Here is a 57,671-nt window from a genome sequence, read left to right as displayed (position 1 = left end):
TTCATCAAAAGCCGATCATGCAAGTAACCTTTCATTAATCGTGCATTTTAAGTAGAATTTTATGCGCATTGCTTAGATTTGGTCTCAAGGCGGGAAACAAACAAACACCGCCAAACAAANCAGTGAGGCAGTCATGATCAATAGCAAAGCAAAGCCACAGGCCATCGTTTCCGACGCTCAGGACGAAACCATCCGCTCTCTCTACATGGAATCGCTTCACCTGGTTGAGCGCCTCCACCGCCGCCTTCTCGATGTCATCAAGGACGAGTTTGACCGTCAGGGTCGCGATGATGTCAACGCAGTTCAGGCGCTCCTGCTTTTCAATATCGGCACTTCAGAACTAACCGCTGGCGAACTTCGTTCGCGTGGCTACTACCTCGGCTCCAACGTCTCCTACAACGTCAAGAAGCTGGTAGACCTCGGCTTCATCAACCACCAGCGCTCCCGCATCGACCGCCGCTCGGTTCGCATCAGCCTGACCGAAAAGGGTCAGGACATCGCAGAAACCGTTGCAGGCCTCTACGAGCGCCACATCGGCTCCATCGAAAAAGTCGGCGGCATCGGCACTGGCGAATTCGCCGAAATGAACAAGATGCTCCAGCGTCTGGACCGTTTCTGGAACGACAGCATCGCTTATCGCCTGTAATCGATCAGAGCATTGATATTGCTTCCGAATTAGAAAGCTCTAACTGGCGCATGATTGCGTAAAAGTGCACAGGAATTTCCGCAGTGGCGTAGGGTTGCGCGCTACTTACCCGGCAGTGGCTAAAAGGCCTCCAGCCTTAAAATTGGGCGCTCGCGGGTTCCGTCCGTGTAGCGCCCTTTTATGTCAAAACGGTATGTCGTCATCCAAATCTGATGAGAAGTTACCATTGCTCTTGGGGCCTTCGATCTGCTTTGGAGGTGGAGAAAGCTTTTTCTGCTCGGCTGGCGGAGGAAGCTGGTTTTGCTCCGGCTCCTTTTCCTTGGCGAGGCCCATGATTGATTGGATACGGCGCAAAAGCTCATTTACGGGCTTTAGAGTGCCGGTTCCCTGATCAACAACTCCGATAATTTCAAGCGACATCAGCATTGCATTGTCGAAGCGGGTTCGCACCCTGTCAACATCCGCCTCGAACAGGGCAAGCTTGGCAAAGAGCGAGTTGCGTTTGCGATCTTGTAAATCGGCTTTCGTTAGGACGTCGCGTATTTCGCGAACCAATCCGTGAATCCGCTCCTTGTCTTCATCGTTAAGCGAAACCGAGTAGACTTTTGTTACCCGAGACTTGCGGACCTTAATTTCCATAACGTAACGCTTAAGCGCGCGGTCGAAACTCGTGAAAACCGAATAGACCTCATCCCAATCGTCCGGGATACTCCAAGAGTCGAAGGCGGGAATTCCCAATCCGCGGGCTACGCCGAGCATAGTGTTCATAAAGTCAACAGCTTCGGCCCGAGTATCTTGCTCGCCACGAACCCGATCTTGATATTCCTCGTTGTGGCGCTCGTATAGTCGTACAAACGCAACTTCAGGATCGTCAGGAAGATCGTCAAACTCAGGAAAGTGATTCATCCAAACCCCCAATATGATTTGGAAGGTAGGAAATATCGTTTCGCTACACAATAGCGCTCTTGATACAGCTCAAAGTGTACGATCCTAAANGAGTACATCTCTTTAGGTAATGTTACCCTTAGTTAGCTGATCCAATACTTTTTNCTCGAAGTAATCATGCCATCAAGCAAAGCCGGATGCGGGGCGCATCCGGCTTGTTGCATTTTTGCGCGGCATCTCCTTAAAATCACAGGCTGACACAGCTTCGTGAGGCACCTTCAGGTGACACGAATTGGCCATATTGGTATGGGACCGCCACAAGCTAAGGAGCCGGCGGTTTCTCCTGTGTTCGCGTCATGCGTCATCCTAAAGTTCGCATCGAGTCAATCCTGCCGGCAGGCGCGTTTATACGTGTTTGTTAACGATGTGGTTTTAGGCATTGTTTATGATGCCTGATAATGTGGCTGGTAGGTGCAATGACAAAAAAANTCGTCCCCGATGTTCTATCTCGACGCGCCATGCTGCGCTCCGCTGTTTCGCTGGGCGCCGTGGCGCTGGCTGCACCGGCCTTTGCGCAGGATGCGTTCAACGATCTGATCGGTTCATCGCGTCGCGGTAACTGGGACGACCAGTTCGACGCGAACTCTTCGCGTGCCGCTGTCGGCGTTGCTTCCAACACGCCGGTTCTCAGCCCGGAATCACCTGCTTTCGTTCAGCAGGCGGTGATGCAGTATCAGCAGATCGTTTCGAACGGTGGCTGGCCTGCCGTTCCTGCGAGCCAGCAAAAGCTTCAGATCGGCGTGAGCGATCCTTCTGTTCAGGCTTTGCGTCAGCGCCTCATGATCTCCGGCGATTTGCCCCGTGAAGCCGGTATTTCCAGCGCATTCGATTCGTATGTCGATGGTGCTCTGAAGCGGTTCCAGGCACGCCACGGACTTCCGGCTGATGGCGTTATCGGCGAATACACGTTGAAGGCGCTGAATGTTTCTGCGCAGATTCGTCTGGGACAACTTCAGACCAACCTCGTTCGCATCAATACGATGTCGGGTGATCTCGGTCCGCGTCACGTCATGGTCAATATTCCGGCTGCTTCCATCGAGGCTGTCGAGAACAACCGCGTCGTTCTTCGCAACACTGCGGTTGTCGGTCGCGACACACGCCCGACGCACATCATCAACTCCAAGATCTACGAGATCATTCTCAACCCTTACTGGACTGCGCCGCGCTCGATCATCGAGAAGGACATCGTTCCCTTGATGCAGAAGGATCCGACCTATCTGGAGCGCAACAACATCCGTCTGCTGGATGGCCGTGGTCAGGAAGTGTCTCCAACGACGATCGACTGGAACGCGCCCAAGGCTCCGAACCTGATGTTCCGTCAGGACCCCGGCAAGAACAACGCCATGTCTTCGACCAAGATCAACTTCCACAACCCGAACAACGAGTACATGCACGACACGCCGCAGCAGGGCCTGTTCAACAAGCTGATGCGTTTTGAGTCTTCCGGCTGTGTTCGCGTGCAGAACGTTCGCGATCTGACGTCCTGGATGCTGCGTGACACGCCCGGCTGGTCGCGCCAGGAAATCGAGCGCGTTATCGCCAGCCGCGTCAACACGCCGATCAAGCTGTCGCAGGAAATTCCTGTGTATTTCGTCTACATCACAGCATGGTCGACACGCGATGGCGTCGTGCAGTTCCGCGACGACATCTACAGCAAGGATGGCAACGCCGAACTGGCACTCAACACGACCAACACCCAGGAGCAGCCGTCTGGCTCGATCGACGACGATCTTATTCCTCGCAACTGATTTAGCGATCTGATTGATATGAAAGCCGCGTTTTTCGAAGCGCGGCTTTTCTTTTGGGCGATTGGCGGGTCAATACGGCAATTATTTATGGGAAGGTCGCAGTTTGACGGGCAAATCTCGCAGGCTGTCTTGCTCTTGAAAGGGCAGGGCGTTAAGACGCCATCGCATGACTGTTTCAGGGAGCTATCATCATGACGAATACAGATGCCTTCTTTTCCCGCCCGCTTGCCGAAGCCGATCCGACAATTTTCGGTGCGATTGAGAAGGAGCTTGGTCGTCAGCGCCACGAGATCGAGCTGATCGCCTCCGAAAACATCGTTTCCCGCGCCGTGCTTGAAGCGCAGGGTTCGATCATGACCAACAAATATGCCGAGGGATATCCGGGCAAGCGCTATTATGGCGGTTGCCAGTTCGTGGATATTGCCGAAGAACTGGCCATCGAGCGCGCCAAGAAGCTGTTCGGCGTCAACTTCGCCAACGTTCAGCCGAATTCCGGAAGTCAGATGAACCAGGCTGTCTTCCTCGCGCTGCTGCAGCCGGGCGATACCTTCATGGGTCTCGACCTGAATTCCGGCGGTCACCTGACGCATGGTTCGCCTGTCAACATGTCCGGCAAATGGTTCAACGTCGTGTCTTATGGCGTCCGCGAAGGCGATAACCTTCTCGATATGGATGAAGTCGAGCGTAAGGCCAAGGAATCCAAGCCGAAGCTTATTCTGGCTGGCGGCACGGCTTACTCTCGCACCTGGGACTGGAAGCGCTTCNGCGAGATTGCCGATGAAGTCGGCGCTTACCTGATGGTCGACATGGCACATATCGCCGGTCTGGTTGCTGGTGACCAGCACCCATCGCCGTTCCCGCATTGCCACGTTGCCACGACCACCACGCACAAGTCGCTGCGCGGCCCACGCGGCGGTATGATCCTCACAAATGACGAGGATTTGGCCAAGAAGTTCAACTCGGCCGTTTTCCCCGGTCTTCAGGGTGGCCCGCTGATGCATGTCATCGCCGCAAAGGCGGTTGCCTTCGGTGAAGCGCTTGAGCCCGAGTTCAAGGACTACGCCGCGCAGGTCGTTAAGAACGCCAAGGCATTGGCCGAAACGCTGATCGAAGGCGGTCTCGACGTTGTTTCCGGTGGTACCGACAACCACCTGATGCTGGTCGATCTTCGCAAGAAGAACGCCACCGGCAAGCGCGCGGAAGCCGCACTCGGTCGCGCCTACATTACGTGTAACAAGAACGGCATTCCGTTCGACCCTGAAAAGCCATTCGTCACCTCTGGTGTGCGCCTTGGTACGCCTGCCGGTACGACACGCGGCTTCAAGGAAGCGGAATTCCGCGAAATCGGCAAGCTCATCGTCGAGACGTTGGACGGTTTGAAAGCTGCCAATTCCGATGAAGGCAATGCCAGCGTTGAAGCTGCGGTCCGTGAGAAGGTCGTTGCTTTGACGGACCGGTTCCCGATGTACCCGTACCTGTAAGATAGGATCAAGCAATGCGCTGCCCTTTTTGCGGCTCGGAAGATACGCAGGTCAAGGACTCGCGTCCGGCGGAGGACAACACGTCCATCCGCCGGCGGCGCATCTGCCCGGATTGCGGTGGTCGCTTCACGACCTATGAGCGCGTTCAATTGCGCGAGTTGATGGTCATCAAGAAGAGCGGCCGCAAGTTGCCCTTCGATCGTGAAAAGCTGGTACGGTCCTTCGAGATCGCACTGCGCAAGCGCCCTGTGGACCGTGACCGCATAGAGCGCGCGGTTTCCGGCATTGCTCGTCGTCTGGAGAGCTCTGGCGAGACGGAAATTCCATCGGAAGAAATTGGCTTGCAGGTGCTCGAAGCGCTAAAGGGTCTCGATGACGTGGCCTTCGTGCGTTACGCCTCGGTCTACCGCGATTTCAGCCATGCCGAGGATTTCGAAAACGTCATCGCCGAGATCAACGCCAAGATTGCGCGTGATACGGACGCCGGAGCGTAAGCCGTGACGACCCGTGCCGATGATGAACGGTTCATGGCGCGAGCAATCCAGATTTCCTGCCGCCATCTGGGGCTCACCGACACCAACCCCTCCGTTGGCTGTGTTCTCGTCAAGCATGGCGAGATCATCGCCGAAGCCGTGACTGCCGTCGGCGGACGCCNGCATGCGGAGCGACTGGCACTGGAGATGGCGGGAGAGGCGGCTTTAGGTGCGACGGCCTACGTTACTCTCGAGCCATGCTCACATTTCGGCAGAACACCGCCCTGCGCCATCGCGCTGGTGGATTTCGGCGTGGCCCGCGTGGTCGTTGCTGTCGATGATCCCGATGAGCGGGTTTCCGGGCGCGGTTATCAGATTTTGCGGGATGCCGGGATTGAGGTCGAAACCGGCTTGTTCCGCGCCGAGGGTGAGCGATTGATGGCCGGATATCTCACGCGAAAGCTGAAGAAGCGTCCGCATGTGATTTTGAAACTTGCTGTTTCCGGTGATGGGATGATCGGCCGGGTTGGGGAAGGGCAGGTGGCAATTACTGGTCCTGAATCGCGAAAAGCCGTGCATGAGTTGCGGGCGCGATGTGATGCTATTCTTGTCGGGATTGGTACGGCGGTGGCTGACGACCCGGAGTTGACTGTACGGATTACGGGGTTGGAGCATCGCTCGCCTGTGCGGATTGTGCTGGATCGACGGTTGGAGTTGCCGCTGGGGTCTAAACTGGTACGGACGGCTGGGGATGTGAAGACGGTGGTGGCGCGGATAGCGTCGAGCCCGCAGCTACTCCCCTCTGCCCTGCCGGGCATCTCCCCCTCAAGGGGGGAGATCGACTCGCGGTTGGCAGATCGTCCTAATTTGAAGCTCGACATTGATGCACCACCCTCAACGCATGTCACTGAGGATGAGGTGTCCGGCGAGGCTCGCGTTCTGCCGATCTCCCNACCTGTGGGGGAGATGCCCGGCAGGGCAGAGGGGGGTAGCCACACCCAAAAACGCCAACAACTCGAATCCGCCCACGTTGAAATCTTAGAAACCCCAACCCTCGCCACCCTCCTCACCATTTNAGCAGATCGAGGAATGTCGGAACTTCTGGTTGAAGGCGGTGCTCACGTCGCAACATCCTTCCTTGAAGCTGGTCTCGTAGACCGTATCCTGCTGTTCGAGAGCCCAATTATTGTCGGTGCGGATGGACTTGAAAGCCCGATTAAACGTGCCGATATCCCTGAGGAATTTACCTTTGTCAGCGAGACAGCTTACGGTGTAGATCGCTGTTTNGAATTTGAAAGGCCGCTTTGATGTTTACCGGAATTGTCACCGACGTTGGAACCGTTTCCGAACTTGAGACGCTGCCGGAAGGTGTTCGTTTGCGGGTGGCGACGAGCTACGACCCNGCGACCATCGACATCGGCGCATCGATTTCCCATGGCGGGGTGTGCCTGACGGTGACGAAGCTTCCTGACACGGGAAGCAATGAGCGCTGGTATGAGGTTGAGGCGTGGGAAGAGGCACTTCGCCTGACCACGATTGCGAGCTGGACCAAGGATACCCGCGTCAATCTGGAGCGAGCGCTGAAAATCGGCGATGAACTCGGTGGTCACATCGTATCGGGCCATGTGGATGACAAGGCGGAAATCCTATCCGTCGAATCGGAAGGTGAGGCGGTGCGTATTCGTCTTCGTGCACCCGAGCATCTGGCAAANTTCGTGGCACCCAAAGGCTCCATCGCGCTAGACGGCACATCGCTCACCGTCAACGCCGTCAACGGCAGGGATTTTGACGTCCTGCTCATCCGCCACACGTTGTCCGTCACCACATGGGGCGACCGGCAACCGGGCGATTTCGTGAATTTCGAGGTTGATACGATGGCGCGTTATGCTGCTAGACTGGCGGAGTTTCCCACACAAACGGTCTGATCTATTCGGTTCGCTTCCGTTACAGAAGTGTCGGTCATGGATGCCGGATGATCTGCCATGCGTGAAAANTGCTTGCTAAAGCGCGCAAGCCATGGTTTGACCGCGCCAAAAGCCGGGATGATCCGGCGCAGATTTTCAGGAAATTCCCATGTCCAAGCCTCATCTTCTCATCGTGGAAGCACGTTTTTATGACGATATGGCCGATGCTCTTCTCGATGGTGCAAAGTTTGCGCTCGATGAAGCTGGTGCCACCTATGATATCATCACCGTTCCGGGTGCTCTGGAAATTCCGCCAGCAATTGCCATGGCGCTTGACGGCGCGGACGATGAAGGCACGGAATATGATGGTTTCGTCGCGCTTGGCATGGTCATCCGTGGTGAAACATATCATTTNGATATTGTTTCCAACGAATCCTCGCGCGCACTGATGGATCTCGCCGTCAGTGAGTCGCTTGCCATCGGCAACGGTATCATGACCGTCGAAAACGAAGATCAGGCTTGGGCGCGCGTTCGCCGTTCCGATAAGGACAAGGGCGGTTTTGCAGCCCGTGCGGCACTGACCATGATCGAACTGAAAANGAAACTGGGTGGCTGAGAGCATGAGTGATACTGACAACGGTTCAGAGCCCCGCCAGTCGTCTGTAAAGCCGGTCAACCAGCGTGGCGCTGCGCGCCTTGCAGCGGTGCAGGCGCTTTACCAGATGGATGTCGGCGGCACCGGCGTGATGGAAGTCGTCGCTGAGTACGAGGCTCATCGTCTTGGCCAGGAAGTGGATGGCGAGACTTATCTGAAAGCCGATCCTTCGTGGTTCCGCTCCATTGTCGCAGGCGTTGTGCGCGACCAGACGAAAATCGACCCTCTGGTGCGCTCCGCTCTTCAGGAAGACTGGCCGCTGTCGCGCCTGGATACGACTGTTCGGGCGATTCTGCGTGCTGGTACTTTCGAAATACTGGAGCGCAAGGACGTACCGGTTGCCGTGATCGTCACGGAATATGTTGAAATTGCCCGCGCGTTTTTCGAAAATGACGAGCCGAAGCTCGTCAACGCGGTGTTGGACCGCATCGCCAAGCAGGTGCGCGGCGAGGTAAAGCGCTAACAAACATTCGAGGAAGACATGAGTGCGGTTTCCGTTCCGGGACTTGAAGACCAACTGAACGAAGCCAAACGCAATGTCTTCCTGCTCACGGCGGCGCAAGCCATCATGGGGTCTGCCGCACCGCTTAGTTTTTCCGTTGGCGCGCTGGCAGGCTATCAGCTTCTTGGTTCCGACAAGTCGTTGGCGACAGCGCCGCTGACCGGCTTCAACATCGGCGTTGCAGTCGGCGCTATCGCCGTTGCTTTTGCCGCGCGTTTTCTGGGCCGCAAGACAGGGTTCATTCTCGGCGCGCTTTTGTGCTCAATCGGCGGCGGGGTGGCAGCTCTTGCGCTGTTTCGATCCGAGTTCTGGCTGTTTGCGATCGGTCTCCTTTTGATCGGCATTTCCGGCGGCTTCACGCAGAAAATCCGTTTTGCCGCCGCTGACGCTTCACCGTCTTTCTACAAGCCCAAGGCGATATCCTGGATATTGGCAGGTGGTGTCATCTCCGCCATCGTCGGGCCGCAACTGGCGATCTTCGGCAAGAATTTGCTGGAGCCGGTCATTTTTGCGGGTGCTTTCATTGCGCTCATTCCGCTTGGGCTCATTGCGGTTGCAATCCTGTCGTTTCTGAAATTGCCGGAATTGCGCAGTGCCTCTGCAACGCTGCAACCGGCACGACCGTTGAAAGACATCGTCACCACGCATCGCTTCGTCACGGGCATGATCTGTGGCATAGGGTCCTATGCGCTGATGACCTTCATGATGATCGGCGCGCCGCTGGCCATGGTCATCGGTTGCGGCTTTCCAAGCGAACTCGCAACCCTTGGCATACAGTGGCATGTGCTGGCCATGTTTGCCCCAAGCTTTTTCACCGGCATGTTGATTTCACGTTTCGGCGCGGAAAAAGTCGTCGCTGCAGGGCTTTTCGTTCTGATGGCGTGTGCTGTCGTCGCACATATGGGGGTGGAGCTTTGGAATTTCTGGGCTGCTCTCGTTCTGCTCGGTATGGGATGGAATTTCGGCTTCATCGGGGCGACTGCCATCGTCTCGTCCAGCTACCGTCCGCATGAGGCGGACAAGGTTCAAGGTTTTCACGATATTGTCCTGTTTGGTACGGTCGCTTTGTCGTCTTTTGCCTCGGGCCAGGTGTTTACGACATGGGGCTGGTCGGTCATGAACCTCGTCATCTGGCCGGTGGCTGGCACCTGCCTTGCGCTCATTGTTTTTCTTTTGCTGAAACAAAAGCAAAAAGCGGTCTGAATCAGAGCGATAAGATTTCCAGCAAACATCTTCGGACTTGACGTGGCGGGTTACGCCAACGCATCTTCGCCACGCAAGCCGTTTTTCCTTGGAGGGGAACAAGCGGCTTACCTTGGCGCTGGGCCTCATTCCTTGCGCCGCGCAAGGTTTCGCCCGCCGGGAAGGGAGTGAGCCCGGCACATAGGAGGTAAGTGCGAATGACCGTTATTGCATTGGTAATTTTATGCGGTGTCCTGTCCGTGGTTTACGCGGTGTGGGCAACGAAAAGCGTTCTGGATGCCGATCAGGGCAGTGAACGCATGCAGGAGATCGCAGGTTATATTCGTGAGGGCGCGCAGGCGTATCTCAGCCGTCAATATTTNACCATCGCAATCGTCGGTATCATCGTCGCAGCCGCGGTCTGGTTCTTTCTCTCAACCGAAGCCGCCATCGGTTTCATCATCGGTGCCGCCTTGTCGGGTGCTGCAGGCTTTATCGGCATGCATGTCTCTGTGCGGGCCAATCTGCGCACGGCGCAGGCCGCATCCCACAGCCTCGCCGCAGGCCTGGACATCGCTTTCAAGTCCGGTGCCATTACCGGCATGCTGGTGGCCGGCCTCGCGCTGCTCGGCGTTTCCATCTACTACCTTGTCCTGACAGCGGGGCTTGGCCACGCGACCGGCTCGCGTGAAGTGATCGACGCACTTGTTTCTCTCGGCTTCGGTGCATCATTGATTTCCATCTTCGCCCGTCTCGGCGGCGGCATCTTCACCAAAGGTGCCGATGTCGGCGGCGATCTCGTCGGCAAGGTCGAGGCCGGTATTCCGGAAGATGATCCACGCAACCCTGCCACAATTGCCGATAATGTCGGTGATAACGTTGGCGATTGCGCGGGCATGGCTGCTGACCTGTTCGAGACCTATGCCGTCTCCGTTGTCGCCACCATGGTTCTCGCCGCGATCTTCTTTGCCGGTGCTCCGGTGCTGGAAAGCGCCATGCTGTACCCGCTGGCCATCTGCGGCGTCTGTGCTTTGACCTCTATTGCTGGGACCTTCTTCGTCAAGCTCGGCACCAACAACTCCATCATGGGTGCGCTCTATAAGGGGCTGGTGGCAACGGGTGTTTTCTCTATTGCAGGCTTAGCCGTTGCAACAACGCTCACCATCGGCTGGGGCTCCATCGGCACCGTATCAGGTATGGATATCACCGGCACCAACCTGTTTCTGTGCGGTATCGTCGGTCTGCTTGTGACAGCACTCATCGTCGTCATTACGGAATATTACACCGGCACCAACAAGCGCCCGGTCAATTCCATCGCTCAGGCCTCAGTCACCGGCCATGGTACCAACGTCATTCAGGGCTTGGCCGTCTCGCTGGAATCGACAGCGCTTCCAGCCATCGTCATCGTTGGCGGTATTCTATCGACCTATCAGCTTGCAGGCCTGTTCGGCACTGGCATTGCGGTTACCGCCATGATCGGTATTGCAGGCATGATCGTCGCCCTTGATGCGTTCGGTCCGGTCACGGATAATGCCGGTGGCATTGCCGAAATGGCAGGCCTCAATCCGGATGTTCGCAAGGCGACCGATGCGCTGGATGCCGTCGGCAATACCACCAAAGCCGTGACTAAGGGTTATGCCATCGGTTCGGCGGGTCTCGGTGCGCTCGTGCTGTTTGCGGCCTATTCCAACGATCTTGCTTATTTCGCTGCCAATGGCGACCTCTATCCCTACTTCAAGGATATCGGCGACATCTCCTTCAGCCTGTCCAATCCCTATGTCGTTGCAGGCCTGCTGTTCGGCGGCATGATTCCCTATCTTTNCGGGGNCATCGCCATGACGGCGGTCGGCAAGGCCGCCGGTTCCATCGTTGAAGAAGTCCGCCGCCAGTTCCGCGAAAAACCAGGCATCATGCAGGGCACGGAGAAGCCGGATTATGGCCGTGCCGTGGATATTTTGACAAANGCAGCCATCCGCGAAATGGTCGTTCCTTCGCTGCTGCCGGTTCTGGCGCCGCTTGTTGTTTATTTCGGTGTGCTGCTCATTTCCGGCTCAAAGGCATCAGCCTTTGCCGCCCTGGGCGCGTCGCTGTTGGGTGTCATCATCAACGGTCTGTTCGTCGCGATTTCCATGACATCAGGTGGCGGCGCATGGGATAACGCCAAGAAGAGCTTCGAAGATGGCTTCATCGACAAGGATGGCGTCACGCATCTCAAAGGTTCCGATGCGCACAAGGCATCCGTTACCGGAGATACCGTCGGCGACCCTTACAAGGATACGGCCGGTCCGGCGGTCAATCCTGCCATCAAGATCACCAACATCGTGGCGCTGTTGTTGCTGGCTGTGCTGGCACACTAAAAANGCCCGAAACAAAAAGCCCGCGAGAGATCGTCTCGCGGGCTTTTTGCATTGTCTCTTTTGGTAAGATCAGAAGCCGCTGCCGTTGTTGCCGCTCTGGCCCAGTATGCTCTTGGCGATACCGGCACCTGCCGTGCCACCGGAAAGAAGCTGCTGCAGGAATGTAAGGTCCTTGCCGCCGGTTGGCGTGGTGCGTGAAATGGTGTCGAACACCTTGCCGTCCTGAAGCGTGTAGTTCGCCTTTTGCGAAACGACGCCGTTCTTGTCGAAATAGATCGCCAGAATGTTCTGTTCGACCAGTTTCGGCTTCATGAACGCTGCTTTACGCACGCGTTTCTGAGAGATGTAATAAAAGACTTCGTTGCCGAATGTTGCCGTGCTGGATGGCGTGCCCATGGTCAGCAAANCCTGTTCGCGGCTTGAGCCGACGGGGATGAGCTGGAGGGACTGTTCGTCTGCAACGTAACCATTGTGGAAAACATCGGTTGTGCTGGTGCAGGCTGACAAGAGGCTGGATGCGACAACAATCGCTACCGCAGTCTTGCTCAGAAACGTGGTCTGCTTTCCTGATTTCTGCTTGCTCACCTGCGTTTCCCCGACTGCGATCATGAATGGCACCTTCCGGCATTGCGTGTTGTAGCGCTTGTGTACACACGATTATGTCAATCCGGGGACAGGAATTCCCCGCTTCATCAAGGAATGCAACAGGTTTNCGAAAATTGCGTCGCTCGCGACGCTTCTCTACGACTGTTTCAGCCAGACGATGAACGTGACCTCAACGGCATTGCAATTCTTGGATGCTTCGGTAAACCAGCTTTCGCAATCATGCAACAAGCGCGACAGGCGAGACGCCATTTCGCCGATCAATATTCGGGAATTTCGATGGTGTTCGGTCTTTTCAAAAAGAAAAACAACAATCGTCCCATCGTTGACAGGCAATATCATACGCTGACCACTGCGGCACGCCACCCGAATTTCTATCTGCACCTTGGTGTGCCGGATACGGTCATGGGCCGTTTCGAGATGCTGGCAATCGTCATGATTCTTTATTTCCGGCGTACCAAATCATCCGCCACCAGCGGGCAGGAGATTGCGCAGGAGATCGTGGATGCGTTTTTTCAGGACCTTGATCACTCCATGCGCGAGCTTGGCATCGGTGATCAGGGCGTGCCCAAGCGGATGAAGAAATTTGCGGGCATGTTTTACGGACGACTTGAATCCTATGCCAGCGCATTGGACGCAGCGGATATAGAAGCCCTTGCGGCAGCCCTTGCACGCAATATATACCCGCAGGCAGAAGCGTCCGCGCCTGATATGCGCGGACTTGCCAATTGGATGATGGCGGCGGCCCATGCACTGTCTGCGCAGTCGGAAGACCTCGTCGCGACAGGACATGTGACGTTGCCCGTCCCCGAGTTATGAGGTTTCAATGAGTTCGCAACATCCGGCCAACGATGACGTACCTTTTNCCTATCCTGTGAAGGTAGGTCATATTTCCGCCAATCCGGTCAGGATTGGTCTCACCGCCAGCCCGGACGAACTGATCGGACTGGCGAAGCTGTGGGATGTCTTGTCCGTGGAGTCTCTGAAAAGCGAATTGCAGGTGACACGCTGGAAAAGAGATGGATTGAAANTTACGGGTGATGTGCGTGTTGCTTTGACCCAGGCTTGCGTTGTCACACTGGAGCCGGTTTCGAGTGTTATCGATGAAANGATCGATCAGATTTTTGTACCGGAGGGTTCCAAACTGGCGCGCATGATGCCGGACGAGAAGGGTGAAATTGTTCTCGACCCGGATGGTCCTGATATGCCTGACCAGTTCAGCGGTGATACGATTGATGTCGGCGTTGTCGTCGCGGAGTTCGCAGCGCTCGCTATCGAGCCTTATCCTCGCAAGCCCGATGTGGACTTTGCAGAGTACGGCGAAGAGAAGCTCGTGGAAGAAAAAAAGCCGTCGCCTTTTGCGGCGTTGAAGGACTGGAAAAAAGACTGAATCCGGTTAGCACCAACAATTCGGTTGTAAGAGAACGCGGAAACGGTATTTTCGCGCAAAATTCCACCGCACGGCGGTAAGAAGGATCAGGGACGCGTGATCAGAATTGCAATTGACGTCATGGGCGGGGATTTTGGCCCTGATGTTGCCATACCCGGCGCTGCCAAGGCGCTGGAGCGGCATAACGATGTAGTTTNCCTGCTTTATGGGCAGAAAGCCAGATGTGAGCCAATTCTGGCGCAATTTCCGAAACTTCGGGAAANGGCACAGTTTTTCGACTGCGAAGTATCCGTTGCGATGGATGAGAAGCCGAGCCAGGCGCTGCGCCGTGGCCGCTATATCTCCAGCATGTGGCGCGCGCTTGAAGCCGTTAAGGTTGGCGAGGCCGATGTCGCCGTCTCCGCAGGTAACACCGGCGCCCTTATGGCCATGGCAAAATTCTGCCTGCGCACCATGGCTCGCGTCGAGCGGCCTGCCATTGCCGGCATATGGCCGACGACAAAGGGCGAAAGCATCGTTCTTGATGTGGGCGCGACGATCGGCGCTGATTCCCAGCAACTTCTCGACTTCGCCATCATGGGCGGCGCCATGGCTCGCGCACTGTTCGATATCGACCGCCCGACGGTTGGCCTTCTGAACGTCGGCACCGAAGAGGTAAAGGGACAGGAAGAGGTTCGCGAAGCGGGCCGCTTGATCCGTGAAGCAGGTCTTGGCACCATCGACTATCGTGGATTTGTCGAGGGCAACGATATCGGCAAGGGTACGGTCGATGTCGTGGTGACCGAAGGTTTNACCGGTAACATTGCCTTGAAGACCGCCGAAGGCACAGCCCGGCAGATCAATACGCTGCTGCGCGAAGCGATTTCCCGCAGCTTTATCGCAAAGATCGGCTATATCCTGGCGAAAAGCGCTTTCGATGTCCTGCGTGAGAAGATGGACCCGCGTAAGGTCAATGGCGGCGTGTTTCTGGGCTTAAACGGCATCGTCATCAAAAGCCACGGCAGCACGGATGCCATGGGCTTCGCATCCGCAGTCGATGTTGGCTATGACATGGCCCATAATGGCCTGACAGCCAAAATAGAAAATGATTTGAAAGCTTACCACGCAAGACGTCTTCCGCCTCCGGCACCCGAAGCGCTCGTGGTTGATGAGGAATAGAAGATGATCCGCTCAATTATACGGGGTTACGGTGCAGCGCTGCCAAAGCGCGTCATGACGAACCAGGACATTGAAGCGATCGTAGAGACCACTGACGAGTGGATCGTGCAGCGCACGGGCATCAAGCAGCGCTACATCGCGGGTGAGGGGGAGACGACCTCTTCGCTTGGCGAGCAGGCAGCGCGCGCGGCACTCGAGAATGCTGGCATCAAGCCTGAGGAGATCGACCTCATCATCGTGGCGACCTCCACCCCGGATAATACTTTNCCGGCAACTGCTGTGAATATTCAAANCCGTCTCGGGATCACAAGCGGCTTTGCGTTTGACGTTCAGGCCGTCTGTTCCGGCTTCGTCTATGCCATGGCAACGGCTGACCTTTATATTCGCGGCGGCATGGCCAAGCGCGTGCTGGTCATTGGCGCCGAAACCTTCTCGCGCATTCTCGACTGGACCGACCGCACGACTTGCGTTCTCTTCGGCGATGGTGCTGGCGCTGTGGTGCTTGAAGCAGGCGAGGGTGAGGGCAAGACCTCGGATCGCGGCGTTCTGACGTCCAATCTGCGCTCTGATGGCTCTCATAAGGATAAGCTTTACGTCGACGGTGGCCCATCAACGACAGGCACTGTCGGTCATCTGCGCATGGAGGGCCGTGAGGTTTTCAAGCATGCAGTTGGCATGATTACCGACGTCATCGAGGCTGCATTCGAGGCGACGGGTACGACGGCAGATGATCTGGACTGGCTGGTGCCGCACCAGGCGAACCGTCGTATCATCGATGGTTCTGCTAAAAAACTTGGAATTCCCAGCGAGAAAGTTGTGATCACCGTAGATCAGCATGGCAACACATCTGCCGCTTCCATTCCTCTCGCGCTGGCCGTCGCGGCTGCCGATGGGCGCATCAAAANGGGTGACCTGGTGATGCTGGAAGCTATGGGTGGTGGTTTCACATGGGGTGCGGTTCTGCTGCGCTGGTAAAATTTCTTTATGATGCCCGGTAAGCCATTGCCACTATTAATGGAAATCCCTAAACGATTCTGGAAACTTTGCTTGACCGGTTGAGCCAAGGGCAATAATCTCTGCCCGGTTCAGCAGAATAAAAGAGAGCGGTGCGGGGAAATATGGCCGGGAAANCAGTGACACGTGCGGATCTAGCCGAGTCTGTGTTTCGAAAAGTGGGGTTGTCCCGGACTGAATCCGCCGAACTGGTTGAAACCGTTATCGACGAAATCTGCAATGCGATCACACGCGGAGAAGTGGTCAAGCTATCCTCCTTCGCAACGTTTCAGATTCGTGAGAAGAATGAACGCATCGGTCGCAACCCAAAGACCGGTGAAGAGGTACCCATATCTCCTCGCCGTGTCATGACGTTCAAAGCATCCAACGTTTTGAAACAGCGAATTCTCAAGGCGCATTCAGCGCGCAAGGCAAAACAGAAAAGCCAGAAATCCGGCTCCTGAGCCGTATTTTTTNGCCTCATCGCTTGTGTTTCTACACGTAACGATTCAATTCTTCTTGTGAAANCAGTTGAAATTCAACCGACAAGCCGTTGAATCAAAGGCGATTCGCATCATACCTTGTTGCGTGTTTTGCAAATCTGACTTTGGTCTGGATGGGAGTTGAACTTGGATAAAAGCCCCGACGCCTTTCGAACGATCAGTGAAGTCGCAGAAGATCTGGATTTGCCGCAGCACGTTCTGCGCTTCTGGGAAACACGCTTTCCGCAGATCAAACCGATGAAGCGCGGCGGCGGTCGGCGCTATTACCGCCCTGACGATGTCGATCTTTNGAAGGGTATTCGCCACCTTCTCTATGACCATGGTTATACCATCAAGGGCGTGCAAAAGCTGCTCAAGACCAATGGCAACCGTTTCGTCTCTGCTATCGCATCAGGCGATATGGCTACGATGGAAGCCATCATGGCGGCCAGCGGTGAGAAGGATATACCGGAACCGCGTGTTGCCGGCTCAGAAGAAGATGAAGTCGTCGGTCGTCCCAAGGCCCGGCCCAGCGGTCGTTTTTTTGGCTTTGGCGGTAATGGTTCGGATGACACGCCGGAAATATCCCTCGGCAAGTCCAGCATCAACAAGGATGACCGCGCTTTGTTGCAAGAAGCCTTGTTTGACCTTCTTGAATGCAAACGGCTGCTGGATCAGGTCCGCTGACGATCATAAAATTGGGGGATAATACAAATTTTNGAACGGCATTTATGTCAAATGCCAACGTTTCGGAAACTCCTTGGGCCGATAATGCGGCCCGGACAAGGAGTTATCCCGTGAGCAAGAGAAAACCTTCAAGTCGCCGTCGCACCTCTGCCAAGTCTGGCGGTGCAGGTCTGTGGTCATGGCTGTTGCTGTTCGGCGTCGCCGTCGGCGGCATTCAGGTCTACGAGCACCGTGACAATCTGCTGCCAAAATTGAAAGAGACGGTCGCTGGCGTATCGAAGCCCACCGCACCGCAATCCAGGTCGCGTGAGGTTGCGGCAGAAAAGCCCAAGCCGTCCGTTACGCAAACCGTGGCGCTCCCCGCCAGTGGCGCTCCCGTGCCACCACGCGCCATTGCGATGCCAAATGGTGTCGCGTCCACGCAGACTTCGCCTGCCGCGCTACCATCATCGCGTCCACCGGTGGAGAATGTCTCGTTGGGTGAAAAGTCCGGCACCTTCGCTTTTTGCGGCCGCTCGGGCCTCAACAATTGTGTGGCCGATGGCAACACATTCTGGCTGAAGGGCGCGAAAATGAAACTCGCTGGCATCGCCGTTCCGCAAACGGATCAGGCTCGTTGTCTGGAAGAGCGTCAAAAAGGCTTTGCCGCCAAGGTTCGCCTGCGCGATATGCTGAACGGCGGCAACTTCCAAGTCGCCTCGATGGGCGGCGCCTCTACACTCTCAAGGTCTGGCGTGTCTTTCGCAGACCAGTTGGTACGTGAGGGGTTGGCGCTTCCAGTTGGTAGAGGAAATCAATCCTGGTGCGGGTAATTTCGACTTCGCACCATACCTGCCCGTTGACCACAGCCGCTTGCGTTGTGTAGATAAAAACCGCAAGCGGACGTGGCGGAATCGGTATACGCAGCAGACTTAAAATCTGCCGACCTCTGGTCTTGCGGGTTCAAGTCCCGCCGTCCGCACCAGACCTCTGGTAGCCGCAAAGAGATGCGGTTATAAAATCTTCAATTGCAATAAATTGCCATATTTCAAAAATATTCAACCTGAGCGATTTTTTACTCAGGAGGACTTCTTTTGGCCAAGCCGAAGTTTGAAAATCTTTGGAAGCATTTNCCAGATCACGTTCAATACAAATCGATGTTCGATCTCTACATGATGCTGGGTGGCGCGGCTCAGAAAAACATTCAAGCTCCCGGTTTTGGTCCGAATGGTAACGCCTGTGCGAGCAGAATGAGCGTTGCTCTTTCACTGTCTGGACATAAAATCGACGAGACGTTGGCACAAACATCGCGTGCCAGAACGTTGGGGACGGACAGGGGCTACCGGATTATCTACGGCGTTGCTGATCTCAGAAATTATCTTCTGCGGGCATTTGGGCAGCCGACGAGTGATAACGTCTCGCCCTATAATGACGCTTTCGGTGGTAAAAAGGGTATCATCGCCTTCAATGTATCTGGTTGGAGCGGTGCGACCGGGCATATTGCCTTGTGGAATGGTTCCGCTTTTCGTGAACCCAGCTTCGATGACTACTCGCAATATTCAGAGGGTAGTGCCGCTACGTTCAAAGGTGAATTCTGGGAGATGCCATGATGACGTTGCGTCACATTATTATTTCAGCGCTTGGTTCCGTCATTTTTTGCGCAGGAAGTGCTAGCGCCGCGCCGCGCTCGCAACTTCAGCAAGATGTTGAGGGCTATGCAGTTGCCACCTGCCTGACCGGACTGGATGACGCGGCTTTAAGGGGGCAGGGGGATGGATGGGCGAGCATTATCGTCCAGCGTGGCTTCGGGAATGTAGAGGACTGGCAGCCATTGGTCGATGCGGTCAAATCTGCGACCAGCCGGAAGTCGATGGCCGTGATCAAGGGAGACGAGATATCTTCCAAGCCAATGCCGGTGTTTNATTGTTCCGAGATCGTGGACGAGCCGGAGGTTCGCAACATCATCGATGAAACGATGGAAAAANTGAAACCGGCCTATGACGGACGGTAGACGGGTCGCATCTTCGTCTCTGCTGTCAACCCCGCCAGAACAACGGCATCAACAGCACCAGAACCGTCAATATCTCCAGACGGCCGAGCAGCATCATCAGCGATAGCAGGTAGAGTGCCGGGTCGCTTATGGTGGAGAAGTTGCCGGCGGGGCCGATGATGGGGCCGATGCCGGGGCCGACATTGGCGAGAGAGGTGGCGACCGCCGAGGTGGCGGTGAGTAGGTCGTAGCCCATAGCGCTCATGACCAGGCTGCCGCCGATCCAGAGTGCTATGAAGCAGCTCAGAAAAAGGAAGACGTTGCGGATGGTTTCGACGTCCACGACCTGAGCGCCATAGCGCACGGAATAGACGGCGTCCGGGTAAAGTAGCTTTTTCAGACCGGTTTTCACGACATTATAGATGATGACGAAGCGGTAAGCCTTGATGCCGCCTGCCGTGGAGCCGGAGCAGCCACCCATAAAGGTGGCGAAGAGGGCGACGACCACGACGAATGGCCCCCACAGCGTGTAGTCATCGCTGGCGAAACCACCTGTCGAAAGAATGGATGTCATGTTGAAGAACGAGTGGCTAAGCGCAATGTCGAGCGGTACGCCGTTCGTCATGTGATGATAGATGCCGACTGCGAGCGATATAGCGCAGAGATAGCCTATGAAGACCCGGATTTGCGGATCATAGAGAATATCCAGGCGGCCACGCAGCGCCAGCAGGATCATGACGGAAAAGGGCAGACTTCCGAGAATGAGGAAGAATGTCGCGATCCAGAGCAGCGCGACATTATCGCCAAAGAACGCGAAGGACGCATCATGGGTGGAAAAGCCGCCAGTTGCGACTGCGGACATGGCGTGGTTCAGCGCATCGAAATGCGTCATGCCTGCAAANTCGAAAGCGATGGTGCAGGCCAGCGTCATCACCACGTAAATTCCGACGAATGCCTTGGTAAAGCTTGCGAGCCGCGCGAATGGCCGGTCGTTGGCCGTGTCGGATGATTCCATACGGAAGAATGTCATGCCGCCTACGCGCAGCAACGGCAAAATAAAGAGGCCGAGTGCCACGATACCAATGCCGCCCAGCCAACAGAGTAGCGACCGCCAGATGAGAATGCCCTGGGGTGCCTTGTCCAGTCCCGTGATGACGGTAGAGCCGGTTGTGGTGATGGCCGATACCGATTCGAACAATGCTTGCCCGAATGTCAGGTTCAGTTCAGACAGATAAAGTGGTACCGCACCGATGAGCGAGAAGACCAGCCACAGCACGTTGACCAGCAGGAAGCCGAACCTTTTGTTGAAGGTTGGCATCGGCGCCCTGGTGGCGAAGGCGCAGGCCAGCGCCAGCCCCCNGCACATGAAGCCCGATATGGCAAACACCGCCCAGTCACTGTTACCGTAATAGAGATCAGCCATGGCGGGTACGAACATCGCTGTCGCCATGTAGAGCCCGAATATCGAGGCGATGTAGAGAACCGCGCGCAGAAGGTTGCTATTCAATAAATGGAACCTTGATCGAGTGAGCCGTACCGAAAGCGCGTAAAGAGTCTTTGTGTCGGGCGTTTTCCTATGGCATAGCGGGTGCCATCGTGAAATTCAATGGATTGAAAATCGTGGATAAATTGCTTGTAGAGGCTGCAAGGCGGGAAGTTCGGGAATTGTTTCCCGAAACACCGTTGCAGTTGAATGAACATCTCAGCCGCCGGTATGGTGCCGAGATCTGGTTGAAGCGTGAAGACCTGACGCCTGTTCGTTCCTACAAGATTAGAGGCGCGTTCAATTTTCTGCGCAAGGCGGTGTCCACCACTGGCAAGAACAAGGTTTTCGTCTGCGCATCCGCTGGCAACCATGCTCAAGGGTTCGCATTCGCCTGCCGCCATTTCGGCGTGCACGGGGTTGTCTTCATGCCGGTGACGACACCGCAGCAGAAAATTGACAAGACCCGAATCTTTGGCGGTGAGTTCATCAAGATCAAGCTGGTGGGAGACATCTTCGACCAGTGCTACGCTGCCGCACGCGCTTATGTGGAAGAAACCGACGCTTATATGGTGCCGCCTTTCGACCACGTCGATATCATCGAGGGGCAGGCGACCGTTGGCGCCGAGATTGTCGATCAGCTGCCAGACAGCAAGGCACCGGATTTGCTGATCATGCCCGTTGGTGGTGGTGGGCTTTCGGCTGGTTTGACGGGCTTTTTNGCGGACAAGGTCGCTAGCAGCAATTTCATTTTTNGTGAGCCGGTGGGGGCGCCAAGCCTGAAGAGAAGTCTTGAGGCCGGTAAGGCCGTCACGCTTGGCAAAGTCGACAACTTCGTTGACGGTGCCGCTGTCGCGCGGCTTGGCGACCTCAACTTCGAGGCGCTCAAGAACTTTCTACCCGAACAAGTCGAACTGATCCCGGAAAACGCCATCTGCGTGACGATCATCGATATGCTCAACCTTGAAGGCGTTGTGCTGGAGCCTGCAGGTGCTCTGGCAATTGCAGCACTTGAACAGCTTGGGCGTGAGCGGTTGGAGGGCAAGCGTGTCGTTTGCGTCGTCTCGGGCGGCAACTTCGATTTCGACCGGCTGCCTGATGTCAAAGAGCGCGCTATGCGTTATACGGGCGTGAAAAAATACTTCATTTTGCGACTGCCGCAGCGCCCTGGCGCGCTTCGCGATTTCCTCAATCTTTTAGGCCCGGACGATGACGTCGCGCGCTTTGAGTACTTGAAGAAATCCGCGCGCAATTTCGGCTCCATTCTCATCGGCATAGAAACGACGGAGCCCGAAAATTTTAGTGGGCTGTTCAAGCGTTTCGAAGAGGCTGGACTGGGTTACGAGGACATCACCGAAAACGAAATCCTCGCCAATCTCATCATCTGATTGTTAGATATGACCGGGCGGGGTGGTTTGAGGATCACCCTGCGGACAGGAAACCAGGAAGGTAAACCATGGCTTCGTTCTTCTCGAAACTCTTTTCCGCCTTCGGCTCGTCTCCATCGGATGACGCTCCGAAGAAGACCGAAACATCGGAAGCGCATCCCTACAAGGATTGCCTGATCTATGCGACGCCGATGAAAGAGGGCGGGCAGTACCGCTTGGCCGGACGGATAGAAAAGAAGGTGGGAGAAGAAACGCTGGTGCATGAGTTCGTGCGCGCCGATGTTTTCACCAGCCTCGACGATGCTGCAGAATTCACCGTGCGCAAGGCGCAACTGATTATCGATCAGAATGGTGCGTCTTTGTTCGCAGACAAAAAATAACGGCCGCGAGAGACTCGCGACCGATATGAAGATTGTGGAAAGCGGCGTTGCGAAACGCCGCTTTTTCAATATCAGGCAGCCTTGGCCAGTTCTTCAACCTTGGCGGAGGCAGCGGCAATTGCCTTTTCTGCAGCTTCTGGGCCAAAGGCCAAGCCTTCGATGCGAACGACTTCCACGTCGGTCATACCCATGAAGCCCAGAACGGTCTTCAGGTAAGGAACAGCGTGTTCCAGAGGTGCTGCTGGACCTTCCGAGTAAACGCCTGCAGACGACAGAACAATGTAGACCTTCTTGCCGGTTGCAAGACCAACTGGGCCTGACTCGGTGTAGGTGAAGGTCAGGCCAGCACGGGCGATAACGTCGATCCAGGACTTCAGGCCGGAATAGATGTTGAAGTTGATAAGGCCTGTGCCGATGACGATTGTGTCGGCTTCCAGCAGTTCTGCGACGCGCTCGTCGGAATTCTTGGCAGCGGCCGCTTCTTCGGCATTACGATCAGCCGGTGCCTTACGGATAGCGGAGGTGGTGACCGTGTCTAGATGCTCAATTGGGTTCTGGCCGAGATCGAGATGCGTGATTGTACCGTTCGTCTGTGCCTGAAGTTTTGCCGCGAGGTCGCCAGCAAACTTGTTGGACAGGGATTCACCCGTGCGTGGGCTGGAGGTTACGAGAAGAATCTTCGACATTTAAAATATCCTTATGTCAATTTTGAAGGTCAGATGGGGCAGGGNNACCCAATGGTTGCCGCTTATATCATTCAATGTTGTCATCTAGAAAACTGTGATAATCTGGAAGGAACCTATCGATAAAGTGGATGGACCATGGAAGCTAACCCCACGCTGGACCAGTTGCAGGTGTTTTTGAGTGTTGCCGAAACCGGCAGTTTCTCTGCGGCCTCCAGGGCATTGAACCGGGCTCAATCGGTCGTCAGCTATACGATTGCCAATCTCGAAGCGCAGCTCGAAGTTACGCTGTTCGAGCGCAACGGCGTTCGCCAGCCCAAACTCACGGCAGACGGTGCTGCCATGCTGGAGCATGCCCGGCGCATCGTCGCCGGGCTTCAGGATATGCGCGCGCGGGCAAAGGGTCTGAAGCAGGGGCTGGAGGCGGAGGTCAATCTTGCCATCAGCACCATGGTGCCTGCCGAGGCAGTGGTTTCCGTTCTACGTGATTTCCGGGACCATTTCCCCACCGTTTCTCTCAACCTGAATGTGGGAGAATTGGGCATGGTCATGGACATGGTGCTGAACCGCAAGGCGGGAATTGGCATTGGTGGGGCGATATTCCATCAGGACGATGGCTTGATTATTGATAAGGTCGGCCATTCCTTCATGGTGCCGGTGGCCGCTGCGGATCATCCGCTCGCTTTGCTGGATCGGCCTTTGACGCTGTCGGATGTGCGTGAAGAGGTGCAACTTGTCGTAACCGACGCATCCGGGTTGACCAAAGGAAGGGATTTCAACGTTTTATCCTACAAGAAATGGCGTGTCAGCGACATCGCGACCAAATATCAGCTCATCAAGGGCGGGCTCGGTTGGGGTGGCCTCCCGGCATCTGTGGTTCGCAACGATATTATCAACGGCGTGTTGAAAGCGCTGAAATTGGATGCTTATGAAGGCGGGGAATATCCGCTTTACGCTCTGCGCAAATCCGACACGCCTGCGGGTCCGGCAGCACAATGGCTGATCGACGCGTTCCACCAGCGTTTGTCCCAATGTCCTAACCATAAGGATTTCCTGATTGATTTCGGACCCGACCAGCGCACCTTGCTGCAAGATGCTGCAGAGTAGGCCACCAGGGTTCGAAANCAGTGAAATGCCGTACCGTACCGAACCGTACTGTTTNGCAGCAAGGTGACAGTGACAGGCAGGCAGCTTTCGAGTAGAAAGCTTGCAAAAGCAGGGGCAACGCCAGCGGCGCTGTGCAAATCAGCCCTTGCGTAAGGAAANTCGAGGAATAAGCACATGCCAGTTTATCGCTCCAGAACGACAACCCACGGCCGCAACATGGCCGGTGCGCGTGGCCTTTGGCGCGCCACCGGCATGAAGGACGGCGATTTCGGCAAGCCGATTATCGCTGTCGTTAATTCGTTTACGCAGTTCGTACCGGGCCACGTTCACCTGAAGGATCTCGGCCAGCTCGTGGCGCGTGAAATCGAAGCTGCTGGCGGTGTTGCCAAGGAATTCAACACCATCGCCGTGGATGACGGCATCGCCATGGGGCACGATGGCATGCTCTATTCGCTGCCATCGCGCGAAATCATCGCCGATTCGGTCGAGTACATGGTCAACGCACACTGCGCGGATGCCATGGTCTGCATTTCCAACTGTGACAAGATCACGCCCGGTATGTTGAACGCCGCCATGCGCCTCAATATTCCCGTGGTCTTCGTATCAGGTGGACCGATGGAAGCGGGCAAGGCCGTGCTGCATGGCAAGACAGTCGCGCTTGACCTCGTTGACGCGATGGTGGCTGCTGCCGACGACAAGATGACCGATGAGGAAGTCGACACCATCGAGCGTGCCGCATGTCCGACCTGTGGTTCATGCTCCGGCATGTTTACCGCCAATTCCATGAACTGTTTGACGGAAGCGCTGGGTTTGGCGCTGCCAGGCAACGGATCTACGCTCGCCACTCACTCGGATCGCAAACGTTTGTTTGTTGAGGCGGGTCACCTGATTGTCGATCTGGCGCGCNGTCATTACGAGCAGGACGATTACAACGTTCTCCCGCGTTCGATTGCGACAAAGGCTGCGTTCGAAAACGCAATTGCACTGGATATCGCCATGGGTGGTTCCACCAACACCGTTCTGCACATTCTGGCCGCTGCCCATGAGGGCGAGGTCGATTTCACCATGGAAGACATCGACCGTATGTCACGCCGGGTGCCGTGCCTGTCAAAGGTCGCGCCTGCCAAGCAGGACGTGCACATGGAAGACGTGCACCGCGCAGGCGGCATCATGCGCATTCTGGGCGAACTGGAACGTGGTGGATTGATCAACACGGATTGCTATACCGTTCACGAGGCAACGCTTGGCGATGCCATCAACCGTTGGGATATCACCCGCACCAACAGCGAAAGCGTGCGTAATTTCTTCAAGGCCGCTCCCGGTGGCGTGCCGACGCAGGTCGCGTTCAGCCAGTCCTCGCGGTGGGATGAACTGGACACAGACAGCGACAACGGCGTCATCCGTTCTGTCGAAAAACCGTTCTCGAAAGATGGCGGTCTGGCCGTTCTTTACGGAAACATCGCGCTGGACGGCTGCATCGTGAAGACGGCGGGCGTGGATGAATCCATCCTCAAGTTCAACGGCGTTGCAGTGGTTTACGAAAGCCAGGACGCAGCCGTTAAGGGCATTCTTTCCAATGAAGTGAAAGCCGGCGACGTTGTCGTTATCCGCTACGAAGGCCCCAAGGGTGGTCCTGGCATGCAGGAAATGCTCTATCCGACCAGCTACCTGAAATCCAAGGGCTTGGGCAAAGCCTGTGCGCTCATCACCGATGGACGCTTCTCCGGTGGCACATCAGGCCTTTCCATCGGCCACGCTTCCCCGGAAGCAGCCCAAGGCGGCGCCATCGGCCTCGTGCGTCAGGGTGACCCCATCGAGATCGACATCCCCAACCGCACGATCAACCTCAAGGTGCCAGACGCCGAACTGGCTTCACGTCGTGCAGAGCAGGATCAATTGGGCTGGAAGCCTGCCGAGAAGCGCAAGCGCAATGTAACGACGGCGTTGAAGGCTTACGCGGCATTTGCTTCGAGTGCTGACAAGGGTGCAGTTCGGATTTTGCCTGAATAGGCTTACCATTGGACGTCATCCTCGGGTTTGTCCCGAGGATCTGACCACGCTCGACGTTGGGGTTCTTTGGATACTCGGGTCAAGCCCGAGGATGACGTTGGAAGGGACCTTATTCCTTCTTCACCCAACGTTTTTTAACTCATAACAGCGCAGCGCAACCATCTTGTTGCGCTGCTTGCAGAATGACTGCATCCGTCCGACTTCCCTGAGTCCAAGCTTATCCATCAAATGACAGGATGCCCTGTTGTCGCTCATAGGATTGGCGTGAAGCACGTTCATTTTCATGTGCGTAAAAGCATGGTTTATGATCAGCCGTGCGGCCTCCTCACCATAACCTTTGCCCCACGCACTGCGACCCAGCCATAGCCCGAATTCGCCGGCGAGGCCAATGAGGCCGATCAGTTGGCAGTCATCGATTGCCCAAACGGGCAGATTGTTTTTCCCAAAGCGCAGTATCCTCGTTCGGGCGTCGTCCACCGTGAAGGGATATGACGTCCGAAGCAGATTGCGTAACACCAGCGGATCGTTGGTGATGCGGGCCAGTGCGGGCGCATCCGTTATGCCAAACGGCCGAAGGGTGAGGCGGTTCGACATCAATCGAGGTATTGTTCGGTCGGCGGATAGCATGGGTTTCAACATGCGAAATTCTGGCGCTCGTGCCAACTGTGATTTTTGACCGGAACTGGTTCTTCTTCAACACGTTGGCTGAACGGTGAAAATAAGGATTAATGGCATGAAACGCGCAATCGTGACCGGCGGTGCCGGTTTGATCGGAACCGGGGTTGTAGAGACTCTTCTTGAGAGCGGCTGGACCGTTGCATGCTTCGATATCGAGGAGAGCACGACGAAAGCGCGGGACATCCATTGCGATGTCAGCGATGAGACGTCGGTTGCGCAGGCATTCAAACAGCTTGGTTGGGACGGGCTTGACCTTCTCGTCAACAATGCTGGTATCGCCGGGCCAGACAACGGACCGATCCATGAATTGTCGCTGGCCAATTGGCAAGGTGACCGATAGCCACCTGACTGGTGCGTTTTTAATGACACGCGCTGCGGTGCCGTTGATGGGTGAGGGCAGCAGCATCGTTAACATGGTATCCACCCGCGCATTCATGTCCGAGCCGAACACGGAAGCGTATGCCGCATCGAAGGGTGGATTGGTGGCGCTGACCCATGCTCTGGCTGTCAGCCTCGGGCCGAAAATTCGCGTCAATGCTATTGCGCCGGGTTGGATCACTGATGACTCTGATCTGCGTGAGGAAGACCACACTCAGCATCCGGTAGGGCGGGTAGGACGCCCTGAAGATATCGCAGATGCGGTCGTTTACCTGGCGAGCGCTGGTTTCATGACGGGCCAGGTGCTGGTGCTGGATGGCGGCATGACGAGGAAGATGATGTACGAAGAGTGATTGCTTTGTTGCTCTTGGCTTACGAAATGATTCAACGCGTTGGCGTATTGATTCCGCAAAACGATCCAAACCATTGTTTGTGCGGGTGCTGTCACTGGCGGGTGAGGTCACAAAGCAGTGAGAGGTCTACCGCCTCTTTNGAAAGGTACTAAGTAAGTCCTCATGAAAAGACGTACCGCACTTGCTCTCATCGCCACGCTTCCCTTTGCCTCCAGCCTGCGTGCGCAAACGCGGGAAGGCGTGCCGAAGCTTCTGGAAAACGCAGATGCCTTGGACAGCTTGAAGACGGTCATCGTGAGCGTAGACGGCAAGGAGGTCGCCAGCCGCGCCTATCATGGTGCCTCTATGAATGGCTCCACCAATATAAAGTCCGCGTCCAAATCCATCGTCTCGGCGCTGGTGGGTATGGCGATCGATCGAAAGATACTGGATGGGGTCGATCAACCGGTTGCCTCTGTGCTGCGACCTGACTTTCCAGCAAATCCTGATACACGTCTGGAGCGGGTGACCATCGGCAATCTGCTCTCCATGCAATCCGGTCTGGAGCGCATGTCCGGTCCAAATTATGGCCGTTGGGTCTCCAGTCGAAACTGGGTGCGCATGGCGCTCGGCTCAGGTTTTGCCGGAGAGCCGGGTGGCGGAATGCTGTATTCTACCGGGTCAACGCATCTGCTGTCTGCAATTCTGACCAAGGCGTCAGGCAAGTCGACACTCGCCCTGGCGCGCGACTGGTTTTCCCCGCTCGATGGTTTCTCCATCGGCTCGTGGGAGCGTGACCCGCAAGGCATCTATCTCGGAGGTAACCAGATGGCGATGACGGCACGGTCGCTGCTGGCGTTTGGCGAACTCTATCGTCGCGGTGGCATTGCGTCGGACGGAGAGAGGATCGTGTCGCAGAGCTGGATCGATCAATCTTGGACCCAGCGCACCAACTCCGTCTTCAATGGCGACGGCTATGGCTACTGCTGGTTCATCAAGCAGATGGCGGGAGAGATGGTGTATTACGCCTGGGGTTATGGCGGACAAATGCTTTATATCGTGCCATCAAAGAACCTGTCCGTGGTCATGACATCACGCGAAGATGCGCCATCCGCCCGTACCGGATATCGCGACCAGTTGCACGGGCTGATGGCTGGAATCATTTCAGCGGTTTAGAGCGGTCTGTTGATGTTGAGGAAGGCTTCGCCTAGCTTTTTCATGCGCTCCTCATAGGCGGTGGTGAGGCAAGCGACATCGGCGGCGCAGGTCTGGCGATGCTTTAGCCACTCACTCTGCTGGGTCTTCAGCTCATCGCGCGCGCCCATAGCCATCAATTGCGTGAGGATGTCGAAGGTTGTTGCCATGCGCACGTCCTGGTCGTTAAGCGCACGGTTTTCGCAAATCGTCTTTTCGTCAGCGGCGAGATCTGTCTTTGCGCAATCAAAGCTGGCGGCACCCACCGGCGAGCCATGGGAATATGAGGCGATAACAATCAGAGCAGCAAGAATATGTTTCTTGAAATGCATGTAGATCTCTTTNCCATAAACAGTCTTATAAGCCGTCTAAAGCCGCAAACGTGCCAACTTGTTCCATTCCGGGGTTTAAGGCACAGTCCGTCATGATCTTGCCGCCCTTTGATTTATAGGCTCAAGCGTTATAACTCCATCGTATTGATGAGGATGAGGAATCACATGCCAAGCATGTTGAACTATCTAACCACCGGCCTTCTTGCGACGATGCTCGTTCTACCGGTCCCCGTGCAGGCGCAGGATAATAAAACCGTTCCTGCCAGTACGGCGGAAATGCAGCTTTCCTTCGCACCATTGGTCAAGCGTACGGCGGGTGCCGTGGTCAACGTTTACGCGGAACGGCTCGTTCAAAAACGTGCTTCACCCTTTGCGGGCGATCCCTTCTTCGAGCAGTTTTTCGGACAGCAATCACCAAACCGTACGGAAAAGCAGTCGTCGCTCGGCTCCGGCGTTATCGCCACTGCAAGCGGGCTTGTGGTGACGAACAACCATGTCATCGAAGGTGCGGACGATATCAAGGTTGCGCTGGCCGATGGGCGTGAGTTTGCATCCAAGGTTCTCCTGAAAGATGATCGTCTTGATCTCGCGGTCCTGCAGATCGATGCCAAGGAAGAATTCCCTGTTCTGGCGCTCGGCAATTCCGATGCGACCGAGGTGGGTGATCTCGTTCTCGCCATCGGCAATCCCTTCGGTGTGGGACAGACGGTCACGAGCGGTATCGTCTCGGCACTGGCGCGCAACCAGGTCACCCAGGGCGATTTCGGCTTCTTCATCCAGACGGATGCGTCCATCAACCCCGGTAACTCCGGTGGCGCGCTGATGAACATGGCGGGTGAACTGATTGGCATCAACACGGCCATCTTCTCACGCGGTGGCGGCTCGAACGGTATCGGCTTTGCCATTCCGGCCAATCTGGTGCGGGTTTTCCTGGCTGCAGCCGAAAAGGGTGATACGAGCTTCCAGCGTCCCTACGTTGGCGCGACATTCGATCCCGTTACATCAGAAGTCGCGGAGGCACTTGGCCTCAAGCGCGCCCGTGGCGCTCTCGTCGTCGGCGTGGTCAAGGATGGACCTGCCGAAAAGGCAGGTATCGAGCCAGGACAGGTGGTGACAGCTGTCAATGGCATTGCCGTGGAACACCCGGATGCGCTGGGCTATCGCCTCACTACGGCTGGCATCGGCAAGTCCGCGACCCTAACCCTGATCGACAAGGGCAAGGAGAAAAACGTCACCATTGCGCTCGATACGGCACCTGAGACAGCGCCGCGTGATGAACGCCTGCTGGAAGGGCGCAATCCTTTTGCTGGCGCGACTGTAGCCAATCTCTCGCCCAAGCTTGCCGACGAGTTGCGCATGCCGACCAGCACGACAGGTGTCGTCATCATGGACGTGAAGCGCAATTCTCCGGCGGCTCGTGTAGGCTTCCAGCCGAAGGACATTATCGTCTCGCTGAATGGTACGGATATGGCATCTACAGCTAATGTCGAAAAAGCGCTGGAGGATAATCCCGGCTTCTGGCGTCTGGAGATTATCCGCGACGGTCAGCGCATCCGGCAATTCCTGCGATGAGCGGCGATCTCTTCGCTCCACAGATTCCAGCAGAGGTCGCCAATCGGCGACCTTTGGCGGACAGGCTACGCCCGACCACGCTTGCCGAGGTCACGGGCCAGCCGCATCTGACGGGTGAAGAGGGCGTTCTGCGCCGCATGATCGAAAGCGGCTCGCTGGGCTCGATGATTTTCTGGGGGCCGCCAGGCACTGGCAAGACGACCGTTGCGCGTCTGCTGTCAGGCGAGGCGGGGCTGGCTTTCGAGCAGATATCCGCCATATTCTCGGGCGTCGCCGATCTCAAAAAGGTTTTTGAAGGCGCGCGCACCCGGCGCATGAACGGACGGCAGACATTGCTGTTCGTGGACGAAATCCACCGCTTCAACCGCGCGCAGCAGGATAGTTTCCTGCCTGTGATGGAGGACGGCACCATCATTCTCGTTGGTGCGACGACGGAAANTCCGTCATTCGAGCTCAACGCCGCTCTGTTGTCGCGCGCGCGGGTGCTGACCTTCAAATCGCATGACGAGGAAAGCCTTGCCGAACTTCTCACGCGCGCCGAGAACGTCGAGGACAAGCCACTGCCATTGACCGATGACGCGCGCGCCTCGCTGATCCGCATGGCGGATGGTGATGGGCGTGCAGTGCTGACACTGGCGGAAGAGGTCTGGCGCGCTGTTCGCAAGGACGAGGTGTTCGATACGGAAGGCCTTACGCACATTGTGCAGCGTCGCGCACCTGTCTACGACAAGGCGCAGGACGGTCACTATAACCTCATCTCCGCGCTGCATAAATCAGTGCGTGGTTCCGATCCCGATGCTGCGCTTTATTATCTCGCGCGCATGCTCGATGCCGGTGAAGACCCGCTTTATCTCGGGCGGCGGCTGGTACGGATGGCTGTTGAAGACATCGGCCTTGCCGACCCTCAGGCGCTGGTCATCTGCAATGCAGCCAAGGACGCCTACGATTATCTGGGCTCGCCGGAGGGTGAATTGGCACTGGCGCAGGCCTGCGTTTATCTCGCGACTGCACCCAAATCCAATGCCGTTTACACGGCTTATAAAGCGGCGATGCGGGCAGCCAAGGAGAACGGTTCTCTGCTGCCGCCAAAGCATATTCTCAATGCTCCGACCAAGCTGATGAAGAGTGAAGCTTACGGCGATGGCTATCGTTATGACCACGATGAGCCGGATGCGTTCTCAGGACAGGACTATTTCCCGGAAAAAATGGGCCGCACCACCTTTTACGATCCACCGGACCGCGGCTTCGAGCGGGATATCCGTAAGCGTTTGGACTGGTGGGCGAAGCTACGCCGCGAACGAAAGGACAAATAGCGCGCTTTTCGCCACCTAAGCTATGCAGTTGCCGTGGACTTCTCACGCAATACGGGCATGGAACGGGGTGGCAGCATTTTCACCGCTGACTCGGCCAGCGTGTGGTGTCCCTCGCAATCGACGATGAGGTGCCAGTGGGATGTTTCTGGAATGGTGACGCGGACGGGTGATTTCTTGGCCACGCCGCCCAGATACTTGAAGTCCAGCATTTCCGTAAAGCGCTGATAATTACCCGAGGTCATAAGCCGCACATTGTTGACCGCGTTCAGCGATACCTCGATGATTGCGCCTGTGCGCAATTCCTTCAGGTCGTAATGGGTGAAGCGGAAAGCTGGTTTGGCCATTGGGTTACCCCGTCATAGGTCGATGTGTCCCATAAGGCTACGCGCCGATGATTAACGCTTCCTTTCGCTTGCGGACGCGTGGATGCTGATAAAATATTTCGGCATAACTATCTTTGGGTTTCGAGATGTAAATGCGGATTTTACTGAAANTCTGGAAACAGAAACAATCGCTATATTGTATCTCCAACGATTTTTCCGTTTGTTCCACCAATCCATTTTNCAATATTCACGTTAGATTTCGCTAATTCAGATTTATCCATAATCAATATTTATGCGTTATCTCTTCGTTATGTTTTGACGATTGGGGGNTAAACAACTTGAAGCATATGAAAATTTCGATGCGTCTTTACGCACTCGTTGCGCTGTTTTTNATGATGATGGTCGCGGCTCTTACATTCAGTTTGTACGGTAGTTACAACGGAGTGGAACGAGAGAGAAAAGCAGGGCTGGAATCCATGGCGCAAACTGGCGTCGGTATTCTTGAACTATACCATGGCATGGAAAAANGCGGGGCGTTGACGCGTGACGTTGCTCAGCAGCAGGCCAAGGCCATCATTGCCTCCATGCGTTATGACAATGGCAGCGGCTATTTCTGGATCAACGATATGGGTCCGAAGATGGTGATGCATCCCATCAAGCCTGAACTGAACGGTACGGACCTGTCAGGCAATAAGGATCCGAACGGCAAGTTTCTCTTCATGGAGTTTGTCAACACCGTCAAGAGTGGCGGCAAAGGCTTTGTCGATTATTACTGGCCGAAACCTGGCTCCCCGGACCCTGTCGAGAAGTTTTCCTATGTTGCCGGGTTTGCGCCTTGGGGCTGGATTGTCGGGACCGGCGTTTACGTGGACGATCTGAAGGCCGCATTCTGGCAAGAAGCGCTCTGGATTGCCGGTCTCTGTGCCGCCAGCGCCATCGTCGTGCTTGCCGCAGCCGCCTTCGTGGTCGGGGGTGTGACACGGCCGATCGAGTCGCTGAAACACAGCATGAGCCGCATTGCCGAAGGCGACGGCAATGCCGAGGTCAACTACATCGATCGTCGCAACGAAATCGGCGCTATGGCGAAGACGTTGCTCGTTCTTCGCGACTCCGTCAATGAACGCAGCCAGTTGCAATTGCGTGAAGCCGAACAGCAGCGCAGTTTCGATGAGACACGCCGCAACAACGAAGAGGCACTGCGGTCTGCGTCCGATCATCAGGCACACGCCATGGCCGAACTTGCGCAAGCGCTTGAGCGGCTTGCCAAGGGTGATCTGACCGTGCAGGTCGGTGATATCGGCATTGAATATGAAAAGTTGCGCAACGATTTCAACGGTGCCGTTGGTGAGTTGCATGATGTCATCGGCGCGATTTCCCGCACCAGCCATATCGTCAACGACAGTGCGTCCGACATCAGCCAGGCAACCGGCAATCTTTCACGCCGCACCGAGCAGCAGGCGGCAGCACTGGAAGAGACAGCGGCGGCTCTGGACGAGATTACCTCGACTGTGCGAACTGCATCGGAGCGCGCCAATGAAGCGCGACAGATGGTAACGGAAACAAAGTCCAGCGCTGGCCGCTCGGGCGATATCGTTCGCAACGCCGTCGATGCGATGAACCGCATTGAGGATTCGTCCAAGAAGATCGGCCAGATCATCAGTGTCATCGATGAAATCGCGTTTCAGACCAATCTTCTGGCGCTCAATGCTGGCGTAGAAGCAGCCAGAGCCGGCGAGGCCGGTCGTGGCTTTGCAGTTGTGGCGCAGGAGGTGCGCGAGCTCGCCCAGCGTTCCGCCAATGCCGCAAAGGAGATCAAGGTCCTCATCAACAGCTCTGCCGAACAGGTGGGTGGCGGTGTGTCACTCGTTCGCTCCACCGGCGATGCGCTGGATGAAATCATGGTTCTGGTCAACCGTGTAGATGGACACGTCAACACGATTGCGACGGCGGCGCGCGAGCAGGCAACCGGTCTTCACGAGATCAATACCTCCGTCAACCACATGGACCAGATGACCCAGCAGAACGCGGCCATGGTGGAGGAAACGACGGCCGCCAGCCAGACATTGGCAGAAGAAAGCCGCCAGCTTCGCTCGCTGCTTTCCCGCTTCCAGCTTGATCCTTCTTCGCACGGCCAGGATTTATCCCGCGCAGCCTGATCATCACGACTGACAAACGAACGGACGCTGACTTGCAGCGTCCGTTTTTTATTGCGCTGACGCAAAGCTACCATGGGAGCAAGGTTCTTGAGGGCTGGAAAAGCAGTTGTGCTAGGTGACGCTGGAAGCGACTTTCGAATTCAAGCTGCCTTGATCGCAAAATCAACAGTCAGTCCTCCCATGAAACGCTGGGAAATGTCCACCTTGTTCGTTTTATGACATGCAAGCCTTTGCCTGTCATTTNCAATGCCTCCACGACAAGGGTTCGTTTACCAAATTTGTTTAGAATTTGCTTCGATTGCCGCGGATTGTGGCCGCTGAAGGTACAGGTTCTGGTATGGCGTATGTTTCCCTTCCGCGTCGTTTTGTGACGTTGCTGACGATTTCCACGGTGATTGCGTCGTGCTCGGCGGAGGGGCTGGTGCCTCCCGCCGAAGTCGACGGCTCCACGCGCGTCAGTTCCATTCGCTCATCCAATCAGCAGAATTACAGTACATCGCCTGCCGGTAGTGTCCGAAACGAGCCGGTCAGCGATTATGCACCGCTGGCCCAGCCGATGCCAGACCATTCACCCTCTCGTGACCCGCTGTTGCAGGCAGGTCCGGGCGAGCAATATTCGACCCTTGATGCCCAGCAGCAGCGGCTAGGTGGCGGGGGTGCTGGTATTGTGCCGCAGACGTCGAGCGAGATGGCCGAAGGAGAGGGCGGCGTCAATATGGATGACGGTTTGGGCGTTGCGCCCGTGCGCGGCCTGGCCGAAGAGCAGGATATGGAAGTATCCGGAGGCCAATCCAGCCGAACGATGTCGGGTGAGATGGACAGCCAGATGCCGCCATCTCCCGAACCACGCCACCAGTCTGCCAGCCAATCCCGCCTCATTCCGCCACCCGGTGAAGGGCAGCGCCGACGCCAGCCTGTTCAGGATGTTGCGATGTTGATGCCCGATAATCCGACACAGGAACGCCGTATGTCCTCGCCGCCGGGCATGATGCCGCAATCGGAAGTGTCGTGCCGTTCCGAACTGCGCAGACTTGGCGTTTCGTTTCGCGATGTTGGCCGCATTGCCGATGGCCCGACTTGCGGCATCGATTACCCTATCGAGCTCTCAGGACTTGCCAGCGGCGTAGCGATACGCCCTGCGGTAAAACTGAATTGCCAGGTGACACTGGCTTTCGCCAAGTGGGTGAAATTCGAACTCGTGCCGTCTTCGCGCTTCCGTTATCTCTCGGGCGTCGAGCGTATCACGCCGATGGGTGGTTATTCCTGCCGCAAGATGAATTCGCGCTCCAGCAATCCTTGGTCGGAACATGCGCGCGGCAACGCCATCGATATCGGCACCATCACGCTGAAGAACGGCAAGGAAATCGACGTGCGTTCTAAGAATTTCTTCGCATTCCGCGAGAAGGGTCTTCTGAAAGCGGTCCGCACCGACAGCTGCAAATATTTCTCGACCGTTCTCGGCCCGGGCAGCGATCCAAACCACTGGAACCACTTCCATTTCGATCTTCGCACCCGCAAATCTGGTTATCGCCATTGTAGCTGAAATTGGTCTACTCATAACGATCCTGCATGTGGAATGATCTTGCTGCGGGGATGGTTTTTAAGCAATCTTGAACCTATATGCTGTCCAGCATGATCGTGTTGAAAGATTCCTTATGAACTCCCCCATTACGCCAATCGTTTCCATCCAGAACCTGACGAAGTCTTATGCCAATGGCTTTCAGGCCCTGAAGGGCGTCACGCTTGATATCCATAAAGGCGAAATCCTTGCTCTGCTTGGGCCGAACGGCGCTGGGAAGACAACGCTGATTTCCATCATCTGCGGTCTGGTCAATCCCGGCGAGGGCAGGGTTCTGGTGGGTGGTCACGATGTCGTCGGTGATTTTCGCAAGACGCGAGAGCTGATCGGGCTCGTGCCGCAGGAATTAACGACGGACCAGTTCGAAACCGTCTGGAACACAGTGGCCTTCTCACGCGGGCTGCATGGCAAGAAGAAAANTCCGGAGCTCATCGAGAAAATCCTCAAATCCCTGTCGCTCTTCGACAAGAAGGACAACATGCTGCGTGAGCTCTCGGGCGGCATGAAGCGGCGTGTGTTGATTGCCAAGGCGCTGGCGCATGAGCCGCAAATCCTGTTTCTGGATGAGCCGACGGCTGGCGTCGACGTCGCTCTGCGGCGCGATATGTGGAAAGTGGTGGCAGATCTTCGCGCGACTGGCGTCACCATCATCCTCACTACTCATTACATCGAAGAAGCCGAAGAGATTGCCGACCGTGTCGGCGTCATCAACGGCGGTGAGCTGCTTTTGGTGGAAGACAAGACCGCCTTGATGCAGAAGCTTGGCCGCAAGCAACTTTCTCTTGAATTAACCGATCCAGTGAAGGTCTTGCCGGACAGTCTTTCCGGCTTTCAGCTTTCTCTCTCGGAAGACGGCAGCTGCCTGACTTACGAATATGAAGGCAATGGCGAGCAGAGCCGTATCGCCGACCTGTTGGCGGCGCTGTCTGCTGCCGGGATTCACTTCAAGGATATTTCGACACGCCAGAGTTCTCTCGAAGATATTTTCGTGGCGCTGGTGGGAGGTCAAAANTGAATTTCGAAGCAATCAAGTCCATCTACCTGTTCGAAATGGCCCGCACGCGTCGCACCCTGTTGCAAAGCGTGGTGTCGCCGGTCATCTCAACGTCGCTCTATTTCATCGTGTTCGGTACGGCCATCGGGTCGCGCATTCAGGAAGTTGAAGGCGTGTCCTATGGCGCATTCATCACGCCGGGTCTCATCATGCTGACATTGTTGACCCAGTGCATCAGCAATGGCGCCTTCGGCATCTATTTNCCGAAATTCACCGGCACCATCTACGAAATCCTATCGGCCCCGGTAGCGATGACGGAAATCCTGGCGGGCTATGTCGGGNCCGCGGCGACGAAGGGGCTGTTGATCGGCACGATCATCCTCATCACGGCCTCGTTTTTNGTCGATGTGTCGATTGCCCATCCGTTCATGATGCTGCTGTTCTTTGTGCTGACGGCGATCAGCTTCAGCCTCTTTGGCTTCATCATCGGAATATGGGCCGGGAATTTCGAGCAGCTCAACCTCATTCCCATGCTGGTCGTGCCACCGCTGACGTTCCTTGGGGGGAGCTTCTATTCCATTAGCATGCTGCCGCCCTTCTGGCAGACGGTCAGCCACTTCAATCCGGTACTCTATCTCATCAGCGGCTTCCGCTGGAGTTTTTACGAGATTTCGGACGTCAATCCGTTGCTCAGCTTAGGTATGATTTTCGTCTTTCTCGCAGCCTGCCTCGGCGTGATCGGCTGGATGTTCAAGACGGGTTACAAGCTGAGAAACTGATCTTCAACCAAAAAGAATCGCAATAAAAAGGCAGCGCGAACGCTGCCTTTTCTGCATTTGTTTGGTGAATTGAAGCCTTATACCGGCCGCACGAGGATGTGCTTCTTCTTACCCAGCGACAGCTTGACCACACCATCTTCTGTGACTTCTCCAGCACCAACGACCTGACGCTCATCCGACATACTCTGGTCGTTGATGCGTACGGCGCCACCCTGAACGTGACGACGGGCTTCGCCGTTGGAGGCGGCAAGACCGGCACGGACGATCAGCGACAGCAGGCCGACGCCTGCTTCCAGCTCTGCCTTCGGTACGTCGATGGACGGCAAGTTGTCTGCCAGCGCGCCTTCCTCAAAGGTTTTGCGCGCCGTGTCAGCTGCCTGTTCGGCGTTGTCACGGCCATGCAGCATTGCGGTGATTTCGGTGGCGAGGATTTTCTTGACCTCGTTTATCTCCGAACCACCCAGCGCCGAGAGACGCGCGATCTCATCCATCGGCAGCGTCGTGTAGAGCTTGAGGAAGCGTGAAACGTCCGCATCCTCCGTGTTGCGCCAGTATTGCCAGAAATCGTAAGCCGACAGCATGTCCGGGTTCAGCCACACAGCACCGTTCATCGACTTGCCCATCTTCGCACCCGAAGATGTGGTCAAAAGCGGCGAGGTCAGCGCGTAGAGTTGCGGGGTTCCCATACGGTGGCCGAGATCAATACCGTTGATGATGTTGCCCCACTGGTCGGAACCGCCCATTTGCAGCCGGCAGCCGGTGCGCTTGTTCAGTTCCACGAAGTCATAGGCCTGAAGGATCATGTAGTTGAATTCGAGAAACGACAGCGACTGCTCGCGATCCAGCCGCGTCTTCACGCTTTCAAACGATAGCATGCGGTTGACCGAGAAGTGCCGACCGACATCGCGCAGGAATTCAAGGTAATTGATGTCGCGCAACCAGTCGCCATTGTTGATCATCAGGGCAGGCGCAGTTGCTGCGTCGTAATTCAGGTAATTGGCGAAGACGCGCTTGATGGAGGCGATGTTGCTTTCGATCGTATCGATCGTCATCAGTTGGCGCGCGTCGTCCTTGAATGAGGGATCGCCCACCATGCCGGTGCCGCCGCCCATCAGCGAGATCGGCTGGTGGCCGGTCTTTNGCATCCAGTGCAGCATCATGATCTGGATCAGACCGCCAGCATGAAGGCTGGGCGCGGTCGGATCGAAGCCGATATAGGCAGTCACGGTTTCCTTGGCGAAGAGTTCATCGAGACCTGCCTCATCGGAGATCTGGTGAATGAAGCCGCGCTCATCGAGTGTGCGGAGGAAATCGGACTTGAACCTGGACATAACCTTTTTCTTTCTGGCTGGGTCTGCTGCATCACTGAAATGCCAGTGAATGCCGCGCCATTAGCATTGTTTTTNGAAAANTGCACCCGTTTGCGCCATGAATATCGGCAATCGGTAACGAGATGATTCCATCCGGCAGGAGAATGATATGGGCGAGGTCAGAACGGCGATAGGGCTGATGAGCGGAACGTCCATGGACGGCATCGACATAGCACTTCTGCGAACGGACGGCGAAAGCATCGTCCGTCACGGCCCGAGTGGTTATTTNCCCTATGATCCGCAACTGCGCGCGACGTGGCAAAAGGCGCTTGTTACCGCCAAGGCCATCCGCCAGCGCAACGAGCGACCCGATGATCTCGGTGACGCCGAGCGCAAGCTGACGGTGGCGCATGCAGCGGCGGTTAAATCCTTTCTCCACCGTCACGGGTTGAGTGCGCATGAGGTCGACGTCATCGGCTTTCACGGACAGACAGTGCTGCATCGCCCGGATGATGCGCTGACCGTGCAGATTGGTGATGGTCCTCTTCTGGCTGCGGAAACCGGCATCAACGTGGTCTACGACATGCGCGCCAATGACATGGTGCATGGCGGGCAGGGCGCACCGTTGATCCCGATCTATCACGCAGCACTTGCCGCCAATCTGCCAAAGCAGTTCGAAACGCCTGCGGTTTTCGTCAATATTGGCGGCATTTCGAACCTCACCTATATCGGTGAAAGCGGCGCGCTGGCAGCCTTTGACAGCGGCCCCGGCAATATGCTGATCGACCAATGGATCGAGGCGCATACCGGCAAGGCTTACGACAAGGGTGGGGTTACGGCTGCACGCGGTATAGTCGTTCCGTCACTGGTGTCGCGTTATATGGAAAGTCCATTCTTTTCCGCCAACATCCGCCGCTCGCTGGATCGCTCCGATTTCCTGCCGCCTGCAAAGGGTGAGGTCTCGCTGGAGGATGGCGCGCGGACGCTGGCGCATTTGACGGGCGCTGCAATCCTCAAATCCGCGAGCTATCTGCCGGAAGTGGCAAAGACATACGTTGTCTGTGGCGGTGGTCGGCTTAACCCTGTCATCATGGCCGAATTTTCTGAGCAGGCAGCGAAGCTTGGCGCAAAGGTGATCGCGGCGGAGGCTGCGGGTTTTGATGGCGGAGCGATGGAGGCGGAGGCCTGGGCCTATCTGGCCGTGCGGTCGCTCAGAGGCTTGCCGCTGACCTATCCCGGCACGACTGGGGTGAATGAGCCGGTGACGGGTGGGGTGTTGGCGAGGGCGTGAATTGCGGTCATGTTGTGTGACGGCGGGTGTGGCTTACCCCCCTCTGCCCTGCCGGGCATCTCCCCCTCAGGTGGGGAGATTGGCTGGGGGCATGCTCACCGTTCAAGTCGCATGTTCAGCGCCAACCTCTTCCAAAGCGCTCGAGATGTGCAAAAGGTTGCCAAGAGTCGATCTCCCCACCTGAGGGGGAGATGCCCGGCAGGGCAGAGGGGGGTGAGCCCCACCCGCCGCCGATAAAGGGTGGCAACGCGCCGTAAAAGAATTTTCTACGATCAAGAAATTGATCGCACTGAACCCAGGCTCAAGGCCGGGGTGACGACGTCCGATGTCACCGAATCCGCTTCGCGGCAGGCTCCGGTACCAACTCACCATTCAAACGGCGATCCAGATAATCCTCGCATTCGCTCATCAGCGTATCCACCTGACCACTGAAGAAGTGGTTTGCGCCCGGCAGGGTGCGGTGGGTGATCAAGATACCCTTTTGTGTCTTGAGTTTTTCAACAAGAACGTTCACGTCCTTCTCAGGCGCGACCTTGTCCGCATCACCATTGATGATGAGGCCGGAAGATGGGCAAGGTGCCAGGAACGAGAAGTCGTAGGTGTTGGGCTGCGGTGCGATGGACATGAAGCCTTCGATTTCCGGGCGGCGCATCAGAAGCTGCATGCCAATCCACGAACCGAAGGAGTAACCGGCGACCCAACAGCTTTTCGAATCGGGGTGCAGGCTCTGTACCCAGTCCAGTGCCGATGCGGCATCCGACAATTCGCCAGCGCCATGGTCGAACTCGCCCTGACTGCGGCCGATGGAGCGGAAGTTGAAGCGCAATGTGGTGAAGCCGCGCTTCTGGAACAGATAGAACAACTGGTATACGATCTGGTTGTTCATCGTGCCGCCGAACTGCGGGTGCGGGTGCAGGATGATGGCGATCGGGGCGCTTTTTNCCTTGGATGGCTGGTAGCGGCCTTCGAGGCGACCCGCAGGGCCGTTGAAAATGACTTCGGGCATATGTACTCCGGTCGTGTTTTTGTGTTTCTGAACCTTTTCCATGCGCAAGAAGACTTGACGCGGATGGTCAGCTTTTCTAAAACCCAGTTTAGAATTATTCGAAACTTCGTGTGCTGTCTGCACTGTTGGACGTGTCATAAGGCAAGCACGACGGAAATTTCAAGGAAAATGCGCTTTGGCGCATCAATCATAGGTTAGACAGACAGTTTCCCCATGAGCACGATAACGCGCACATATCTGGACTGGAACGCGACGGCACCCTTGCTGCCCGCCGTCCGGGATGCGTTTGTCTTGGCTCTCGATCTGTCCGGTAACCCGTCTTCCGTCCACAAGGAAGGTCGCGCCATTCGTGCTGCTGTTGAAGCGGCGCGCCGTGATGTGGCCGCTCTGGTGGGTGCGCAGGCATCGCATGTCGTTTTCACCAGTGGTGCGACGGAAGCTGCCAATCTGGTTCTGTCGCCTTCGTTCAAGATGGGACGTTCAGCACTTTCTGTCAGTCATCTCTATGTTTCGGCCATCGAGCATCCGGCCATTCGTGAAGGCGGGCGGTTTGATAAGGCCGATGTCAGCGAAATCGCGGTTACAGCTGCCGGTATGCTTGATCTTGCGGCGCTTGAGGCTGCTCTGGCCTCGCATGATGCCGCCAAAGGTCTGCCGATGGTCGCGCTGATGCTGGTTAATAATGAGACTGGCATTGTCCAGCCGGTGGCGGAAGCGGCGCGTCTGGTTCATGCCGCTGGCGGATTGCTGGTCGTAGATGCCGTTCAGGCGGTCGGCCGTATTGCTGTCGATATCGAGACGCTTGGCGCGGATTTTCTGATTGTCTCCTCCCACAAGATCGGTGGCCCCAAAGGCATGGGTGCATTGATCTCCCGTGGCGAGGTGATGATGCCGAAGCCTTTGATCCATGGCGGTGGCCAGGAAAAGGGTCATCGATCCGGTACGGAGAATACATCTGCCATTATCGGGTTCGGAACGGCTGCCGTTGAAGCTTTGAAAAACCGCGATGCGGAAGCGCAGCGTCTGAGCGTATTGCGTGACACTTTGGAAAACGCGATGCGCGCCATGGCACCGGATGTTATCATTCACGGTGCCGATGCGGCGCGGGTCTGCAACACCACGTTTTTCACCCTGCCGGGCCTGAAATCCGAGACGGGGCAGATTGCCTTCGATATTGAAGGCATCGCGCTTTCCGCGGGTGCTGCCTGCTCCTCCGGCAAGGTGGGCGAAAGCCATGTGCTGACGGCCATGGGGCATGATCCCAAGCTGGGTGCCTTGCGCATTTCGCTGGGTGCGGCGACAAATGAAGCTGATATCGACAAGGCCATCGCGGCGTTTGCAAAAATAGCCGGGCGGCGAAAGCTGGCCGTGCAGGCGGCGTAATGTCAAAAACAATTGCGGAAAGTCAAATTTCCGCTTGCCGGAGAGTGTGAAAAGCGCCATCCGGTCCCTAAATAAGGCATAACGATACAAGTTATGCTGGACACGAATGAAGGCGGGTCTTCCGTCTTGATACGTTGACAAGCCACCGGACNTTGGATCCGGCGAGATTGGAGAACGACTATGGCAGCGGTTCAGGAAACGATCGATCAGGTCCGCCAGATCGATGTGGACCAGTATAAATACGGTTTTGAAACCGAGATCGAAGTGGACAAGGCGCCGAAAGGCCTGTCCGAAGAGGTGATCCGTTTCATTTCCGCCAAGAAGGAAGAGCCGGAATGGATGCTTGCTTGGCGTCTTGAGGCGTACCAGCGCTGGCTGACGATGGAAGAGCCAACCTGGGCGCGCGTCAATTATCCGAAGATCGATTTCAACGATCTCTATTATTACGCGGCACCAAAGAGCACGCCTGGCCCCAAGTCGCTTGAGGATGTCGATCCCGAGCTGTTGAAGGTTTACGCGAAGCTCGGCATTCCGCTGATGGAGCAGGAAATTCTGGCCGGCGTCGAAAACCGTCGCGTGGCCGTGGATGCCGTGTTCGACAGCGTGTCGGTCGTGACCACGTTCAAGAAAGAGCTGATGAAGGCTGGCGTGATTTTCATGTCGATTTCGGAAGCCATTCGCGAATATCCTGACCTCATCAAGAAATATATCGGCTCGGTCGTTCCGACGACGGACAATTATTACGCGACGCTGAACTCGGCTGTCTTCACCGATGGTTCCTTCGTGTTCGTGCCGAAGGGCGTTCGTTGCCCGATGGAGCTGTCCACCTATTTCCGTATCAACGAGAAGAACACCGGCCAGTTCGAGCGCACGCTGATCATCGCGGAAGAGGGCGCTTACGTGTCCTATCTCGAAGGCTGCACGGCACCGCAGCGCGACGAGAACCAGCTTCATGCTGCCGTGGTCGAGCTTGTGGCTTTGGATGATGCCGAAATCAAATATTCCACCGTCCAGAACTGGTATCCTGGTGATAAGGACGGCAAGGGCGGCATCTACAACTTCGTGACCAAGCGCGGCGATTGCCGTGGCCACCGTTCGAAGATTTCGTGGACGCAGGTTGAAACCGGCTCTGCCATCACTTGGAAGTACCCGTCCTGCATTCTGCGCGGTGATGACAGCCGTGGTGAGTTCTATTCGATTGCCGTGTCCAACGGTCACCAGCAGATCGACTCTGGCACCAAGATGATTCACCTCGGCAAGAACACGTCGAGCCGCATCATCGCCAAGGGCATCGCTGCCGGTTTCTCTGAAAACGTCTATCGCGGCCAGGTCTCGGCCCACCGCAAGGCGACGAATACGCGCAACTTTACGCAGTGCGATTCACTGCTTATCGGCGACAAGTGCGGCGCACACACCGTGCCTTATATCGAAGCGAAAAACTCGTCCTGCCAGTTCGAGCATGAAGCGACCACGTCCAAGATTTCCGAGGACCAGCTGTTCTACTGCCTGCAGCGCGGCATTCCAGAGGAGTCAGCCATCGCGCTGATCGTCAACGGCTTCGTGAAGGACGTTATCCAGCAGTTGCCGATGGAGTTTGCGGTTGAAGCGCAGAAGCTGATCGGGATTTCGTTGGAAGGTTCTGTGGGGTGATCTTTCGTCTCTTCAAAAAACGCCCGTCAGGTGCTGACCAAATTCAGGACTTCATTGGTCGTCTGGAGCAGTCACACGCCGAAGATTTGGGATTAGCTGTTGCTACCGTAGAGCATACGGCAAATACGAATTTCGTTTTTGGCGATTTTTATGATCCGCAAAATCTCATTTTGGCTCGCCCAGATTTGATTGGACATGGCGTTTTAGAAACACAGAGACTCCAAGCTTGCGGGCTTGAAACAATGGCAGTGGGATGGATTGTATGGACACACACATTTCGTGCTTCTCACAACTCGGAACTGTTGCCTTTAGCTAAAAAGATGTGGGCCTCCTTAATACGCGGCGCACCTTATGCCCTAAATCAAAANGATACTCTGGTTCCTATCGTGGGATTTGAACTTCATGTTCAGGAACCTAACCGCTTACCCAACGGGTTTGCGTGAGAAAGGAAAACAACATGCTTGAAATCATCGACCTGCACGCAAAGATCGCCGATACCGAAACTGAGATCATCAAGGGCTTGAACCTGAAGGTTGCGGCTGGGGAAGTGGCGGCTATCATGGGGCCGAATGGCTCTGGCAAGTCCACGCTGTCCTATATTCTGTCGGGCCGTGAAGACTACGAAGTCACCTCCGGTGACATTCTCTATAACGGCGAAAGCATTCTGGAACTGGACGCTGCCGAACGCGCTGCCAAGGGCATCTTTCTTGCCTTCCAGTACCCGGTCGAAATTCCCGGCGTTGCCACGATGCAGTTTCTCAAGGTTGCTATGAACGAGCAGCGCAAGGCGCGCGGCGAAGCTGAGCTGACGACGCCTGACTTCATCAGACGCGTGAAGGAAGCCGCTGGCGATCTGAAGATCGACATGGACATGCTGAAGCGTCCGCTGAACGTCGGTTTTTCCGGTGGTGAAAAGAAGCGCGCAGAAATTCTGCAGATGGCGTTGCTGGAGCCAAAGCTTTGCGTGCTTGACGAGACCGACTCTGGTCTCGATATCGACGCGCTGAAGATCGTGGCTGATGGCGTCAACGCCCTGAAGTCCCCGGACCGTGCGACCATCGTCATCACCCACTATCAGCGCCTGCTTGATTACATCGTGCCGGATAGCGTTCACGTTCTCTACAAGGGCAAGATCATTCGTTCCGGCGACAAGAGCCTCGCGCTCGATCTGGAATCCAACGGTTACGCCGACATCATCGGTGAAGCAGCCTGATTGGCTGGGAAAGGTGATGTTATGAACATGCAAACAACCAACCGGCAGACGCCAGCGGAACTAGCGCTGGCTGAGGCTTTCACTGCCAAGTTCAGCGCTTTGCCGGGCGACGGTAACGTCGTTGCGGCACGCGATGTGCTGTTCGATGACCTGAAGACTGGCGGCCTGCCGACGCGTCGCGTCGAGGCTTGGCACTATACCGATCTGAAGACACTGCTGCGCGGCTTGCCCGAAGATGCGCCTGCACCCATGATCGAAAANGCGCGCGGCGCTCGTTGCCGGCGCGCTGATTGCTTACGTGATGCACGGCAAGGCAGTCGATTCCGAGATCGAAGGCTTCAAGATCGAAAGCTATGCTGAGAGCCTCACCGATGGTACAGCCGCTGCCGCTCTCGTTGCTGCCAGCAAGGATGATGCGATCGGCCGCATCAATGGCAGCTTCGTGCGTGACGGCCTGTCCGTCGTCGTTCCCGATGATTCTGTCTTCGTCAATCCGCTGGAGCTTCAAGCCATTCATGGGGCAGGGCAGGTTCACAGCCGTTTCCCTGTAACCTTCGGCAAGGGCTCCAAAGCAACCATCATCGAGCGTCACCTGTCGGTGACCGATGAGGCGGCCTTTGTGTCTTCGGTCAGCGAGATCAAGGTTCAAGACGGCGCGGAAGCGACCTACGTCATTCTCCAGCAACAGGGTGCAGCAGATACGCATCTCGGTCAGTTGCGTATCGTCATGGGTGCGGATGCCAAGCTGCGTCTGTTCGTCATCAATGCCGGCGGCAAGCTGGTGCGTCAGGAACTTCGCGTCGATGTGAACGGCGAGGGCTCCGACCTCTCTATCCGTGGCGTCAACCTGCTGGGTGGCGAAACGCATACTGATGTGACGATGGTTCTCGGCCACAACGTGCCGAACACGACTTCGACGGAAGTGTTCCGCAACGTGGTGTTCGACCGCGCCAAGGGCATTTNCCAGGGCATGATCCGGGTTGCGCCCGATGCCCAGAAGACCGATGCCAAGATGGCCTGCAACACGCTGCTGATGTCTGACGATGGCGAGTTTTCGGCCAAGCCTGAGTTGGAAATCTTCGCGGATGACGTTCAGTGCGGACATGGTGCGACAGTTGCCGATATCAGCGACAACCACCTCTATTACCTGATGGCGCGTGGCGTGCCACGGGCAAAGGCACGGGCCATGCTGGTCAATGCCTTCGTCGATGAGATCATCGAAGAGCTGGAAGACGAACAACTGGTAGAAGCGCTAGAAGATATCATCGCCAGCTGGCTGGAACATCATGCCTGATCGCGAACGCGCCGAAGTGGCCGCCCCTTATGACGTCGAAGCCGTGCGGAAGGATTTTCCGATCCTTTCGCGCGAGGTCTATGGCAAGCCGCTGGTCTATCTGGACAACGGCGCGTCCGCACAAAAGCCGCAGGTGGTGATTGATGCCATCTCGAACGCTTATGCCAATGAATATGCGAACGTGCATCGCGGCCTGCATTTTCTCTCAAATGCCGCAACCGATGCTTATGAGGCATCGCGCGAGAAGGTGCGTCGCTTCCTGAATGCCGGTTCGGTGGACGAGATCGTTTTTACCAAATCCTCGACCGAGGCGATCAATACTGTCGCTTATGGTTATGGAATGCCCAAGATCGGCGAGGGCGATGAGATCGTTCTGTCTATCATGGAGCATCACTCCAACATCGTTCCGTGGCATTTCATTCGCGAACGGCAGGGTGCCAAGCTCGTCTGGGTGCCGGTGGATGATGATGGTGCCTTTCACATCGAAGACTTCGAAANGAGCCTGACCGAAAAGACCAAGCTCGTCGCCATTACCCATATGTCGAACGCCTTGGGAACTGTCGTTCCCGTCAAGGAAATCTGCCGCATTGCGCATGAGCGCGGTATTCCTGTGCTGGTGGATGGCAGTCAGGCCGCGGTTCATATGCCGGTCGACGTGCGCGATATCGACTGCGACTGGTATGTCATGACCGGCCACAAGCTCTACGGTCCCTCCGGCATCGGCGTGCTCTATGGCAAAGCCGATCGCTTGAAAGAGATGCGTCCGTTTCAGGGCGGCGGCGAGATGATTCTCGACGTGTCCGAAGACGCGATCACCTATAACGAGCCGCCGCATCGTTTCGAGGCGGGTACACCGCCCATCGTGCAGGCCATCGGTCTCGGTTACGCGCTGGATTATATGGACGGTATCGGCCGTGCAGCCATTGCGGCGCATGAGGCTGATCTGGCTGCCTATGCGGCGGAACGGCTGCGCGAGATCAACTCGCTTCGTATTATCGGAAATGCGCCTGATAAAGGCGGGATTTTCTCGTTCGAGCTTGAGGGCATTCACGCCCACGACGTCTCGATGGTCATCGACAGGCGCGGCGTTGCCGTGCGCGCTGGCACCCATTGCGCCATGCCGCTCTTGAAACGCTTCGGCGTCACCTCCACATGCCGTGCATCGTTCGGCCTTTACAATACGCGCGCGGAAGTGGACGCTCTGGCTGAAGCGCTGGATTACGCCCGCACATTTTTCGCCTGAAGGATCAGGACCATGACGACTGACATCACCGAGCAGACACCAGCCGCAGCAGACGTTCCGGCAAAGGTTTCAAATATCGCGCCGGATGAACTGGCACGTATCAGCGACGACGTGATAGCCGCGCTGAAAACCGTCTACGACCCGGAAATTCCGGCTGATATCTTTGAACTCGGACTGATCTACAAGATCGACGTCGAAGACGACCGCATGGTCAAGATCATGATGACGTTGACCGCACCTGGTTGCCCGGTTGCCGGTGAAATGCCGGGCTGGGTGGAAAATGCAGTCGGTGCCGTCGAAGGCGTATTGGGTGTGACCGTCGAAATGACGTTCGATCCGCCATGGACGCCGGATCGCATGTCGGAAGAAGCGCAGGTCGCCGTCGGTTGGTATTGAGCCTTGATACCGGCTGATGATGAGACTAGATTCAATCCATGAAAGCATCGGGCCTTGAACCCGTTTGTTGAAGGAGAATGGGCCCATGGGCTTTGCAGTTATGACCATGACCGAGGCTGCCGCCTCCCGTGTCAAAGCAATCGTCGAAAATTCTGGACCGGACGCCAGGGGCCTTCGCGTTGGTATCAAGAAGGGCGGCTGCGCAGGGATGGAATACACCATAGACCTTGTGACCGAACCATCCGCCAAGGATGACCTGATCGAATTTCAGGACGCCAAAGTCTGGATCGAGCCATCGGCCGTGCTGTATCTACTCGGCACCCAGATGGATTTCGAAATCACGAAANTGCGCTCCGGATTTACGTTCACCAACCCGAACCAGACATCTGCTTGTGGCTGCGGTGAGTCGGTTGAGCTGAAGCCTGCGGATTTGGCGGTCCTTGCGAAACAGCGCCAGGAGGCGCTCAGCGTCTAGGAAACTTCACAGGTGGAGGCCACGGCCTCTCACTTGGTTATGCTCGGGCTTGTCCCGAGCATCCTACGTCTCATTCTTCGCAACGTGGGTAGATCCTTGGGACAAGCCGAGGATGACGGTCGGTGTAGTCCGCGTCTTTATCGCTTTGCTTAAACCGCTTCCCGCACAGCAATCTCCGCCATAGCCAACGCCGCTTCCCGCGTCTTCGCCGCAGCAATAAATCGCCCATTGTGACAGAAGGTTGCGCCATCGACACCCGACGCCGTCTCCAGATCACCATTCGTCAGTCCCGCCCATGCGGCGGGCAGGTCGGCGCGCAGCTCGAAGCCATCATCGGCGCGGCGAATGCCGGTCAGGCACCAGTCCTTGTCACGCGGGTGGACTACGAAGAGCAGGTGGTCCGCTCCTGCTTTGACCACTGCAGGGCGGAAGGGCATGCCGAGCGGCAATTCCAGAACGCGGCCTTCGCCAGTTTTTNCGATGGCGTCCAGTACCAGTGATTCGGCTCGCAATTTTGCGGCCTTCTTACCGATACTGGCCTCAACGAAGCTGCGCGCGATGGCAAGAGCAGCATGAAACGCCAGATCATCCGCCTCTGGATCGTTATTATCGAAGACGGGCTTCAATGTTTCGAGAAGCGCCGGCAACGTCAGCCCTGCGAGCAAACCTGCCGTCGCCGGGCTGAGTGCGCCATTGTCCATGAGGTCGATGGGCAGCACGAAGCCCGAGTCGAACGAGGTATGGATGGCTTCGATATGGGCTTCCGGCACACCATAGGCAGTCAGATACTGATGGCCGTAATGTTTCCAGATCAAACCGAACGAGCTGTAAGGCTGGCCATCTTCGCGAAGCGGTGCGCCGCGCTGGTGATGATCGAAAATGTGCGTCTCGGCGTCGTAGGCACCGCCGACATCGTAANTGATGCGATCCGCGCTAGGCGTGATGCAGTCCGGGGCGCGGCTGCGAACGATCTTCGCCTGCGGGAAAAGCCGGGTGAGGATGACGCTGGACAGCAGTTCATCGGCATGGAAGCCACCGGAATGGGTGACGAGAAAATCCACTGACATGGGAGGNCCGGCCTTATTGTTCGGAAAAAGCTTGTTTNACCGATCAGATATAGCGTGTCGACCAGCCCCGCAACCCGGCAATCAGGCGATTGCGGTGATTTCCAGCTCCTGGTCGCCAACTTGCACGAGGTCTCCCACGGCCTTGCCCAAAAGGGCGCGGGCGACGGGTGATACATGAGACATCGAGCCCGCCTTCGGGTCCGCCTCGTCTTCTCCAACGATACGAAATGTTTGTACGCGCCCGTCATCCCTGTCGAACGTAACAGTGCTGCCAAAGGCGACGATATCGTTGCTTTCTGGCGCTGGCATTGGCTGGGCCGTATGCAGGCGTTCGGAGAAATAGCGGAGGTCGCGCATGTGCGGTGCGGCCAGGCGTCTGCGCTCGTTAATGTCTTCGATTGCATTTGCCTCATCGAAGGCCTTGCGGGCTTCATCAACCTGCGCCGCCAGCGCCTTTAGCCCGGCTTCGGTGACGAGGTTGGGATGCTGCGAAACCGGGCGATCCGGCAACTGTGTTTCGGCTGCGGTTTCGGCACTCTCTTCTTTGACAAACGCGACGCTCACTTCAAAGCTCCTCTTTCATACCTTTCTTATATGGAGAGGGGATGGAGCAATGACAACGGTCAGTGTCATTCGTGCCTCAACGCCTCGATAGGGCTGAGACTTGCTGCCCTTCTTGCCGGAAAATAGCCGAAGATGACGCCGATCGCGGCTGAAAATGCGAACGCCAACGCGATGATCGCGGGNCTGGTGACGAAGGGCACGCCGAGAAAAGTCACGACGCTGTAGGCAAGCCCAAGACCGAACAATATGCCCGCCACACCCCCGAAGGCAGAGAGCATGACTGCTTCCACCAGAAACTGCGTCAGCACCTGCTTTNCCAGCGCGCCGATAGCCAGGCGAATGCCGATTTCGCGTGTGCGCTCTGTAACCGATACCAGCATGATGTTCATGATGCCGATACCGCCGACGAGCAGGCTGACGGCAGCGACAGCCCCCAGCAGGCCCGTCAATAGCGTCGTTGTGCCAGTCATGGCGGAGGCGATCTGCGCCATGTCGTTGACGCTGAAATCATCGTCCCGGCCGAGAGCGATCCGCCGCCGCTCGCGTAGCAGGTTCTCTATATCCGACTGAACCTTTGCCGTTGAAACGCCGTCCTGCGCCGACACCATGATGCTGGAAATGGTCGTGGTGCCGCCGATGCGCCGCTGGTGAATTTTCAACGGCATGATGATGGTATCGTCCTGATCGTCGCCAAGACCGGATTGGCCTTTGCGGGCAAGAACCGCGATGACCGGGCAGGAAATATTGCTGACGCGGATGGTCTGACCAACCGGATTTGCTGCGCCAAACAATTCCTGGCGCACCGTTTCGCCGATGATACAGCCGATCTGGCCGCCGCGATCTTCTGCGGGCAGAAACGTGCGGCCCTGTGACAGTGTCCAGTCCTGCGTGATCAGATAGTCATTGGTGGTGCCAACGACGCTGGTGGAGTGGTTCTTGCCGCCATAGATAACGGTAGCCGCCGAGCTTCTGTTGACCGGGGCCACGGCGCGGATGCCGCCAAGCTGGTCGCGCATGGCCTGCACATCATGGTCGTTGAACCGCTTTGCCTCCGTGCTGGCCCGACCGGGNCCGAACTGGCCGGGGCGCACGAACAGCATGTTGGTGCCGAGGCGCGACAGTTCTGATTTGACCTGCGCCGTCGTGCCGTTGCCGATCGTCACCATGGCGATGACCGCGGCAACGCCGATGACGACGCCGAGTACAGTCAGAAAAGAGCGCAATATGTTGCGGCTGATAGCACGCAGTGCGAGGCGCGCGGTTTCAAGAAACATCTGCCGCCTCCTGTTGCATCACCGCGCTATCCGATTCGAGATGTCCATCCACGAAACGCAGAAGCCGGTTTCCATAGGCGGCGATGTCTTCTTCATGGGTGACCATCACGACAGTGATGCCCTTGTCGCGGTTGAGCGAGGTGATCAACTCCATGATCTCTGTGCTGGTCTTTGTATCGAGATTACCGGTCGGTTCATCTGCCAGAAGCAGGGCCGGGCGGGTGACGATGGCGCGGGCAATGGCCACGCGCTGTTGCTGGCCGCCGGACAGTTCCTGCGTGGTGTGGTGCTCACGTCCGGCCAAGCCGACTTGCGCCAGCGCCTCCATGGCGCGGGGGCGTCGCTCCGCTGTCTTCATTCCACGATAGATCAAGGGCAGCTCTACATTCTCCACAGCCGAGGTCCGCGGCAAGAGGTTGAAGCCCTGAAACACGAAACCCAGCATGTGTCTGCGCAAAAGCGTCAGTTGCTCGCTTCCAAAGCCACTCGTTGGCACGCCCTGGAACAGATATTCTCCGGATGTCGGCGTATCCAGGCAACCGATAATGTTCATTGATGTCGACTTGCCGGAACCTGATGGCCCCATGATCGCGACGAACTCGCCTTCTCGGATCGACAGGCTGACGCGATCGAGCGCCCGAATCGTTGCTTCGCCGACGCCATATTGTTTGACGACGTTTCGAAATTCGATGAGTGGTTGACCTTTCATGCGCTTTTCCCGCCTCAACTGCTGCGTTGGGTGGCGTCGGTTATGATCTGATCGTCGGGCTTGATCTCACCGGATTTGATCGCCGTAAACTGGCCATCGGTCGCGCCCGTTTCGACCTGCACGGCCACGGGTGCGTTGTTGCGCAACACCCAGACGCTGCGCTTCGTCGGTTCCTGCTCACCGCCACTGCCGCCCCGCTGGCGACCCATGCGGGGAGGGCGAAACAGCCCCATCAAACCGCCACCACGTGATGCCGATTCACGCGGAGGCGTGTATCGAAGGGCAGCGTTTGGAACAAGAATGGCGTCTTTCACCCGCTCCACGACGATGTTTGCGGTTGCCGTCATGCCGGGCCGCAGCAGCAATTCCGCGTTATCCACCGTCAATATGCCCTTGTAAGTGACCACGTTGGAAACCGTTTCAGATGCAAATCGCACCGTTTCGATGGCCGCCGGAAAGCTTCGTTCCGGGTAGGCGTCCACATTGAATGTTGCCGTTTGCCCTTTCTCGACCTTGCCGACATCAGCTTCATCGATCGCCACCTGAAGCTCCATGTGGCGCAAATCACCCGCGATGGTGAACAGCACGGGTGCATTCAGCGAAGACGCGACAGTTGCACCGGGATCGACATCGCGCGTCAGAACCACGCCATCGATGGGCGAGATTATCCTTGCCTTGCCGAGGTTGAGTTCGGCCAGCCGCAGATCTGCTTCAGATGACAGGACCGAGGCGCTGTTGACCTGGAGCGTCGCGCCAGCGGCGTCATAATTGAATTGCGCCACTTCGAGGTCCTGCTGGCTGGAAACGCGGCTTTGAACCAGCGATCTCAGCCGTTCCATCGATGATTTCGCAGAACCCAGATCAGCTTGCGCCTTTAGCACGCTGGCTTTGGCGGAGGCGAGTTTAGCGCGGGCGCTCTGGACATCGGCTTCCAGCTTGTTGGTATCCAGTTCTGCCAGAACGTCCCCTGATTTGACAGGACTATTATAGGTCACGTTGACCTTGCGGATGGTCCCGGAAAGCTCACTGGAAATATCCACCTGATCTGTCGGTTGTACGGAGCCGGTGGACGTGACAATGACCGAGAGATCGCCTTTCTTGGCATCCTGCGTGGTATAGGTGTAAGCGACACGCGAACCGCCAGCGATATAATAATAGCCACCAGCACCCGCCAGCGCCAACACCATTACCGTCGTATACAGAAAGCGGCGCGACTTCTTTTTNCCGGTTTTCGCGGAAACCAGAATGTCGCGCAGATCCGGTTGCTCTGATGGATGGTTCGATGTCTTGTTGCTGTCGTCGGCGGAGTTCATTCTCTTTACCTATCAAGACAATGCCGTGGCCGCTTTNGGCAAAAACATAATTTTTGCAAGCCATTAAGGTTTTCGACATTGTGTCCGTCTGTCCCGTCCGGCTTCGCATAGCTTTGGCGCAGGGTGAAGTGAAAACTTCGTAATCTTGTCTTGAGGCAATGTTTTGAACGGATTTGCCTGGAACGACCGGCTTGTGAAAAAAANCAAAAGAAAGATGATTTNACCTGTTGCAGGGCAGGGGTGAACCGTGTATCTCCCCACCATCGAAAGACGGAGTGTAGCGCAGTCTGGTAGCGCATCTGGTTTGGGACCAGAGGGTCGGGAGTTCGAATCTCTCCACTCCGACCACTTTCTGAAGTCATGGTTTTACAATGACTTCCACAATTTCCCTAATGTACAATATGATAAGTTGAAGCCGATATCATCGGCTTGCGCCTTGCGGCGTCTAGCTTTAAGCCAGATATTGAAAATAGCCCCAGGCAGCGATGAAGAATGCGATGACGCCAAGGATGATGGCGAGCTTGCGCAATTGCGGGTTCGGTTTGCGCGGCTGCTTCGGTGGCTCCGGCTTGCGAAATTTAATGACGTTTTCATTCATGTCTGATGTCCTTTGCATTGCGGGCCGATAAAATATGCTTCGCGGGTAACGCGCAAGACGCGACAATGGCTTTTCAGCAGCGATGGCATTTATGGTTTCCGTAACATGCAGGGCATGATCGGCTTGACTTCATAAGGCGTTCAGTCCAATTGAGTTTNGCTATCGCGCTGTTATAAATCTATGATGTGTGATGGCTAGAAAAAGCGGAAGGCCGCTTGATCGTACGACCGGAGCAGTTTGAGATGTCTGCAAAAATTTATCGCCCAGCAAAAACGGCCATGCAATCTGGCAAGGCCAAGACCAATCAATGGGTGCTGGAGTTCGATGCCGAGGTTCCCCGCAAGATCGATCCGATCATGGGTTACACTTCTTCGTCAGATATGAAGCAGCAGGTCAAATTGTTGTTTGAAACGCAGGAGCAGGCCGAAGCCTACGCGAAGCGCAAAGGCATCGACTACCGCGTTATTCAACCGCAGGAAGCCACTCGCAAAGTAGTTTCTTACACTGACAATTTCAAGTTCAGCCGCACACAGCCCTGGACTCACTGATTCTATTCGGACATGGCCCCTTAGCTCAGCTGGATAGAGCACCTGCCTTCTAAGCAGGTTGTCGTTGGTTCGAGTCCAACAGGGGTCGCCACCATGTAAAAACGCTCCCGGAAGACTTCCGGGAGCGTTTTTTATTGTCGTTGATTTCGCCGGGATGGTTTGTCCATCTGCTGACTGATCGGGGCATTTCGCGGTGTTTGATCTGTCCATTTTATTTTTTNGGGCCGATCGACCTCGATTTCTCCGTCGCGGGACCGAGCGTCAACATTTCCTCAAATTGTTCGAGGGTTGCAGTAATGGAGGTTGGGTCATTCGATTCAACGAGATTGACAGCTTCCGTTGACCATCAAGATGCGTTCAGCGGGATTACTACCGCTATTTCTCGAAAGCCATTTCAGCGATCATTTCTCTAACCTCGAACAAGTTCGATGGTGACATTATCCCGGACTACGTCGAAATCGATGCAGGCGGAGAGCTGCCGCATACAGATGCTACTGTGCTACGCGCGACACCACGGCTTCCCCACGACACTGCTCGACTGGAGCCACACATTTTTCGTTGCGGCGTTCTTTTCCTATTCCACGTCAAACCGTGACACTGACGTTGCGATCTGGGCGTTCAAGGAATAGGGCGGACATCACCGTACCCAGAACTTTGACGATCCCATAATCACGACCATAGGCTCATACGTGAAACCCATCCTCGGCATTACCGCAGCAGCGCACCTATACCGTCTGCATGAACCAGGCCAACGAGACGTTCTTTTTCACGCCGCAAGACGACGCAATTTTATTGATGCCGGACGACCATCGGATGAAGAAATACATCCTGAGCGGCAAGGATCGCGAGAAACCGCTGCAGGACCTGCACACCATGGACATCACCGACTACTCGATCTACGGAAGTGAAGAGTCTTTGATTCGCATGCTGGCCTGTCAAGAAGTCGTCCTCAATCGATGAACGTAGGAAAACGGCATGGACAAGTTGCTTAGAAACGCGATCGACTCGATCGAGGTCGGAGTCGAGGACTTCCAATCGAATGAAGGCCGCCGCGCCCTCTCGGCCGTGCGCAACGTTCACGCAGGCGTTCTTTTGCTCTGCAAGACCGTCCTATGGCAACATTCCCCGGACGGCGAAGGCTCGCTCATCTACATCAAGATGGAGCCTAAGAAGCGGGCGGACGGCAAGATCGAGTGGCAGCCGAACAAGAACAAAACCGTGGACGCGTTCGATATCAAGGCCCGGTACAAGCTCCTCGGCCTGACGCTAGACTGGACCAAACTCGAAGAACTAACGAAACATCGCAACACGATCGAGCATCTATATCTGACCACGCCGGAGGCCGTCGTGAAGGAAGCGCTCGCCAATGCGCTTCCTTTGATCAACACGATCATGCGTGACCAGCTCAAGACCAATCCGGAACAAGAATTCCGAACCGAATGCTGGACGTTCCTGCTGAACAACGCGGACATCTTCGCTGAAATTGAGAAGGAGTGTGCGGCGACTTTCGAAAAGCTCCAGTGGCCGGAGTCTGAAGTCGGATTTCCAATCGAGCATCTTAGCTGCACCAATTGCGGCTCGAGCCTCATTAGACAGCAGGACCCCGACAACACGACACCGATTGAAATCGAGTTCGCGTGTCGCGCATGCGGAGAGGACAGCCTCGACCTCGGCGAGATGATGGAGCCTGCTCTCGCCTCCGAAGCCGCAGGCCTCGCTTACATAGCGATGACCGACGGCGGGGAGCCTCCAATCGCCTCTTGTTACGAGTGCGGTCAGGAAACCTACCTCATCGACGTCGGCCAGTGCGTCGTGTGTGATGCCTCGGCACCTGGTGAGTGCGGTGTCTGCGGCGAGGCCATCCACGTCAACGACTACAACGAAAGCTATCCCGGCCTATGCGGCTATCACGCGCATCAGGCCGAGAGGGCCGAGAGGGATTAGGTCCATCTGCATCGTCGAGGTTAAATGCCGCCCTTAGGCTCCTCAATGAGCAGGTCCATCTGCTGCGGGCTACGGATGTGTTGCTCGACCTTGATCACAGCATACTCGGTCTTCAGGCCGGCTCCCGTCTGCGTCTGTGTCACGCGGACCTGGCACACGAGGACATCGCCCTTTGTGAACGAAATCTGCTGGTGATCTACCTTATAGAGGAAGTCCTTGTCCTCGATAATGGCGCTTATCTGTGAGTTGCCGTCGTGCAGCCGCCATTTGTTGTCTTCCTTGAAAGCAAGGGAGACAATAGAAANGGCAGCCTTGCGCACATCCTCTAGGAGAACCTTGCCGTCTGGTTCGGGCGCGACGAAATACGTCGCTTCTGACTTGTTCACAACCTCGACGACGCGCTTCGCCTCGAGGACCTTGAACTCGTTGATGCCTTCCTTCTTGAGGGGGTCGTAAATGACACTGAACCGCGCCGGGTTTGCCGGAGGCTCCAACTTCTGAGAAAGTGGAGTCACCATGAGCAAGACAACGAACAAG

The 57,671-nt window shown here is 56.3% G+C and carries 56 protein-coding genes, 3 tRNA genes and 2 pseudogenes; 45 read left to right on the top strand and 16 right to left on the bottom strand.

Annotated elements, in window-relative coordinates:
* Nucleotides 1–136 precede the first annotated feature (136 nt).
* Complete coding sequence (gene ldtR, locus CUC55_RS18975; protein ID WP_173645921.1) at nt 137–646, top strand: transcriptional regulator LdtR; 510 nt, start codon at nt 137–139, stop codon at nt 644–646.
* A 183-nt stretch (nt 647–829) separates the two neighbouring features.
* Here ldtR and CUC55_RS18970 read toward each other — a convergent pair whose 3' ends face one another.
* A complete protein-coding gene (locus CUC55_RS18970; protein WP_157940979.1) occupies nt 830–1,552 on the bottom strand; it encodes a hypothetical protein in 723 nt (240 codons plus the stop codon).
* A gap of 455 nt (nt 1,553–2,007) precedes the next feature.
* On the opposite strand from CUC55_RS18970, the gene CUC55_RS18965 reads away from it, so the two are divergent.
* The 9 genes from CUC55_RS18965 (at nt 2,008) to CUC55_RS18925 (ending at nt 11,893) form a co-directional block, all read left to right on the top strand.
* A complete protein-coding gene (locus CUC55_RS18965) occupies nt 2,008–3,339 on the top strand; it encodes a L,D-transpeptidase family protein (protein WP_103089198.1) in 1,332 nt (443 codons plus the stop codon).
* 191 nt (nt 3,340–3,530) lie between these two features.
* Nucleotides 3,531–4,820 (top strand): serine hydroxymethyltransferase, encoded by a 1,290-nt coding sequence (gene glyA, locus CUC55_RS18960; RefSeq protein WP_103088824.1) that lies wholly within the window; start codon nt 3,531–3,533, stop codon nt 4,818–4,820.
* A gap of 14 nt (nt 4,821–4,834) precedes the next feature.
* Nucleotides 4,835–5,314 (top strand): transcriptional regulator NrdR, encoded by a 480-nt coding sequence (nrdR, locus tag CUC55_RS18955; RefSeq protein ID WP_045228943.1) that lies wholly within the window; start codon nt 4,835–4,837, stop codon nt 5,312–5,314.
* Nucleotides 5,315–5,317: 3 nt separating this feature from the next.
* The gene (gene ribD, locus CUC55_RS18950) at nt 5,318–6,601 is read left to right on the top strand and encodes a bifunctional diaminohydroxyphosphoribosylaminopyrimidine deaminase/5-amino-6-(5-phosphoribosylamino)uracil reductase RibD (RefSeq protein ID WP_103088823.1); all 1,284 of its coding nucleotides are present in this window, start codon (nt 5,318–5,320) and stop codon (nt 6,599–6,601) included.
* Nucleotides 6,601–7,218, top strand: a complete 618-nt coding sequence (locus CUC55_RS18945; protein ID WP_103088822.1) for a riboflavin synthase — start codon at nt 6,601–6,603, stop codon at nt 7,216–7,218. The genes ribD and CUC55_RS18945 overlap by 1 nt, the downstream gene beginning before the upstream one ends.
* A 148-nt stretch (nt 7,219–7,366) precedes the next feature.
* Nucleotides 7,367–7,813, top strand: coding sequence for a 6,7-dimethyl-8-ribityllumazine synthase (gene ribH / locus CUC55_RS18940; protein WP_103088821.1), 447 nt, complete (start codon nt 7,367–7,369; stop codon nt 7,811–7,813).
* A gap of 4 nt (nt 7,814–7,817) precedes the next feature.
* Nucleotides 7,818–8,315 carry a transcription antitermination factor NusB gene (gene nusB, locus CUC55_RS18935; protein ID WP_067645456.1) on the top strand — a complete coding sequence of 166 codons (498 nt, stop codon included), beginning with the start codon at nt 7,818–7,820 and terminating at the stop codon, nt 8,313–8,315.
* Nucleotides 8,316–8,333: 18 nt separating this feature from the next.
* On the top strand, nt 8,334–9,557 hold the full coding sequence (locus tag CUC55_RS18930) for an MFS transporter (protein ID WP_067645458.1): 1,224 nt from the start codon (nt 8,334–8,336) through the stop codon (nt 9,555–9,557).
* 197 nt (nt 9,558–9,754) lie between these two features.
* Nucleotides 9,755–11,893 carry a sodium-translocating pyrophosphatase gene (locus CUC55_RS18925; protein WP_103088820.1) on the top strand — a complete coding sequence of 713 codons (2,139 nt, stop codon included), beginning with the start codon at nt 9,755–9,757 and terminating at the stop codon, nt 11,891–11,893.
* 69 nt (nt 11,894–11,962) lie between these two features.
* Here the strand turns inward: CUC55_RS18925 and CUC55_RS18920 are convergent, their stop codons facing one another.
* Nucleotides 11,963–12,502 carry an outer membrane protein assembly factor BamE gene (locus tag CUC55_RS18920; RefSeq protein ID WP_103088819.1) on the bottom strand — a complete coding sequence of 180 codons (540 nt, stop codon included), beginning with the start codon at nt 12,500–12,502 and terminating at the stop codon, nt 11,963–11,965.
* Nucleotides 12,503–12,775: 273 nt separating this feature from the next.
* Here CUC55_RS18920 and CUC55_RS18915 point away from each other — a divergent pair, with 273 nt between their 5' ends.
* The 9 genes from CUC55_RS18915 to CUC55_RS18875 all read left to right on the top strand — a co-directional run bounded on the left by CUC55_RS18915 (nt 12,776) and on the right by CUC55_RS18875 (nt 18,795).
* Nucleotides 12,776–13,315 carry a ubiquinol-cytochrome C chaperone family protein gene (locus CUC55_RS18915; RefSeq protein ID WP_067645643.1) on the top strand — a complete coding sequence of 180 codons (540 nt, stop codon included), beginning with the start codon at nt 12,776–12,778 and terminating at the stop codon, nt 13,313–13,315.
* Between the two features lie 7 nt (nt 13,316–13,322).
* Complete coding sequence (locus CUC55_RS18910; RefSeq protein WP_103088818.1) at nt 13,323–13,886, top strand: YceD family protein; 564 nt, start codon at nt 13,323–13,325, stop codon at nt 13,884–13,886.
* Nucleotides 13,887–13,982: 96 nt separating this feature from the next.
* Nucleotides 13,983–15,044: a phosphate acyltransferase PlsX gene (gene plsX, locus CUC55_RS18905; protein WP_103088817.1), complete on the top strand. Its 1,062-nt coding sequence runs from the start codon at nt 13,983–13,985 to the stop codon at nt 15,042–15,044.
* Nucleotides 15,045–15,047: 3 nt separating this feature from the next.
* Nucleotides 15,048–16,019 carry a beta-ketoacyl-ACP synthase III gene (locus CUC55_RS18900; RefSeq protein WP_103088816.1) on the top strand — a complete coding sequence of 324 codons (972 nt, stop codon included), beginning with the start codon at nt 15,048–15,050 and terminating at the stop codon, nt 16,017–16,019.
* A gap of 143 nt (nt 16,020–16,162) precedes the next feature.
* Nucleotides 16,163–16,501 (top strand): integration host factor subunit alpha, encoded by a 339-nt coding sequence (locus tag CUC55_RS18895; protein WP_103088815.1) that lies wholly within the window; start codon nt 16,163–16,165, stop codon nt 16,499–16,501.
* Between the two features lie 165 nt (nt 16,502–16,666).
* Complete coding sequence (locus CUC55_RS18890) at nt 16,667–17,206, top strand: MerR family transcriptional regulator (RefSeq protein WP_103088814.1); 540 nt, start codon at nt 16,667–16,669, stop codon at nt 17,204–17,206.
* 110 nt (nt 17,207–17,316) lie between these two features.
* Entirely contained in the window at nt 17,317–18,018 is a 702-nt protein-coding gene (locus CUC55_RS18885) for a nuclease (protein ID WP_067645645.1), read from the top strand.
* 66 nt (nt 18,019–18,084) lie between these two features.
* A tRNA-Leu gene (locus CUC55_RS18880) sits at nt 18,085–18,170 on the top strand.
* Between the two features lie 172 nt (nt 18,171–18,342).
* On the top strand, nt 18,343–18,795 hold the full coding sequence (locus tag CUC55_RS18875; RefSeq protein WP_425352889.1) for a type VI secretion system amidase effector protein Tae4: 453 nt from the start codon (nt 18,343–18,345) through the stop codon (nt 18,793–18,795).
* A gap of 426 nt (nt 18,796–19,221) precedes the next feature.
* Here the strand turns inward: CUC55_RS18875 and CUC55_RS18865 are convergent, their stop codons facing one another.
* Nucleotides 19,222–20,682, bottom strand: coding sequence for a TrkH family potassium uptake protein (locus CUC55_RS18865; RefSeq protein WP_170063923.1), 1,461 nt, complete (start codon nt 20,680–20,682; stop codon nt 19,222–19,224).
* A gap of 89 nt (nt 20,683–20,771) precedes the next feature.
* Between CUC55_RS18865 and ilvA the strand changes: the two genes are divergently transcribed.
* Entirely contained in the window at nt 20,772–22,046 is a 1,275-nt protein-coding gene (gene ilvA, locus CUC55_RS18860) for a threonine ammonia-lyase (RefSeq protein ID WP_103089195.1), read from the top strand.
* Between the two features lie 68 nt (nt 22,047–22,114).
* Nucleotides 22,115–22,426, top strand: a complete 312-nt coding sequence (locus tag CUC55_RS18855) for an HlyU family transcriptional regulator (RefSeq protein ID WP_067645478.1) — start codon at nt 22,115–22,117, stop codon at nt 22,424–22,426.
* Nucleotides 22,427–22,497: 71 nt separating this feature from the next.
* On the opposite strand, the gene CUC55_RS18850 is transcribed toward CUC55_RS18855, so the two are convergent.
* A complete protein-coding gene (locus CUC55_RS18850) occupies nt 22,498–23,112 on the bottom strand; it encodes an FMN-dependent NADH-azoreductase (RefSeq protein ID WP_067645480.1) in 615 nt (204 codons plus the stop codon).
* A 135-nt stretch (nt 23,113–23,247) separates the two neighbouring features.
* Between CUC55_RS18850 and CUC55_RS18845 the strand changes: the two genes are divergently transcribed.
* Together CUC55_RS18845 and ilvD are read left to right on the top strand one after the other, a co-directional pair.
* Nucleotides 23,248–24,216 (top strand): LysR family transcriptional regulator, encoded by a 969-nt coding sequence (locus CUC55_RS18845; protein WP_067645482.1) that lies wholly within the window; start codon nt 23,248–23,250, stop codon nt 24,214–24,216.
* A 174-nt stretch (nt 24,217–24,390) separates the two neighbouring features.
* On the top strand, nt 24,391–26,226 hold the full coding sequence (gene ilvD / locus CUC55_RS18840; protein ID WP_103088811.1) for a dihydroxy-acid dehydratase: 1,836 nt from the start codon (nt 24,391–24,393) through the stop codon (nt 26,224–26,226).
* Between the two features lie 120 nt (nt 26,227–26,346).
* Here ilvD and CUC55_RS18835 read toward each other — a convergent pair whose 3' ends face one another.
* Nucleotides 26,347–26,865 (bottom strand): GNAT family N-acetyltransferase, encoded by a 519-nt coding sequence (locus tag CUC55_RS18835; protein ID WP_082760161.1) that lies wholly within the window; start codon nt 26,863–26,865, stop codon nt 26,347–26,349.
* A 94-nt stretch (nt 26,866–26,959) separates the two neighbouring features.
* On the opposite strand from CUC55_RS18835, the pseudogene CUC55_RS22990 reads away from it, so the two are divergent.
* A pseudogene (locus CUC55_RS22990) lies at nt 26,960–27,635 on the top strand (SDR family oxidoreductase).
* 162 nt (nt 27,636–27,797) lie between these two features.
* Nucleotides 27,798–28,790: a serine hydrolase domain-containing protein gene (locus CUC55_RS18825; protein ID WP_067645488.1), complete on the top strand. Its 993-nt coding sequence runs from the start codon at nt 27,798–27,800 to the stop codon at nt 28,788–28,790.
* On the opposite strand, the gene CUC55_RS18820 is transcribed toward CUC55_RS18825, so the two are convergent.
* On the bottom strand, nt 28,787–29,140 hold the full coding sequence (locus CUC55_RS18820; RefSeq protein WP_067645491.1) for a lysozyme inhibitor LprI family protein: 354 nt from the start codon (nt 29,138–29,140) through the stop codon (nt 28,787–28,789). The two genes, CUC55_RS18825 and CUC55_RS18820, sit on opposite strands and share 4 nt — an antisense overlap.
* Nucleotides 29,141–29,305: 165 nt before the next feature.
* Between CUC55_RS18820 and CUC55_RS18815 the strand changes: the two genes are divergently transcribed.
* Nucleotides 29,306–30,712 carry a DegQ family serine endoprotease gene (locus CUC55_RS18815; protein WP_067645493.1) on the top strand — a complete coding sequence of 469 codons (1,407 nt, stop codon included), beginning with the start codon at nt 29,306–29,308 and terminating at the stop codon, nt 30,710–30,712.
* Nucleotides 30,709–32,025, top strand: coding sequence for a replication-associated recombination protein A (locus CUC55_RS18810; protein WP_103088810.1), 1,317 nt, complete (start codon nt 30,709–30,711; stop codon nt 32,023–32,025). The genes CUC55_RS18815 and CUC55_RS18810 overlap by 4 nt, the downstream gene beginning before the upstream one ends.
* Before the next feature lie 20 nt (nt 32,026–32,045).
* Here CUC55_RS18810 and CUC55_RS18805 read toward each other — a convergent pair whose 3' ends face one another.
* Nucleotides 32,046–32,369: a DUF1883 domain-containing protein gene (locus tag CUC55_RS18805; RefSeq protein ID WP_067645497.1), complete on the bottom strand. Its 324-nt coding sequence runs from the start codon at nt 32,367–32,369 to the stop codon at nt 32,046–32,048.
* Between the two features lie 338 nt (nt 32,370–32,707).
* Between CUC55_RS18805 and CUC55_RS18800 the strand changes: the two genes are divergently transcribed.
* The 4 genes from CUC55_RS18800 (at nt 32,708) to CUC55_RS18785 (ending at nt 37,856) form a co-directional block, all read left to right on the top strand.
* Nucleotides 32,708–34,504, top strand: coding sequence for a methyl-accepting chemotaxis protein (locus CUC55_RS18800; RefSeq protein ID WP_170063935.1), 1,797 nt, complete (start codon nt 32,708–32,710; stop codon nt 34,502–34,504).
* 337 nt (nt 34,505–34,841) lie between these two features.
* Nucleotides 34,842–36,047, top strand: coding sequence for an extensin-like domain-containing protein (locus CUC55_RS18795; RefSeq protein WP_067645501.1), 1,206 nt, complete (start codon nt 34,842–34,844; stop codon nt 36,045–36,047).
* A gap of 124 nt (nt 36,048–36,171) precedes the next feature.
* Entirely contained in the window at nt 36,172–37,098 is a 927-nt protein-coding gene (locus CUC55_RS18790) for an ABC transporter ATP-binding protein (protein WP_103089194.1), read from the top strand.
* Entirely contained in the window at nt 37,095–37,856 is a 762-nt protein-coding gene (locus CUC55_RS18785) for an ABC transporter permease (protein WP_280953224.1), read from the top strand. Before CUC55_RS18790 ends, CUC55_RS18785 begins: the two co-directional genes overlap by 4 nt.
* A 77-nt stretch (nt 37,857–37,933) precedes the next feature.
* On the opposite strand, the gene tyrS is transcribed toward CUC55_RS18785, so the two are convergent.
* The gene (tyrS, locus tag CUC55_RS18780; protein ID WP_103088807.1) at nt 37,934–39,187 is read right to left on the bottom strand and encodes a tyrosine--tRNA ligase; all 1,254 of its coding nucleotides are present in this window, start codon (nt 39,185–39,187) and stop codon (nt 37,934–37,936) included.
* 148 nt (nt 39,188–39,335) lie between these two features.
* Between tyrS and CUC55_RS18775 the strand changes: the two genes are divergently transcribed.
* Complete coding sequence (locus tag CUC55_RS18775) at nt 39,336–40,457, top strand: anhydro-N-acetylmuramic acid kinase (RefSeq protein ID WP_103088806.1); 1,122 nt, start codon at nt 39,336–39,338, stop codon at nt 40,455–40,457.
* A gap of 328 nt (nt 40,458–40,785) precedes the next feature.
* Here the strand turns inward: CUC55_RS18775 and CUC55_RS18765 are convergent, their stop codons facing one another.
* Nucleotides 40,786–41,463 carry an alpha/beta hydrolase gene (locus CUC55_RS18765; protein WP_103088804.1) on the bottom strand — a complete coding sequence of 226 codons (678 nt, stop codon included), beginning with the start codon at nt 41,461–41,463 and terminating at the stop codon, nt 40,786–40,788.
* A 213-nt stretch (nt 41,464–41,676) separates the two neighbouring features.
* On the opposite strand from CUC55_RS18765, the gene CUC55_RS18760 reads away from it, so the two are divergent.
* The 7 genes and pseudogenes from CUC55_RS18760 to sufA all read left to right on the top strand — a co-directional run bounded on the left by CUC55_RS18760 (nt 41,677) and on the right by sufA (nt 49,117).
* On the top strand, nt 41,677–42,846 hold the full coding sequence (locus tag CUC55_RS18760) for a cysteine desulfurase family protein (protein ID WP_067645513.1): 1,170 nt from the start codon (nt 41,677–41,679) through the stop codon (nt 42,844–42,846).
* A gap of 180 nt (nt 42,847–43,026) precedes the next feature.
* Nucleotides 43,027–44,496 carry a Fe-S cluster assembly protein SufB gene (gene sufB / locus CUC55_RS18755; protein WP_067645515.1) on the top strand — a complete coding sequence of 490 codons (1,470 nt, stop codon included), beginning with the start codon at nt 43,027–43,029 and terminating at the stop codon, nt 44,494–44,496.
* Between the two features lie 457 nt (nt 44,497–44,953).
* A complete protein-coding gene (gene sufC, locus CUC55_RS18745) occupies nt 44,954–45,709 on the top strand; it encodes a Fe-S cluster assembly ATPase SufC (RefSeq protein ID WP_067645519.1) in 756 nt (251 codons plus the stop codon).
* Between the two features lie 21 nt (nt 45,710–45,730).
* Nucleotides 45,731–47,003 (top strand): annotated as a pseudogene (sufD, locus tag CUC55_RS18740) (Fe-S cluster assembly protein SufD).
* On the top strand, nt 46,996–48,246 hold the full coding sequence (locus CUC55_RS18735; RefSeq protein WP_103088802.1) for a cysteine desulfurase: 1,251 nt from the start codon (nt 46,996–46,998) through the stop codon (nt 48,244–48,246). The pseudogene sufD and the gene CUC55_RS18735 overlap by 8 nt, the downstream one beginning before the upstream one ends.
* 12 nt (nt 48,247–48,258) lie before the next feature.
* Nucleotides 48,259–48,642, top strand: a complete 384-nt coding sequence (locus CUC55_RS18730) for an SUF system Fe-S cluster assembly protein (RefSeq protein WP_067645525.1) — start codon at nt 48,259–48,261, stop codon at nt 48,640–48,642.
* An 85-nt stretch (nt 48,643–48,727) separates the two neighbouring features.
* Nucleotides 48,728–49,117, top strand: coding sequence for a Fe-S cluster assembly scaffold SufA (gene sufA, locus CUC55_RS18725; protein ID WP_103088801.1), 390 nt, complete (start codon nt 48,728–48,730; stop codon nt 49,115–49,117).
* Between the two features lie 149 nt (nt 49,118–49,266).
* On the opposite strand, the gene CUC55_RS18720 is transcribed toward sufA, so the two are convergent.
* From CUC55_RS18720 to CUC55_RS18700, 5 genes are all read right to left on the bottom strand, one after another.
* Nucleotides 49,267–50,184 (bottom strand): MYG1 family protein, encoded by a 918-nt coding sequence (locus CUC55_RS18720; protein ID WP_103088800.1) that lies wholly within the window; start codon nt 50,182–50,184, stop codon nt 49,267–49,269.
* An 81-nt stretch (nt 50,185–50,265) separates the two neighbouring features.
* Entirely contained in the window at nt 50,266–50,748 is a 483-nt protein-coding gene (gene greA / locus CUC55_RS18715; RefSeq protein WP_067645532.1) for a transcription elongation factor GreA, read from the bottom strand.
* A gap of 65 nt (nt 50,749–50,813) precedes the next feature.
* Entirely contained in the window at nt 50,814–52,022 is a 1,209-nt protein-coding gene (locus CUC55_RS18710; RefSeq protein ID WP_103088799.1) for an ABC transporter permease, read from the bottom strand.
* Nucleotides 52,012–52,731, bottom strand: a complete 720-nt coding sequence (locus tag CUC55_RS18705; protein WP_067645536.1) for an ABC transporter ATP-binding protein — start codon at nt 52,729–52,731, stop codon at nt 52,012–52,014. The genes CUC55_RS18710 and CUC55_RS18705 overlap by 11 nt, the downstream gene beginning before the upstream one ends.
* A gap of 14 nt (nt 52,732–52,745) precedes the next feature.
* The gene (locus CUC55_RS18700; RefSeq protein ID WP_067645542.1) at nt 52,746–54,044 is read right to left on the bottom strand and encodes an efflux RND transporter periplasmic adaptor subunit; all 1,299 of its coding nucleotides are present in this window, start codon (nt 54,042–54,044) and stop codon (nt 52,746–52,748) included.
* Between the two features lie 271 nt (nt 54,045–54,315).
* On the opposite strand from CUC55_RS18700, the gene CUC55_RS18695 reads away from it, so the two are divergent.
* Nucleotides 54,316–54,392 (top strand) — tRNA-Pro (locus CUC55_RS18695).
* 103 nt (nt 54,393–54,495) lie between these two features.
* Here CUC55_RS18695 and CUC55_RS22915 read toward each other — a convergent pair.
* The gene (locus tag CUC55_RS22915; RefSeq protein ID WP_170063920.1) at nt 54,496–54,642 is read right to left on the bottom strand and encodes a hypothetical protein; all 147 of its coding nucleotides are present in this window, start codon (nt 54,640–54,642) and stop codon (nt 54,496–54,498) included.
* Between the two features lie 242 nt (nt 54,643–54,884).
* On the opposite strand from CUC55_RS22915, the gene CUC55_RS18690 reads away from it, so the two are divergent.
* The 5 genes from CUC55_RS18690 (at nt 54,885) to CUC55_RS18670 (ending at nt 57,134) form a co-directional block, all read left to right on the top strand.
* Nucleotides 54,885–55,190 (top strand): ETC complex I subunit, encoded by a 306-nt coding sequence (locus CUC55_RS18690; protein WP_067645544.1) that lies wholly within the window; start codon nt 54,885–54,887, stop codon nt 55,188–55,190.
* Nucleotides 55,191–55,204: 14 nt separating this feature from the next.
* A tRNA-Arg gene (locus CUC55_RS18685) sits at nt 55,205–55,281 on the top strand.
* Nucleotides 55,282–55,618: 337 nt separating this feature from the next.
* On the top strand, nt 55,619–55,819 hold the full coding sequence (locus CUC55_RS23690) for an FRG domain-containing protein (protein ID WP_082760162.1): 201 nt from the start codon (nt 55,619–55,621) through the stop codon (nt 55,817–55,819).
* Between the two features lie 109 nt (nt 55,820–55,928).
* A complete protein-coding gene (locus CUC55_RS18675) occupies nt 55,929–56,150 on the top strand; it encodes a hypothetical protein (RefSeq protein WP_067645545.1) in 222 nt (73 codons plus the stop codon).
* A gap of 15 nt (nt 56,151–56,165) precedes the next feature.
* Nucleotides 56,166–57,134, top strand: coding sequence for a hypothetical protein (locus CUC55_RS18670; RefSeq protein ID WP_067645547.1), 969 nt, complete (start codon nt 56,166–56,168; stop codon nt 57,132–57,134).
* 20 nt (nt 57,135–57,154) lie between these two features.
* On the opposite strand, the gene CUC55_RS23760 is transcribed toward CUC55_RS18670, so the two are convergent.
* Nucleotides 57,155–57,652, bottom strand: coding sequence for an LAPAL motif-containing putative phage structural protein (locus tag CUC55_RS23760; RefSeq protein WP_157940977.1), 498 nt, complete (start codon nt 57,650–57,652; stop codon nt 57,155–57,157).
* Nucleotides 57,653–57,671: the final 19 nt, after the last annotated feature.

The organism is Agrobacterium bohemicum, assembly GCF_002896715.1.
Taxonomy (GTDB): domain Bacteria; phylum Pseudomonadota; class Alphaproteobacteria; order Rhizobiales; family Rhizobiaceae; genus Agrobacterium; species Agrobacterium bohemicum.
This window is presented reverse-complemented; position numbering and strand designations above follow the sequence as displayed.

Excerpts from the sequence above, each read along its gene's own strand:
- CUC55_RS18970 (WP_157940979.1), bottom strand. The coding sequence starts at position 1,552 with ATGAATCACTTTCCTGAGTTTGACGATCTTCCTGACGATCCTGAAGTT.
- nrdR (WP_045228943.1), top strand. The coding sequence starts at position 4,835 with ATGCGCTGCCCTTTTTGCGGCTCGGAAGATACGCAGGTCAAGGACTCG.
- nusB (WP_067645456.1), top strand. The coding sequence starts at position 7,818 with ATGAGTGATACTGACAACGGTTCAGAGCCCCGCCAGTCGTCTGTAAAG.
- CUC55_RS18930 (WP_067645458.1), top strand. The coding sequence starts at position 8,334 with ATGAGTGCGGTTTCCGTTCCGGGACTTGAAGACCAACTGAACGAAGCC.
- CUC55_RS18915 (WP_067645643.1), top strand. The coding sequence starts at position 12,776 with ATGGTGTTCGGTCTTTTCAAAAAGAAAAACAACAATCGTCCCATCGTT.
- CUC55_RS18875 (WP_425352889.1), top strand. The coding sequence starts at position 18,343 with ATGTTCGATCTCTACATGATGCTGGGTGGCGCGGCTCAGAAAAACATT.
- CUC55_RS18855 (WP_067645478.1), top strand. The coding sequence starts at position 22,115 with ATGGCTTCGTTCTTCTCGAAACTCTTTTCCGCCTTCGGCTCGTCTCCA.
- CUC55_RS18850 (WP_067645480.1), bottom strand. The coding sequence starts at position 23,112 with ATGTCGAAGATTCTTCTCGTAACCTCCAGCCCACGCACGGGTGAATCC.
- CUC55_RS18845 (WP_067645482.1), top strand. The coding sequence starts at position 23,248 with ATGGAAGCTAACCCCACGCTGGACCAGTTGCAGGTGTTTTTGAGTGTT.
- CUC55_RS18835 (WP_082760161.1), bottom strand. The coding sequence starts at position 26,865 with ATGTTGAAACCCATGCTATCCGCCGACCGAACAATACCTCGATTGATG.
- CUC55_RS18825 (WP_067645488.1), top strand. The coding sequence starts at position 27,798 with ATGAAAAGACGTACCGCACTTGCTCTCATCGCCACGCTTCCCTTTGCC.
- CUC55_RS18820 (WP_067645491.1), bottom strand. The coding sequence starts at position 29,140 with ATGCATTTCAAGAAACATATTCTTGCTGCTCTGATTGTTATCGCCTCA.
- CUC55_RS18815 (WP_067645493.1), top strand. The coding sequence starts at position 29,306 with ATGCCAAGCATGTTGAACTATCTAACCACCGGCCTTCTTGCGACGATG.
- CUC55_RS18805 (WP_067645497.1), bottom strand. The coding sequence starts at position 32,369 with ATGGCCAAACCAGCTTTCCGCTTCACCCATTACGACCTGAAGGAATTG.
- CUC55_RS18795 (WP_067645501.1), top strand. The coding sequence starts at position 34,842 with ATGGCGTATGTTTCCCTTCCGCGTCGTTTTGTGACGTTGCTGACGATT.
- CUC55_RS18760 (WP_067645513.1), top strand. The coding sequence starts at position 41,677 with ATGAGCACGATAACGCGCACATATCTGGACTGGAACGCGACGGCACCC.
- sufB (WP_067645515.1), top strand. The coding sequence starts at position 43,027 with ATGGCAGCGGTTCAGGAAACGATCGATCAGGTCCGCCAGATCGATGTG.
- sufC (WP_067645519.1), top strand. The coding sequence starts at position 44,954 with ATGCTTGAAATCATCGACCTGCACGCAAAGATCGCCGATACCGAAACT.
- CUC55_RS18730 (WP_067645525.1), top strand. The coding sequence starts at position 48,259 with ATGACGACTGACATCACCGAGCAGACACCAGCCGCAGCAGACGTTCCG.
- CUC55_RS18705 (WP_067645536.1), bottom strand. The coding sequence starts at position 52,731 with ATGAAAGGTCAACCACTCATCGAATTTCGAAACGTCGTCAAACAATAT.
- CUC55_RS22915 (WP_170063920.1), bottom strand. The coding sequence starts at position 54,642 with ATGAATGAAAACGTCATTAAATTTCGCAAGCCGGAGCCACCGAAGCAG.
- CUC55_RS18690 (WP_067645544.1), top strand. The coding sequence starts at position 54,885 with ATGTCTGCAAAAATTTATCGCCCAGCAAAAACGGCCATGCAATCTGGC.
- CUC55_RS23690 (WP_082760162.1), top strand. The coding sequence starts at position 55,619 with ATGGTGACATTATCCCGGACTACGTCGAAATCGATGCAGGCGGAGAGC.
- CUC55_RS18675 (WP_067645545.1), top strand. The coding sequence starts at position 55,929 with ATGAACCAGGCCAACGAGACGTTCTTTTTCACGCCGCAAGACGACGCA.
- CUC55_RS18670 (WP_067645547.1), top strand. The coding sequence starts at position 56,166 with ATGGACAAGTTGCTTAGAAACGCGATCGACTCGATCGAGGTCGGAGTC.